58 protein-coding genes (2 of these 58 only partly in view) are annotated in these 56,101 nt (G+C 64.2%); 19 read left to right on the forward strand and 39 right to left on the reverse strand.

The genetic code is table 11. The annotated features are described in order from the left end of the window. From ACP7BY_RS00260 to glmU, 4 genes are all read right to left on the reverse strand, one after another. Nucleotides 1-146, reverse strand: the beginning of a protein-coding gene (locus tag ACP7BY_RS00260) for an EAL domain-containing protein (protein WP_137902267.1). The gene continues 1,756 nt to the left of window position 1, outside the view; 146 of the gene's 1,902 nt are visible here — the first part of the coding sequence; the start codon lies at nt 144-146; its stop codon lies beyond the left edge, outside the window. Nucleotides 147-241: 95 nt separating this feature from the next. After that, complete coding sequence (locus ACP7BY_RS00265) at nt 242-1,132, reverse strand: ROK family protein (RefSeq protein ID WP_137902266.1); 891 nt, start codon at nt 1,130-1,132, stop codon at nt 242-244. Then, nucleotides 1,129-2,952, reverse strand: a complete 1,824-nt coding sequence (glmS, locus tag ACP7BY_RS00270) for a glutamine--fructose-6-phosphate transaminase (isomerizing) (RefSeq protein ID WP_137902265.1) — start codon at nt 2,950-2,952, stop codon at nt 1,129-1,131. The genes ACP7BY_RS00265 and glmS overlap by 4 nt, the downstream gene beginning before the upstream one ends. Nucleotides 2,953-2,981: 29 nt before the next feature. After that, the gene (gene glmU / locus ACP7BY_RS00275) at nt 2,982-4,352 is read right to left on the reverse strand and encodes a bifunctional UDP-N-acetylglucosamine diphosphorylase/glucosamine-1-phosphate N-acetyltransferase GlmU (RefSeq protein ID WP_137902264.1); all 1,371 of its coding nucleotides are present in this window, start codon (nt 4,350-4,352) and stop codon (nt 2,982-2,984) included. Between the two features lie 61 nt (nt 4,353-4,413). Here glmU and ACP7BY_RS00280 point away from each other — a divergent pair, with 61 nt between their 5' ends. Further along, the gene (locus tag ACP7BY_RS00280) at nt 4,414-5,088 is read left to right on the forward strand and encodes an HAD-IA family hydrolase (protein ID WP_033964207.1); all 675 of its coding nucleotides are present in this window, start codon (nt 4,414-4,416) and stop codon (nt 5,086-5,088) included. Here ACP7BY_RS00280 and ACP7BY_RS00285 read toward each other — a convergent pair. The 4 genes from ACP7BY_RS00285 to ACP7BY_RS00300 are packed head-to-tail and all read right to left on the reverse strand — an operon-like array spanning nt 5,080 to nt 7,616. After that, on the reverse strand, nt 5,080-6,090 hold the full coding sequence (locus ACP7BY_RS00285) for a nucleotidyltransferase domain-containing protein (protein ID WP_033964209.1): 1,011 nt from the start codon (nt 6,088-6,090) through the stop codon (nt 5,080-5,082). The genes ACP7BY_RS00280 and ACP7BY_RS00285 overlap by 9 nt on opposite strands. Next, a complete protein-coding gene (locus ACP7BY_RS00290; protein WP_033964210.1) occupies nt 6,075-6,935 on the reverse strand; it encodes an HprK-related kinase A in 861 nt (286 codons plus the stop codon). The genes ACP7BY_RS00285 and ACP7BY_RS00290 overlap by 16 nt, the downstream gene beginning before the upstream one ends. Then, nucleotides 6,932-7,219 (reverse strand): HPr-rel-A system PqqD family peptide chaperone, encoded by a 288-nt coding sequence (locus ACP7BY_RS00295; protein ID WP_231564978.1) that lies wholly within the window; start codon nt 7,217-7,219, stop codon nt 6,932-6,934. The genes ACP7BY_RS00290 and ACP7BY_RS00295 overlap by 4 nt, the downstream gene beginning before the upstream one ends. Nucleotides 7,220-7,223: 4 nt before the next feature. After that, nucleotides 7,224-7,616, reverse strand: coding sequence for a hypothetical protein (locus ACP7BY_RS00300; RefSeq protein ID WP_010403104.1), 393 nt, complete (start codon nt 7,614-7,616; stop codon nt 7,224-7,226). Nucleotides 7,617-7,696: 80 nt separating this feature from the next. On the opposite strand from ACP7BY_RS00300, the gene ACP7BY_RS00305 reads away from it, so the two are divergent. The 10 genes from ACP7BY_RS00305 (at nt 7,697) to ACP7BY_RS00350 (ending at nt 17,521) form a co-directional block, all read left to right on the forward strand. Beyond that, nucleotides 7,697-8,965: an ATP-binding protein gene (locus tag ACP7BY_RS00305; protein WP_033964212.1), complete on the forward strand. Its 1,269-nt coding sequence runs from the start codon at nt 7,697-7,699 to the stop codon at nt 8,963-8,965. Between the two features lie 75 nt (nt 8,966-9,040). Then, nucleotides 9,041-10,102 carry a substrate-binding domain-containing protein gene (locus ACP7BY_RS00310; protein ID WP_426287973.1) on the forward strand — a complete coding sequence of 354 codons (1,062 nt, stop codon included), beginning with the start codon at nt 9,041-9,043 and terminating at the stop codon, nt 10,100-10,102. 45 nt (nt 10,103-10,147) lie between these two features. Beyond that, a complete protein-coding gene (pstC, locus tag ACP7BY_RS00315; protein WP_405052997.1) occupies nt 10,148-11,518 on the forward strand; it encodes a phosphate ABC transporter permease subunit PstC in 1,371 nt (456 codons plus the stop codon). Continuing rightward, nucleotides 11,511-12,800 (forward strand): phosphate ABC transporter permease PstA, encoded by a 1,290-nt coding sequence (gene pstA / locus ACP7BY_RS00320; protein WP_033964214.1) that lies wholly within the window; start codon nt 11,511-11,513, stop codon nt 12,798-12,800. Before pstC ends, pstA begins: the two co-directional genes overlap by 8 nt. Beyond that, nucleotides 12,797-13,567: a phosphate ABC transporter ATP-binding protein PstB gene (gene pstB / locus ACP7BY_RS00325; RefSeq protein WP_033964220.1), complete on the forward strand. Its 771-nt coding sequence runs from the start codon at nt 12,797-12,799 to the stop codon at nt 13,565-13,567. Before pstA ends, pstB begins: the two co-directional genes overlap by 4 nt. 16 nt (nt 13,568-13,583) lie before the next feature. Beyond that, nucleotides 13,584-14,270, forward strand: coding sequence for a phosphate signaling complex protein PhoU (gene phoU / locus ACP7BY_RS00330; RefSeq protein WP_033964222.1), 687 nt, complete (start codon nt 13,584-13,586; stop codon nt 14,268-14,270). A gap of 13 nt (nt 14,271-14,283) precedes the next feature. Next, complete coding sequence (phoB, locus tag ACP7BY_RS00335) at nt 14,284-14,976, forward strand: phosphate regulon transcriptional regulator PhoB (RefSeq protein ID WP_010187105.1); 693 nt, start codon at nt 14,284-14,286, stop codon at nt 14,974-14,976. A gap of 82 nt (nt 14,977-15,058) precedes the next feature. Next, nucleotides 15,059-15,346, forward strand: a complete 288-nt coding sequence (locus tag ACP7BY_RS00340) for a hypothetical protein (protein WP_209516045.1) — start codon at nt 15,059-15,061, stop codon at nt 15,344-15,346. A gap of 168 nt (nt 15,347-15,514) precedes the next feature. After that, nucleotides 15,515-16,414: an SDR family NAD(P)-dependent oxidoreductase gene (locus ACP7BY_RS00345; protein ID WP_033964620.1), complete on the forward strand. Its 900-nt coding sequence runs from the start codon at nt 15,515-15,517 to the stop codon at nt 16,412-16,414. Between the two features lie 75 nt (nt 16,415-16,489). Next, complete coding sequence (locus ACP7BY_RS00350) at nt 16,490-17,521, forward strand: hypothetical protein (protein WP_033964619.1); 1,032 nt, start codon at nt 16,490-16,492, stop codon at nt 17,519-17,521. 41 nt (nt 17,522-17,562) lie between these two features. On the opposite strand, the gene ACP7BY_RS00355 is transcribed toward ACP7BY_RS00350, so the two are convergent. Both ACP7BY_RS00355 and epsC read right to left on the reverse strand, forming a co-directional pair. Next, nucleotides 17,563-17,904, reverse strand: coding sequence for a DUF2794 domain-containing protein (locus ACP7BY_RS00355; RefSeq protein WP_033964617.1), 342 nt, complete (start codon nt 17,902-17,904; stop codon nt 17,563-17,565). Continuing rightward, nucleotides 17,904-18,581 (reverse strand): serine O-acetyltransferase EpsC, encoded by a 678-nt coding sequence (gene epsC / locus ACP7BY_RS00360; RefSeq protein ID WP_126845661.1) that lies wholly within the window; start codon nt 18,579-18,581, stop codon nt 17,904-17,906. The genes ACP7BY_RS00355 and epsC overlap by 1 nt, the downstream gene beginning before the upstream one ends. A gap of 137 nt (nt 18,582-18,718) precedes the next feature. Between epsC and ACP7BY_RS00365 the strand changes: the two genes are divergently transcribed. Continuing rightward, a complete protein-coding gene (locus ACP7BY_RS00365) occupies nt 18,719-19,498 on the forward strand; it encodes a sulfite exporter TauE/SafE family protein (protein WP_033964616.1) in 780 nt (259 codons plus the stop codon). A 7-nt stretch (nt 19,499-19,505) separates the two neighbouring features. Here the strand turns inward: ACP7BY_RS00365 and ACP7BY_RS00370 are convergent, their stop codons facing one another. Together ACP7BY_RS00370 and ACP7BY_RS00375 are read right to left on the reverse strand one after the other, a co-directional pair. Then, nucleotides 19,506-20,027: a carboxymuconolactone decarboxylase family protein gene (locus ACP7BY_RS00370; RefSeq protein WP_033964615.1), complete on the reverse strand. Its 522-nt coding sequence runs from the start codon at nt 20,025-20,027 to the stop codon at nt 19,506-19,508. Between the two features lie 134 nt (nt 20,028-20,161). After that, nucleotides 20,162-20,704: a peroxiredoxin gene (locus ACP7BY_RS00375; RefSeq protein WP_010403117.1), complete on the reverse strand. Its 543-nt coding sequence runs from the start codon at nt 20,702-20,704 to the stop codon at nt 20,162-20,164. A 143-nt stretch (nt 20,705-20,847) separates the two neighbouring features. On the opposite strand from ACP7BY_RS00375, the gene ACP7BY_RS00380 reads away from it, so the two are divergent. Then, nucleotides 20,848-21,747: a hydrogen peroxide-inducible genes activator gene (locus tag ACP7BY_RS00380; RefSeq protein WP_033964614.1), complete on the forward strand. Its 900-nt coding sequence runs from the start codon at nt 20,848-20,850 to the stop codon at nt 21,745-21,747. 77 nt (nt 21,748-21,824) lie between these two features. Continuing rightward, nucleotides 21,825-22,439, forward strand: a complete 615-nt coding sequence (locus ACP7BY_RS00385; RefSeq protein WP_126845662.1) for a fasciclin domain-containing protein — start codon at nt 21,825-21,827, stop codon at nt 22,437-22,439. Here ACP7BY_RS00385 and ACP7BY_RS00390 read toward each other — a convergent pair. From ACP7BY_RS00390 to pgsA, 3 genes are read right to left on the reverse strand one after another with little or no spacing between them, the layout of a single operon-like run. Beyond that, complete coding sequence (locus ACP7BY_RS00390) at nt 22,436-22,870, reverse strand: molybdenum cofactor biosynthesis protein MoaE (RefSeq protein WP_033964613.1); 435 nt, start codon at nt 22,868-22,870, stop codon at nt 22,436-22,438. The two genes, ACP7BY_RS00385 and ACP7BY_RS00390, sit on opposite strands and share 4 nt — an antisense overlap. Continuing rightward, nucleotides 22,867-23,124, reverse strand: a complete 258-nt coding sequence (locus tag ACP7BY_RS00395) for a MoaD/ThiS family protein (protein ID WP_126845663.1) — start codon at nt 23,122-23,124, stop codon at nt 22,867-22,869. Before ACP7BY_RS00395 ends, ACP7BY_RS00390 begins: the two co-directional genes overlap by 4 nt. A 3-nt stretch (nt 23,125-23,127) precedes the next feature. Then, the gene (pgsA, locus tag ACP7BY_RS00400) at nt 23,128-23,694 is read right to left on the reverse strand and encodes a CDP-diacylglycerol--glycerol-3-phosphate 3-phosphatidyltransferase (RefSeq protein WP_033964611.1); all 567 of its coding nucleotides are present in this window, start codon (nt 23,692-23,694) and stop codon (nt 23,128-23,130) included. A 123-nt stretch (nt 23,695-23,817) separates the two neighbouring features. On the opposite strand from pgsA, the gene ACP7BY_RS00405 reads away from it, so the two are divergent. Next, nucleotides 23,818-25,107 (forward strand): MFS transporter, encoded by a 1,290-nt coding sequence (locus ACP7BY_RS00405; protein ID WP_126845784.1) that lies wholly within the window; start codon nt 23,818-23,820, stop codon nt 25,105-25,107. A gap of 32 nt (nt 25,108-25,139) precedes the next feature. Here ACP7BY_RS00405 and ACP7BY_RS00410 read toward each other — a convergent pair whose 3' ends face one another. From ACP7BY_RS00410 to ACP7BY_RS00485, 16 genes are all read right to left on the reverse strand, one after another. After that, nucleotides 25,140-25,307 carry a hypothetical protein gene (locus ACP7BY_RS00410; protein WP_156142994.1) on the reverse strand — a complete coding sequence of 56 codons (168 nt, stop codon included), beginning with the start codon at nt 25,305-25,307 and terminating at the stop codon, nt 25,140-25,142. A gap of 108 nt (nt 25,308-25,415) precedes the next feature. Further along, entirely contained in the window at nt 25,416-25,742 is a 327-nt protein-coding gene (locus tag ACP7BY_RS00415) for a PilZ domain-containing protein (RefSeq protein WP_033964610.1), read from the reverse strand. Nucleotides 25,743-25,823: 81 nt separating this feature from the next. After that, on the reverse strand, nt 25,824-26,057 hold the full coding sequence (rpmE, locus tag ACP7BY_RS00420) for a 50S ribosomal protein L31 (protein WP_033964609.1): 234 nt from the start codon (nt 26,055-26,057) through the stop codon (nt 25,824-25,826). A 97-nt stretch (nt 26,058-26,154) separates the two neighbouring features. Then, complete coding sequence (gene fabZ, locus ACP7BY_RS00425) at nt 26,155-26,637, reverse strand: 3-hydroxyacyl-ACP dehydratase FabZ (protein WP_033964608.1); 483 nt, start codon at nt 26,635-26,637, stop codon at nt 26,155-26,157. An 8-nt stretch (nt 26,638-26,645) separates the two neighbouring features. Beyond that, nucleotides 26,646-27,365 carry an OmpH family outer membrane protein gene (locus tag ACP7BY_RS00430; protein WP_033964606.1) on the reverse strand — a complete coding sequence of 240 codons (720 nt, stop codon included), beginning with the start codon at nt 27,363-27,365 and terminating at the stop codon, nt 26,646-26,648. Then, nucleotides 27,365-30,148, reverse strand: coding sequence for an outer membrane protein assembly factor BamA (gene bamA / locus ACP7BY_RS00435; protein WP_033964604.1), 2,784 nt, complete (start codon nt 30,146-30,148; stop codon nt 27,365-27,367). The genes ACP7BY_RS00430 and bamA overlap by 1 nt, the downstream gene beginning before the upstream one ends. Before the next feature lie 76 nt (nt 30,149-30,224). Beyond that, nucleotides 30,225-31,352: a M50 family metallopeptidase gene (locus ACP7BY_RS00440; RefSeq protein WP_126845665.1), complete on the reverse strand. Its 1,128-nt coding sequence runs from the start codon at nt 31,350-31,352 to the stop codon at nt 30,225-30,227. Next, a complete protein-coding gene (locus tag ACP7BY_RS00445) occupies nt 31,349-32,542 on the reverse strand; it encodes a 1-deoxy-D-xylulose-5-phosphate reductoisomerase (protein WP_033964603.1) in 1,194 nt (397 codons plus the stop codon). Before ACP7BY_RS00445 ends, ACP7BY_RS00440 begins: the two co-directional genes overlap by 4 nt. Continuing rightward, nucleotides 32,539-33,339 (reverse strand): phosphatidate cytidylyltransferase, encoded by an 801-nt coding sequence (locus ACP7BY_RS00450; RefSeq protein WP_033964601.1) that lies wholly within the window; start codon nt 33,337-33,339, stop codon nt 32,539-32,541. The genes ACP7BY_RS00445 and ACP7BY_RS00450 overlap by 4 nt, the downstream gene beginning before the upstream one ends. An 11-nt stretch (nt 33,340-33,350) precedes the next feature. After that, entirely contained in the window at nt 33,351-34,100 is a 750-nt protein-coding gene (locus ACP7BY_RS00455; RefSeq protein ID WP_260591475.1) for an isoprenyl transferase, read from the reverse strand. Further along, nucleotides 34,097-34,654, reverse strand: coding sequence for a ribosome recycling factor (gene frr / locus ACP7BY_RS00460; protein WP_033964599.1), 558 nt, complete (start codon nt 34,652-34,654; stop codon nt 34,097-34,099). The genes ACP7BY_RS00455 and frr overlap by 4 nt, the downstream gene beginning before the upstream one ends. A gap of 3 nt (nt 34,655-34,657) precedes the next feature. Beyond that, nucleotides 34,658-35,386: a UMP kinase gene (pyrH, locus tag ACP7BY_RS00465; protein ID WP_033964598.1), complete on the reverse strand. Its 729-nt coding sequence runs from the start codon at nt 35,384-35,386 to the stop codon at nt 34,658-34,660. Between the two features lie 176 nt (nt 35,387-35,562). Then, nucleotides 35,563-36,498: a translation elongation factor Ts gene (gene tsf / locus ACP7BY_RS00470; RefSeq protein WP_033964595.1), complete on the reverse strand. Its 936-nt coding sequence runs from the start codon at nt 36,496-36,498 to the stop codon at nt 35,563-35,565. A gap of 85 nt (nt 36,499-36,583) precedes the next feature. Further along, complete coding sequence (gene rpsB / locus ACP7BY_RS00475) at nt 36,584-37,426, reverse strand: 30S ribosomal protein S2 (RefSeq protein WP_126845667.1); 843 nt, start codon at nt 37,424-37,426, stop codon at nt 36,584-36,586. 414 nt (nt 37,427-37,840) lie between these two features. Continuing rightward, on the reverse strand, nt 37,841-38,656 hold the full coding sequence (locus ACP7BY_RS00480; RefSeq protein WP_137902602.1) for a CDP-alcohol phosphatidyltransferase family protein: 816 nt from the start codon (nt 38,654-38,656) through the stop codon (nt 37,841-37,843). Nucleotides 38,657-38,675: 19 nt separating this feature from the next. Then, the gene (locus ACP7BY_RS00485) at nt 38,676-39,422 is read right to left on the reverse strand and encodes a phosphatidylserine decarboxylase (protein WP_033964591.1); all 747 of its coding nucleotides are present in this window, start codon (nt 39,420-39,422) and stop codon (nt 38,676-38,678) included. Between the two features lie 128 nt (nt 39,423-39,550). Here ACP7BY_RS00485 and ACP7BY_RS00490 point away from each other — a divergent pair, with 128 nt between their 5' ends. Both ACP7BY_RS00490 and ACP7BY_RS00495 read left to right on the forward strand, forming a co-directional pair. Then, the gene (locus ACP7BY_RS00490; protein WP_010403143.1) at nt 39,551-40,771 is read left to right on the forward strand and encodes an NADP-dependent isocitrate dehydrogenase; all 1,221 of its coding nucleotides are present in this window, start codon (nt 39,551-39,553) and stop codon (nt 40,769-40,771) included. 136 nt (nt 40,772-40,907) lie between these two features. Continuing rightward, entirely contained in the window at nt 40,908-42,680 is a 1,773-nt protein-coding gene (locus tag ACP7BY_RS00495; protein WP_033964590.1) for a cation:proton antiporter, read from the forward strand. Between the two features lie 34 nt (nt 42,681-42,714). Here ACP7BY_RS00495 and alaS read toward each other — a convergent pair whose 3' ends face one another. Continuing rightward, nucleotides 42,715-45,369 (reverse strand): alanine--tRNA ligase, encoded by a 2,655-nt coding sequence (gene alaS / locus ACP7BY_RS00500; protein ID WP_033964588.1) that lies wholly within the window; start codon nt 45,367-45,369, stop codon nt 42,715-42,717. A gap of 93 nt (nt 45,370-45,462) precedes the next feature. Here alaS and ACP7BY_RS00505 point away from each other — a divergent pair, with 93 nt between their 5' ends. Further along, complete coding sequence (locus ACP7BY_RS00505) at nt 45,463-47,118, forward strand: hypothetical protein (RefSeq protein WP_249340820.1); 1,656 nt, start codon at nt 45,463-45,465, stop codon at nt 47,116-47,118. A gap of 196 nt (nt 47,119-47,314) precedes the next feature. Here ACP7BY_RS00505 and ACP7BY_RS00510 read toward each other — a convergent pair whose 3' ends face one another. Both ACP7BY_RS00510 and ACP7BY_RS00515 read right to left on the reverse strand, forming a co-directional pair. Further along, nucleotides 47,315-47,800, reverse strand: a complete 486-nt coding sequence (locus tag ACP7BY_RS00510; protein ID WP_137902600.1) for a hypothetical protein — start codon at nt 47,798-47,800, stop codon at nt 47,315-47,317. A 200-nt stretch (nt 47,801-48,000) separates the two neighbouring features. Beyond that, a complete protein-coding gene (locus ACP7BY_RS00515) occupies nt 48,001-49,257 on the reverse strand; it encodes a M24 family metallopeptidase (RefSeq protein WP_033964584.1) in 1,257 nt (418 codons plus the stop codon). A 134-nt stretch (nt 49,258-49,391) separates the two neighbouring features. On the opposite strand from ACP7BY_RS00515, the gene ACP7BY_RS00520 reads away from it, so the two are divergent. Next, nucleotides 49,392-50,699, forward strand: coding sequence for a dicarboxylate/amino acid:cation symporter (locus ACP7BY_RS00520; RefSeq protein WP_033964583.1), 1,308 nt, complete (start codon nt 49,392-49,394; stop codon nt 50,697-50,699). Nucleotides 50,700-50,846: 147 nt separating this feature from the next. Here ACP7BY_RS00520 and ACP7BY_RS00525 read toward each other — a convergent pair whose 3' ends face one another. From ACP7BY_RS00525 to ACP7BY_RS00545, 5 genes are all read right to left on the reverse strand, one after another. Continuing rightward, complete coding sequence (locus tag ACP7BY_RS00525; RefSeq protein ID WP_126845675.1) at nt 50,847-51,479, reverse strand: glutathione S-transferase family protein; 633 nt, start codon at nt 51,477-51,479, stop codon at nt 50,847-50,849. Nucleotides 51,480-51,748: 269 nt separating this feature from the next. Continuing rightward, entirely contained in the window at nt 51,749-52,852 is a 1,104-nt protein-coding gene (recA, locus tag ACP7BY_RS00530; RefSeq protein ID WP_010403152.1) for a recombinase RecA, read from the reverse strand. 119 nt (nt 52,853-52,971) lie between these two features. Beyond that, nucleotides 52,972-53,886 (reverse strand): SDR family oxidoreductase, encoded by a 915-nt coding sequence (locus tag ACP7BY_RS00535; RefSeq protein ID WP_426287982.1) that lies wholly within the window; start codon nt 53,884-53,886, stop codon nt 52,972-52,974. Between the two features lie 110 nt (nt 53,887-53,996). Beyond that, nucleotides 53,997-54,350, reverse strand: a complete 354-nt coding sequence (locus ACP7BY_RS00540; protein WP_033964581.1) for a response regulator — start codon at nt 54,348-54,350, stop codon at nt 53,997-53,999. Between the two features lie 37 nt (nt 54,351-54,387). Next, nucleotides 54,388-56,101 carry the 3' portion of a response regulator gene (locus ACP7BY_RS00545; RefSeq protein ID WP_126845676.1) on the reverse strand. It continues 689 nt past the right edge of the window, so only the last 1,714 of its 2,403 coding nucleotides appear in the window; its start codon lies off the right edge, out of view; its stop codon occupies nt 54,388-54,390.

Raw genomic sequence — 56,101 nt, forward strand, 5'->3', positions numbered from 1 at the left:
GTCTCGTCCGGCGCGGCAGCATCGTCGTCACCGAACAACTCCGCCGCCATCGCGTCGAGCAGGCCCGTAGCGACCGCGACCGGCGCGAAGCTGCGCCGATAGCTGTCGTGCATGGCCGGTTCGTCATCGACGATCAGAATTCGCATGTAAGCACCGCCAGTCGCAAAATCACCGGGCCTAACAGCCCGCTGCAACGACCTAAGCGGACACGGTTAAAGGCCCGTAAACGACGTTGTCGACTTCAGGCCCCAGCGAGGGCACGCGCGCCCAGTTCGATCGCGCCAAGCGGCCCGGCCATGCCGCCCAGCGCGGCGGGCACGACATAGGCGTCGATCGGCAGCAGCCCGCGCGCCGCCACATAGCCACCCAGGCTCGCTTCCAGTCGAGTGCGGATCATCGGCAGCAAATGCGGGATACCGACGATCACGCCGCCGCCCATCACAATCCGCCGCGGGATGCCGGTCAGCACCAGCGTGTGGCACAATTGCGCGAGCGTATGGGCGACGCCCTCCCATACCGGATCGTCCTCGGCCAGCGTCTCCGCGCCCACGCCGGTACGCGCGCGGATTGCGGTGCCCGAGACCAGCCCCTCGATACAATCACCGTGGAACGAGCAACTCCCGCCCCAACTATCGCCTGCCAGGCGGACCGGCCGGATGTGGCCGAGTTCAGCATGGGTCAGCCCTGCGACCGGGGCGTTGCCCAGCACCAGGCCGACGCCAACCCCGGTGCCGACGGTAATATAGGCGTGGTCGGCAACGTCCTGCGCCGCGCCCCAGCGCCCCTCCCCCAGGGCCGCCCCGTTAACGTCGCTGTCGAAACCGGTCGGCACCAGGCCAATGCTGGCGAGCCGCTTGCCGACATCGGTGTTCGACCAGCCTGGCTTGGTAGTCGCGGTAATCGAGCCGTAATCGGGCGCGGTGTGATCCAGCGAGACGGGTCCGAAACTGGCGATGCCCAGCGCATCGTAGTGCGACCAGCCACGCAGCACGTTTTCCACCGCGCCGAGCGTTTCCTCGGGCGTGGTGGTGGGGATCTGGACGCGATCACGCACATCATCGGGACCGCTGGCGAGGACGCAAATGCACTTGGTCCCGCCCAGTTCTACTCCGGCAATCAACGGCGCTGTCATTCTACGGTCACCGACTTGGCAAGATTGCGGGGCTGGTCGACATCGGTGCCCTTGGCAACCGCGACGTGATAGGCCAGCAACTGCACCGGCACGGCATAAACCAGCGGCGCGATGAGCGGGTGGACCTTGGGCATTTCGATCGTCGCGATCGTATTTTCGCCGGCCTGCGCGATGCCATCCGCATCCGAAATCAGCACCACCAGCGCGCCGCGCGCCTGTGCTTCCTGCATGTTGCTGACGGTCTTGTCGAACAACGGGCCGGAGGGTGCGAGCACGATCAGCGGCACGGTGTCGTCGATCAGGGCGATCGGCCCGTGCTTCATCTCGCCCGAGGCGTAGCCTTCGGCATGGATGTAGCTGATTTCCTTCAGCTTCAGCGCGCCTTCCAGCGCCAGCGGATAATCGGGTCCACGCCCCAGATACAACACGTCGCGCGCCGCCGCGATCTTGGGGGCCATCGCGGCGATTTCCTCGTCATGCGCGATCGCGCGGCTCATCGCCTGCGGCACTTCCTGCAAATGGCCAACGATTTCGCGCTCGGCCTCTGGCGTCAACTGCCCCTTGGCGCGGGCGAGATTGACCGCGAGCGCCGCCATGACGGCGAGCTGACAAGTGAAGGCCTTGGTCGAGGCCACGCCGATTTCCGGCCCGGCATGGGTCGGCAACAACAGATCGACTTCACGCGCCATCGAACTGGTCGGCACGTTGATGATGCCCGCCGTGGTCAGCCCCGCCGCCTTCATGTGGCGCAGCGCCGCCAGCGTATCGGCAGTCTCGCCCGATTGCGAGATGACCACGCCCAGCATGTTGGGGGTGAGCACCGGATCGCGATAGCGGAATTCGGAGGCGACATCGACTTCGACCTGGACGCGCGCGAGCTGCTCGATCCAATATTTGCCGATCATGCCGACATAAGACGCGGTGCCGCACGCGACGATCGCGACGCGCTCGACCGAGCCGAGATCGAACTCCATGTCGGGCAAAGCGACGCGCTCTTCCAGCGGTCGCAAATAGCTGCGCAGCGTCTGCGCGACCACCACCGGCTGCTCGTAAATTTCCTTGAGCATGAAGTGGCGGTGGTTGCCCTTGTCCATCAACTGGCCCGAGGCACCTGAATTGACGATCGGGCGCGTGACGGGATCATTGTTCTTGTCATAGACCTGCACCGCTTCGCGCGTGACGACCGCCCAGTCACCCTCTTCGAGATACGCGATGCGCTGGGTCAGCGGTGCGAGCGCGAGCGCGTCCGAACCGATGAAATTCTCGCCATCGCCGTAACCGACGGTGAGCGGCGCGCCGAGCCGCGCGCCGATCAAGAGATCGGGCTCGGACTTGAACATCACCCCCAGCGCGAACGCACCGTGCAGGCGCGGAAGTACATTGGCCACCGCCTCGCGTGGCTTGAACCCGCGCGACAATTCGCGGTCGATGAGGTGCGCGACGACTTCGGTGTCGGTCTGCGACTTGAACTGCCGCCCCTCGGCGATCAGTTCATCGCGCAGCGGCTTGAAATTCTCGATGATGCCGTTGTGAACCAGCACCACGTCGCCGACGATATGCGGATGGGCATTGTCGACGGTCGGCGCGCCATGCGTCGCCCAGCGGGTGTGGGCGATGCCGCTGTCGCCGGGCAGCGGATCCTTGGCCAGTTCGGCGGCGAGATTGACGAGCTTGCCGGGCGCGCGGCGGCGATCGAATTCGCCGTCGTGCACGGTGCACATGCCCGCAGAATCATAGCCGCGATATTCGAGCCGCTTGAGCCCGTCGAGCAGCCGGTCCGCGACCGCGCCCTTGCCGAGAATCCCTACGATACCGCACATAGTTTCGTCTCTCCGTTGCCCGGACCGGGCTATTTCTTGGTGGCGGCTTTCTTCGCCATCATTGCGTCGCGGAAGCGCTTGCCCCAGCCGGGCCGCGCTTCCTGCTTGCCGCGCGCGAGCGCGAGCGCGTCGGCATCGACATCGCCGGTGATCACCGACCCGGCCCCGACAATCGCGCCCGCGCCGATGGTGACCGGGGCCACCAGCGCCGAGTTAGACCCAATGAACGCGCCCGCGCCGATAACCGTTTTGTATTTGAAAAAGCCATCATAATTGCAGGTGATCGTGCCTGCGCCGATATTGACGCCGGGCCCGACCTCGGCATCGCCAAGATAGGTGAGGTGGCTGGCCTTTGCACCCACGCCGAGCACGGCCTTCTTCATTTCGACGAAATTGCCGATCTTGGAATGCTCGCCCAGCACCGCGCCGGGGCGCAACCGCGCGAACGGGCCAACCTCCGCGCCAGCGCCGATCGTCGCCCCTTCGATATGCGAGAAGGCGTGGATCACCACGTCATCGGCGACGGTGACGCCTGGGCCGAACACGACATTGGGCTCGATCACGACATCGCGGCCGAGCACGGTATCATAAGCGAACCATACGGTTTCAGGCGCGATCAGCGTTGCGCCATCGGCCATCGCCTGCGCGCGGCGCGCATTTTGCCAGGACAGTTCGACGCCCGCCAATTCCGCGCGGCTGTTGACCCCGGCGACTTCCGCCGCGCTGGTTTCGATCACCGCGGAGGCGCGGCCGTCAGCGGCGGCGAGCATGACGATATCGGGCAGATAATATTCGCCCGCAGCATTATCATTGCCGACGCGCGCCAGCAGCGCGAACAAATCGGCGCTGCGCACCGCCATCAGCCCGGAATTGCACAGGGTGACCGCGCGCTCGGCGTCGCTCGCATCCTTATATTCGACCATCTTGGCGATCACGCCCTGCTCGTCGGCGATGATCCGGCCATAAGCGGCGGGATCGGCAGGGCGGAAGCCGAGCACCACTACGGCGGGCGCATCGGGCGCGTGGAGCCGCGCGACCATCGCCCGCATCGTCGCCGAGGACACCAAAGGCACATCGCCATAAAGAACCAGCACGTCGCCTTCGAATCCGGCCAAGGCCGCTTCCGCCTGGGCAACCGCGTGGCCCGTGCCGAGTTGCTCGGCCTGCAACGCGGTGACGATGCCGAGCGGTGCGACCGCCGCCTCGACCTGCTCGCGCCCCGCGCCGGTCACGACGACGGTGCGCTGCGGATTCAACGTGGCAACGCTGCCGATCAAATGCAGCAGCATCGGATGCCCGGCGATCGGATGCAGCACTTTGTGCAGATCCGACTTCATGCGCGTGCCCTTGCCGGCGGCAAGGACGACGGCGGCGATGTTCGGTGCGGGTGTGTTAGCCATGCGGACAGCCCTGCCACGACGCTCTTGCCATTTCCAGAGCAACGCTGTCAGGCAATCGTTCATGACACAGAATTCCTTCGCCATCGTCGGTTTCGACCTCGACGGAACCTTGGTCGACAGCAGCGGCGACCTGACCGATGCCGTCAACCACACGCTTGCCTTTGCCGGGCGACCATTACTGACGGTCGAGCAGGTCAAAACGATGGTCGGCGGCGGGGCCAAGCATATGTTGAGCCAGGGACTGGAGGCGACCGGCGGCTGTACGCCGGAAACGTTCCGACCGCTCTACAAGCGGATGCTGGCTTATTATGGCGAGCACCTGTCGGTGCATACACGGCCCTTTCCGGGCGTAGTCGCGGCACTCGATCAGCTCGACGCGATGGGCGTGACGGTCGCGATCGTTACCAACAAGTTCGAAAGTCTGGCGTTGCGGCTGCTCGACGATCTCGGCCTGCGCGAACGGTTTGCGTGCGTCATCGGCGGCGACACGATGGGCCCCGGTCTGTCCAAACCCAACCGCGCCCCGATCGACGAAATGATCCGGCGCTGCGGCGGCGGGACGGCGGCGTTCGTCGGGGATTCGATTTACGACATCATGGCGGCGAGGAATGCCGAAATCCCGGGTATCGCCGTCAGCTTCGGCTTCCTGCTCCACCCGGTCGAGGAGATGGGTGCGGACGCCGTGATCGATTCGTTCGATGCACTGGTGCCGACACTGGAACGCCTGTCAACCTGACGCTGGCCCTGCCCCGCCCTTGCGCCACTTGGTCCACAAGTGCCGCGCCAGCATTGCGGGCGGCATGCGCAGCCAGTGCGAGCGGATGTAAAAGGCCATACGCGTGATCGGCCGCATCGCCCTGCCCCAGCCATCCCGCGCGGTGAGGCGGTACAGGTAAAGCCGGTCGACCGGGGTCAATCGCGCGCCCTCGCCATAGAGCGCCGCCGCCAGCCGCAGCGCCCGCGCCACTTCGTGCGACAGACCATGCTGCGCCGCCCGCCCGGCGAGGCCATCGGCACCAAACTCGGCCACCAGGCAGTGCACGTCCCACAGATTGCGCATACCGCCTGCCAGATCGCCATCGGCGAACAGATGTGCGGCCGCATGGACCAGCATATCATTGGGCGACAGCGCCCATAGGCCAGGCTTCAGCTCCACCGCATCCGCCAACAGCGCGCCTGCATCCGGGGTAATCCGCGCGGTCAGCGGCAGGATGGTGTGGTGGACGTCGATCATCCGGTCACGGTCACGGTGGATGAGCGGGGGCAGTTCGTGCATCCATTGCCGGTAATACGCATCGTCATAGGGATCGGGCTTTACCCATTCCCAGCCGGCCTCCAGCAGCGCCGCCTCGACCGCATCGAGCGCCGCGCGCGGCACGAGGATGTCGAGATCGCCGATCGAGCGCCCCCGCCCCGCTTGCAAGCCCGCCGCGACGAAGGCTGTGCCCTTGAGCAACACCATGCGCACCCCGAGCGGGGCCAGCACACGCCGCGCCACTTCCGCCTCCCACAGGGCCGCCACCCGCCCCTGTTCGGCGGAGGCGCGCGCGTCGGCGAGGATGCGTGCGACCGATGGCGGCACGTCTATGCCATTAAGCCGCCACGCCAGCGTCCCGATCATTTGTTCCGCGCGGCCAATGGCGAGCAAGGCGGTCCACTCATCCGCACCCAGCGCCACCGTGCCGCCCGGATCGCGGAGCGCCTGCGCGAGCAACCAGCCGTCTAGCGCGCGGCCCATGCCGCCTCCACCAGCGCGATCGCGCTGTCGGTATCGGGATAATCGATCGCGCGCGCGGGAACGCCCTGCACCAGCGCGGTCAGCGCATCGAAACCGCGCTCGCCCATCGCGACATAATTGGTCGAGGCCTGGGTAAGACGTACGAACACTTCACTTTGCGCCACATCGCGCGTGGCCGAGTCGTAGCCGAAACTCGGGAACAGGATCAGCGCAGGTCTGGCCGGAGCATCCATCGCCGCCAGCGCCGCCGCATCGGGGACAAGATGGCGGATGGTCCCCTTGGGCGTGCCCTCCAGCATCGGCCCGAGCCGATCGGCCGGGACTTCGGCAGCGACGGTCGCGACGCTGGCGTTCTTGAGGCTGACCAGCCGGGGAAAGGCGTGCAGCAAGCCAGTCGCGGGATCGAGCAAGGCGAACTCGTCGCCCATCAAGCGCCAGCCGCGTAGCGATAGCAACGCCGCCAATGTCGATTTGCCAGCGCCCGACACGCCGGTGAGGACCAGCGCCTTCCCGTCGCGTTCCACCACGGCGGCGTGCAACAGCAAAAAATGGCGCTGGCCCAGCGCCATCTGCAAATTCATCCCCATTTCGGCCGCGAGCAGCCCCTGCGCGAGCGGAAGCGGGGCCGCCTCGGGCAGGATATAATCCCCGCCGATCATCACCGCCGGCCGCACGACTCGCCGCCACGGCCGCGCCGCGAACAGGCGCACGGTGAAATCGGGCACGCCGTCCTCAGGCTTGGGATAAGCGGCATAGAGCGTTTCGAGCTGCGCGATGGGCGCGCGCCAGTCCGAGCCGATGCGAAAGCCGATCGGGCCAATCCGCACCTGGAACACATGCCTCATGCGACCGCGACCAGACCGGTTGCCACGAGTTCTTCCAGCCGCGCGTCCAGGGAACCCTCCTCGGCATCGCCCAGCACATAATCGACCGACAACCGCGCCATCAGATCAGCGCGGGTCATCCCCGCCTCGCCCAATGCCGCGAGGATTTCCGGCACGGGCGACGTCACCAAATGCGTGATGCCCGACGCGCGGTGGAAAACCGCAGTGAAGCTGTCCAGGTGCACGATCTTCAGCGTTTCCGGCCGCGCCATGCGATACACGATATCGCCGCGGGAATCGTTCACGGCGTCAGCCGCGCGGCATTTGCAGCGATGCGAAGCAGGTGAAACCGCTCGTCCCCGATTGCAGCCGCCGGATGTAATTGGTGTAAGCGCGGCTCTGCTCGTAATTGGTCCCGGGCAATTGCCCCCCCGCCAGCGCGGTCTTGACCTCTTCGCCCTTGAACGGCCGCCCCGGCGGCGCGAACGCACCACGCGTGCCAGCAGGCACCACCGTCCCGTCCGCGGCGATATAGCTGCCCGCGCGCCCTGAATCCGGCACCGGAATTTCACAGGTCGAAATCGACGCCGCTGTCGACGCCAGGGCCGGGCGGATCGACACCACCGCCGCCGCGCCGACCGCGCCAAGCATCAGCGCCCGACGGCGCGTCGTGTTCGGAAGTTCAGGCGTATCGTCGTTCATTGCACTAGCCCTTTCACATTCGCAAAACGCTGGCAAGCAAGGCTATCGGGGTTAACGATCTTTAGGCTAAGGCGCAGTGCATGCTCCAAGGTTTCGGCTCTCGAACAATCACGGCCATCGCCATCGTCGTCGTGGCGGCGATCGCGGTGTTTTTGCTCGACTGGGATCTGCAGCCCGCCATCATCACCCTGGTCGGCGGCATCGCGGCCGCGTTGGCGGCAACGGGCACGGGCGACGGCCCGATCGAAATGCTACGCCCCGTCGAAAGCGTCCGCCAGCCCAGCCCGCCCGACGTGCAGGACGTGATTCAGGCGATCGTGCACCCCGTCCTGATCGTGGCGGACGGACGCGTCACCCATGCCAATGCGGTCGCCCTGGCGCTGCTCGGCAAGCATATCGTGGGCGAGGATGTGCGCGTCGCCATCCGCCACCCCGGTGCCGCCGAACGCCTGGCCAGCCCGACCACCGGCGTTCCGCAAGGGCCGATCAATCTGGTCGGGCTGGGCACGAAGGACCAGCACTGGGAAATGCACGTCGCGCGCGCCAGCGGTGGGCAGCGGATTGTCCAACTGGTCGACCAGACCGGCAATTATGCAGCGGAGCGGATGCGCGTCGATTTCGTCGCCAATGCCAGCCATGAGTTGCGGACGCCACTCGCGTCGATCCTCGGTTATATCGAGACGCTGGGGGACGACAAAGCCGGCGAGGATGCGCAGGTCCGGGGCCGCTTCCTCAAGATCATGTTTGACGAAGCGCGCCGCATGCAGCGCCTGGTCGAGGATCTCATTTCGCTCAGCCGAATCGAGGCCGAGAAATATCGCTTGCCAGATCGGGCGGTCGATCTCGGCGCGTTGATCAGCGAGGTTCGCTCCGAACTGCTGGACGCGCAGGACAAGCGCAGCGGTGACATTGTAACCGATATCGATCTTGGCGTCCCGCCGGTCGCGGGCGACCGCGCCCAATTGAGCCAGGTGCTCCACAATCTCATCGGCAACGCCATGAAATATGGGCGACCGGGGTCGCCGATCACCATCAAATTGTGGCGCGATGCGGCGGGCACGGTGCGGATCAGCGTCGCCGACGAAGGCGACGGGATCGCGCCCGAGCATCTTCCGCGCCTGACCGAACGGTTCTACCGCGTCGATCCGGGCCGCAGCCGTGCGGCGGGCGGAACCGGACTTGGCCTGGCGATCGTCAAACATATTATCGAGCGCCATCGCGGTCGCTTCGACGTCACAAGTCTGTTGGGCAAGGGTACGACGGTCACCGTCATGCTGCCCGCCCACGTCCAGACATATCAAGCCACCCCCGCAAGTTCGGATCCGAATGCCGCTGTCATTAAACGGTAACGTCAATGTCACACAGGCAGCAGGTCGTCGTGGTAGCCCGAGTCCGGGGCCGTCCAGTGCCCGAGGGGAGATTCCATGATCAGGAAATGTGCGATACTCGCTCTTGCCACGAGTGCGGCAGCGCTGACACTCACCGGCTGTCAGGATCAGGCGAATGGCGGCGGCGCGGGCTCGCGCGACCACATCACGGTCGTCGGGTCATCGACGGTCTTTCCGTTTACGACGATTGTCGCCGAGCAATTCGTCAACAAGACCCCCGGCACCAAATCTCCCGCGATCGAGTCGACCGGTACGGGTGCAGGCATGAAGCTGTTTTGCGCCGGGATCGGGGCTGCACATCCTGATATCGAGGATGCTTCGCGCCGGATGAAGGCCACTGAATACAACACGTGTAAGGACAATGGCGTCAGCGACATTATCGAGGCGCAGATCGGCCTCGACGGCATCGCCTTCGCCGAATCGAAAGGCGGCCCCAAGCTGCAATTGACGGCGGTCGATATCTATAAAGCGCTCGCCGCATCGCCGATGGGCCAAAAGAACACGGCCAAGACGTGGAAGGACGTCAATCCTTCGCTGCCCGCAGTGCCGATCCAGGTCTATGGGCCGCCCTCGACCAGCGGCACCCGCGACGCGCTGGCCGAACTGATCCTCGCCAAGGGCTGCGACGCGATCAACCCGACGCTGGCCGACCATAAGGACAAAGACCCGGCGGCTTATGCCAAGGGCTGTACCGCGATCCGGGAGGACGGTGCCTATGTCGACGCTGGCGAGAATGACAATCTGATCGTGCAGAAACTGCAATCGAACCCGAATGCGATCGGTATCTTCGGCTATTCCTATCTCGAAGAGAATAAGGACAAGCTGAACGGCGTGCCGATCAACGGGGTCGAGCCGACCTATGAGACGATCGCGCGCGGGGCCTATCCGGGATCGCGTCCATTGTTCCTCTACGTCAAAAAAGCCCATCTCAGCGCGATCAAGGGCCTGCGCGACTTTCTCGCGCTGTATGCCGCTTCGTGGGACCCCAAGGGTTCGCTTGTCGCCAAAGGCCTGATCGCAGCCCCCGATGACGTGCGCAAGCGCAGCGCGCAGATCCTGAAGGAAGAGATCCTGCTCGACCCCAAGAAGCTGCTCTAGTCCAAGTCCAACACTCTTATTCGAAGTCGAACCCTCGCTTTGTCCATGCTCGCTCTTTTCCTGGTCATCGCCGGGCTCGGCCTGATCGGCTGGCTGACGGCGCGGTTGCGCGCCGTCAGCTTTCGCCGTGGCAGTACCGCGCGGTTCAGCTCGCTGCCCTCGCACTTCGGCGGCTATGTCGCCTTGTGGACGGTGATCCCCGCTGCCCTGTTTCTCTGTGTCTGGTCGGCGACCTCACCGGCCTTGGTGACCGACCGCGTGTTGCGCGACCCCGCCGCGGCACAATTGCCCCCGCCGGGGTTCAACCGCGCAGCCATCCTGTCGGAGGCGCGCAGTCTCGCTTCGGGCAACAGCTTCGGGGCGTTCAATCCCCTGTCCAAGCAACTCGCGCCCGCTTATGCGGCCGCGCAGACCCGCAATGACTGGATCGGTGCGGCCGTTGCACTGTTGCTGAGCTTTGCGACCGGCGGCTTCGCCTATACCCGCGTCCGCCCCGATTTCCGCGCCCGCACCAAGATCGAACGGGTGATGATGGCCGGGCTGCTCGCGGCTTCACTGATCGCAACCCTCACCACGATCGGCATCGTCGCGTCGCTGCTGTTCGAATCCTGGCGCTTTTTCAATATCGTGCCGATTGGCGATTTTCTGTTCGGGACGCATTGGAGCCCGCAAGTGATCGATCCCGCCGCCCCAGGCAAAACGCTGGGCGCGGTGCCGCTGTTCTGGGGAACGTTTTTCATCGGCGCGGTGATCGCCATGCTGGTGGCGATACCGTTCGGGCTGATGAGCGCGGTGTACCTCACCCAATATGCGACGCCCGCCGCGCGTCGCTGGATGAAGCCGATCCTGGAGGTGCTCGCGGGCGTTCCGACCGTTGTCTACGGCTATTTCGCGGCGTTGACGGTCGCCCCGGCGGTGCGCGATTTCGCGGTATCAATCGGGATCACCTGGGCCAGTTCGGAAAGCGCGCTCGCCGCCGGGCTGGTGATGGGGGTGATGATCATCCCGTTCGTCTCGTCGATGGCCGACGATTCGCTCGCCGCCGTGCCCGATGCGATGCGCGACGGCAGTCTGGCGATGGGTGCGACGACGTCTGAAACCATCCAGCGGGTATTGCTTCCGGCAGCGTTGCCGGGCGTGGTTGGCGGCGTGCTGCTCGCGGTGAGCCGCGCGGTCGGCGAGACGATGATCGTGGTGATGGCTGCATCGGGCGTTGCCACGCTGACGCTCAATCCGTTTGCCAGCGCCACCACCGTCACCAAGCAGATCGTCGACCTGCTCACCGGCGAGGCCGAGTTCGACAGCCCGAAGACGCTCGCCGCCTTTGCGCTCGGGCTGACGCTGTTCGTCATTACCTTGCTCCTCAACATCGTCGCGCTGACGGTCGTTAAACGGTATCGCGAAGCTTATGAGTGACAGTCCCGTCGCCCAACCCACAAACCCCGCCCGCGACCGCGAGCCGACCGATTGGCGTGCCCCCGCCATGCAACGGCGTATCCGCCGACGATATGGTGCGGAGCAACGCTTTCGGTTGCTCGGCCTCGCTGCGGTAATCCTCTCGGCCGGGTTTCTTGCGGTACTGCTCGTCACCATGGTGATGAACGGTGCGAGCGGCTTCCTGCAAACGCGGATCGCGCTCCCGATCGATTTCCCACGCGCCGGGCTGATGCTCGACCCAAACCGCCTGCACGGTCCGGGTGCCGACCTGGCGCTGGCCGGTGCCGGAATCGAACGCGCGACCGACGACGCCGCAATCGCCGCTTTCGGCAAGAACGGCGACCAGTGGCTATCGGACGGTGCCTGGCTCAGCGTCCGTGAGGCGGTGAAGCGCGACCCCGCCATCCTCCGTGGGCGCAGCATCATTTGGGTGCCGGCCGCCGACACGATCGACGTCGCCGCCAAGCGCCAGGGCGATCCCGCCGCCGAGGCGATCGTCGCGACGTTGCAGGCACGCGGCGCGATTTCGACCGGGTTCAACCTGCCCTTCCTGACCGCCTCCGATTCCAACGACCCGACCCGCGCCGGGATCTGGGGCGCGTTCAAGGGATCGCTGTTCACGATGTTGGTGACGTTGCTGATCGCGTTTCCGATCGGCGTTCTTTCCGCGCTCTATCTCGAAGAATACGCCCCGCGGAACCGCTGGACCGATTTGATCGAGGTATCGATCAACAACCTCGCGGCGGTCCCTTCGATCATCTTCGGGCTGCTCGGGCTGGCGGTGTTTCTCGGCACCTTCGGCATGCCGCGCTCGGCATCGATCGTCGGCGGATTGACGCTGGCGCTGATGACGATGCCGGTGATCGTCATCGCCGGGCGGAATGCGATAAAGGCGGTGCCGCCGTCGATCCGAGATGCTGCGCTGGGCGTCGGCGCAAGCCCGATCCAGGTGGTGTTCCACCATGTCCTGCCCCTTGCGCTGCCCGGCATCCTGACCGGCACGATCATCGGCATGGCGCGCGCACTCGGCGAAACCGCCCCGCTGCTGATGATCGGGATGCGCGCGTTCATCGCCTCGCCCCCGGCGCGGCTGACCGATCCGGCAACCGTGCTGCCGGTGCAGATCTTCCTCTGGTCCGATCAGATCGACCGCGGTTTCGTTGAGAAAACCAGCGCGGCGATCATCGTGCTGCTCGTCTTCCTGCTCGCGATGAATGGCTTCGCGATCTACCTCCGTAACAAATTCGAGACCCGCTGGTGAGCATTCCCAATCAACCGAAAATCTCCGCGCAGCACGTCAACGTGTGGTATGGCGCGAAACAGGCCATTGCCGACGTTTCGCTCACCTTCGGGCAGGACTATGTCACCTCGCTGATTGGCCCGTCCGGCTGCGGCAAATCGACCTTCCTCCGCACGCTCAATCGCATGAACGACACGATCGCCGGGGCGAAGGTCGAAGGGGATATCACCCTCGACGGCGAGAACATCTACTCGCCGGAAATGGACGTGGTGCAACTCCGCGCCCGTGTCGGCATGGTATTTCAGAAACCCAATCCCTTCCCCAAATCGATCTTTGAAAACGTCGCCTACGGCCCGCGCATTCACGGGCTTGCCGCCAACAAGCCGCAACTCGCCGAGATCGTCGAGAAGTCGCTGCGCCGCGCGGGGCTGTGGGAGGAAGTGAAAGATCGCCTGACCGAAAGCGGTACCGCTCTGTCGGGCGGCCAGCAGCAGCGCTTGTGCATCGCGCGCGCGATCGCGGTCGACCCCGAAGTCATCTTGATGGACGAGCCCTGCTCAGCACTCGACCCGATCGCTACCGCCAAGATCGAGGAACTGATCCACGAGCTCAAGGGCCGCTATGCCATCGTGATCGTGACGCATAACATGCAACAGGCGGCGCGCGTGTCGCAGCGCACCGCCTTTTTCCACCTCGGCACGCTCGTCGAATATGGCGCAACCTCGGACATCTTCACCAATCCTCGGCAGGAGCGCACCAAGGATTATATCACCGGCCGCTACGGCTGAACGCAGGACCACGCCCTTGAACGACCATACGGTAAAAGCTTTCGACGAAGATATCGGCCAGTTGCGCGGGCTGATCGCGCAAATGGGCGGGCTGGCGGAGCATGCCATCGCGGCCGCGATGGAAGCACTCCGTCGTCACGATCTGGAAGGCGCGCGTGAGATTGTCGCGGGCGACAAGCGTATCGACGCGCTGCAGATGGAAGTCGAACAGCTCGCGGTGCGGATCATCGCGTTGCGCGCGCCGCTGGCCGATGATCTGCGTGAAGTCGTCGCCGCATTGAAGATCGCAGGCGTGGTCGAACGCATCGGCGATTATGCCAAGAACATCGCCAAGCGCGTTCCCATGATCGAAAGCCACGGCGAGATCGAGCCACTCTCGGTGTTGCCCGCCATGTCCGCGCTGGCGGTGCAGATGGTGCATGATGCGCTCGACGCCTTTGCCGCGCGCGATGCCGAAGCGGCCGTCGAAGTGTGCGATCGCGACCGGCAGGTCGACGATTTCTACAACAGTCTGTTCCGCGTGCTGGTCACGCACATGATGGAAAACCCCAAGACGATCGGTCAGGTCGCGCAATTGCTGTTCATCGCCAAGAATCTCGAACGTGTCGGCGACCATGCCACCAACATTGCCGAGATGATCTATTTCGCCGCAACCGGCACGCACATGGCCGAACGCGACCGCGGCGACATTCCTACCTCGTGACGGAGTAAACGACATGGCCCGGGCCAAAATGTTGCTGGTGGAAGACGATGCGGCGCTCGCCGAGCTGCTGATCTGGCACTTCAAGCGCGAGGATTTCGAAATCGCGCAGACCCCCGATGGCGAGGAAGCGCTGCTGCTCGCCAAGGAGAATACCCCCGACATCGTGCTGCTCGACTGGATGGTCGAGGGGCTGTCGGGCATCGAGGTCTGCCGTCGCCTACGGCGCATGCCCGAGACGGCGAACGTGCCGATCATCATGCTGACGGCACGCGGCGAGGAAGAAGACCGGGTGCGCGGGCTGGAGACGGGCGCGGACGATTATGTCACTAAGCCCTTCTCCCCGCGCGAACTGGTCGCGCGCGTCGGCGCGGTGCTGCGGCGCGTGCGCCCGGCACTGGCGGGCGAGCAACTGACCTATTCCGACATCGAGATGGACACGGTCGGCCACAAGGTGCGCCGTTCGGGCGAGGTCATTCCGCTCGGCCCAACCGAATTCCGCCTGCTCAAGCATTTCCTCGAACATCCCGGCTGGGTGTTCTCGCGTGAGCGCTTGCTCGATGCGGTATGGGGCCATGACAGCGACATCGAAAGCCGCACGGTCGACGTCCACATCCGCCGCCTGCGGAAAGCGATCAATCGCGGCGACCGTCCCGACATCATCCGCACCGTACGCTCGGCGGGCTACGCGCTCGATTCGGGAGCGTAAAGAAAATCGGGAGCCATGCGGGGAAATGTGCGTTGGACCGGACGAGCAGCACAGATTGCTGCCCGTTTGCAGGAGACCCCGCATGAAGCTCATGATGTTCGCGGCGCTCGCCGCCGCCGTCGCGACGCCGACTTTGGCCCAGACCGCCCCCGCAGCGCCCGACGCGGCAATGGCCCAGCCCGCGCCCACCCCACCGGCACCGCCGCCCCCGCCGCCCGCTGAACCCGCTCCAGCGCCTTCCGCTGCGGCCCCGGCACCTGCCGCCCCCGAAAGCTATCCGTGGTGCTCGCGCACAGTCACCGACGGGTGCCGCGAACACTCCAACGCAGCCGGCGCGCGCCTGCACTCCACGCCGCGGCCAAAACGCTAAATTGAAATGACGGAAAGGTAGGCAGAAGGTCTGCCTCCTTTTCCCTTACGGCCGACGTGCGGAGCACCCGCACGTCGGCCTTTTCGTAAGTTCAGTATGGCGATCGTGGCTTGCACCGTGCGCGCAATCGCCTAGGACGCGCCTCAAATCACTTGGAGGAGTCCTGCTATGTCCATCCGTTTCGACGATAAGGTCGCCATCGTTACCGGTGCCGGCGGTGGTCTGGGCCGTGCTTATGCGCTTGAACTGGCGCGGCGCGGTGCGAAGGTCGTGGTCAACGACCTCGGTGGCGCGCGCGATGGCACCGGCCATTCCGACGCAGCGCTGAAGGTCGTCGAGGAAATCAAGGCGGCCGGCGGCGACGCGATCTCGAATGGCGGCAGCGTCACCGAATATGAGCAGATGGTCGAGATGGTCGCCAAGGCCAAGGAAGCCTGGGGCGGCGTCCATATCCTGATCAACAATGCCGGCGTGCTGCGCGACAAGAGCTTCGCCAAGATGGAGCCGGCCGACTTCAAGTTCGTCATCGACGTCCACCTGAACGGATCGGCCAACTGCACCAAGGCAGTGTGGGAAACGATGCGCGCGCAGAATTATGGCCGCATCCTGATGACCGCATCCTCGACCGGGCTGTACGGCAATTTCGGCCAGGCCAATTATGGCGCGGCCAAGCTCGGCCTTGCCGGGCTCACCAAGACGCTCGCGATCGAGGGGGCCAAGAACAACATCAAGGTCAACACGATCGCGCCGACCGCGGGCACGCGCATGACCGAGGACCTGTTCCCGGCCGAGGCGTTCGCTGCTTTCGCGCCCGAGAAGGTCGCCCCCGCCGCGCTCTATCTCGTGTCCGAAGACGCGCCGACCAACATGATCGTCGGTGCTGGCGCGGGCGTGTTCCAGGCGGCCTATGTCACGCTGACGCAAGGCAAGCTGCTGACCGGTGACGACCTGTCGCCGGAGGGCATTGCGGCGCACTGGGCGAAGATCACCGATCGCACCGGTGAGTTGACCCCGCAGAACGGCGCGGAACAGTCGATGAGCATCCTCAAGAAGCTGCAGGGCGGCTGATCGGCTTAGCGATACGCTGTATTGCTACAGTGACACACTTATGGTAATCCTCCTGCCGACAACAGGAGGATTACCATGTATAGCGAAAGCGATATCGACGGCGCGGTGACGGCAGGCGCGATCTCGCGCGACGCCGCCGCTGCGCTGCGCAACCACGTCGCCGCGCGGAGCGCGGTGCCAGCGGTCGACGAAGAGCACTTCCGGCTGCTGACCGGATTCAACGACATCTTCGTCTCGATCGCGCTGGCGCTGGTGCTGGTCGCGGTGGCGTGGATCGGCAAGTCGATCACCACGCCCCTGGCAGGTGCGCTGGTCGCGGTCGCCGCCTGGGCGCTGGCCGAATATTTCACGCGCGTCCGCCGCATGGCGTTGCCGAGCATCCTGCTGCTGCTCGCCTTTGTCGGTGGGGTCGCGGCGAGCTTGATCGGCGTAATGGTCGAACTCCATCCCGACCTCTCCAATCAGGTCAACGCCGCGATCGGCGCGGGGATTGCGCTTATCGCCACAGCGGCAGCCTGGGCGCATTGGCAACGGTTCATGGTACCGATCACCGTCGCGGCGGGGGCAGCAGCGGGCGTCGGCGTCGTGGTCGGTCTGACCTTCGCGGCCTTCCCGACGATGCAAGACCTCGTCTATCCGCTGGTGCTGGTGTGCGGCATCGCCGTGTTCACGCTCGCCATGCGGTGGGACATGTCCGACCGCGAACGGCGTACGCGCCGCGCCGACGTCGCCTTCTGGCTCCACCTCGCCGCCGCACCGATGATTGCGCATCCGATCTTTCACATGCTCGGCGTGTTCGGCGCGAATATCGACATCGGCACTGCGCTGATCGTGCTGGCGCTGTATCTCGCCTTCGCCTTCGTCGCCCTTGCGGTCGACCGGCGTGCGCTACTGGTGTCGAGCCTCGTCTACGTCCTCTACGCGATGTACGCGTTGTTCCAGAATGCAGGGGCAATCGAGCTTGCCTGGGCGTTCACCGGCCTCGCGATCGGCTCGGCATTGCTGACGCTGTCGGCATTCTGGCCAACGATGCGGCGGATAGTGATCGGCACGCTCGGCCATTTGGGCGAGCGTTTGCCCCCGGTCGGCACGATGGTCGCCGCCTGACCCCGCTCCAAACCCCGCTCGGCCGCGAGCGGGGTTTGTCGTCAGTCCACCACCTTCATCAACCGTCGTTCGACGGGGGCCAGCACCGGGCCCAATTCGTGCCCACGCTTCAAAACGAGGCCCGCTTCATTGACCAGCGCCCACATGCCTTGCCGGTTGCGCAAGGCCGGGCGCTTTTCGATGCGGAATTCGGGGCGCTCGGCAGCACGGCGAAAGGCGGCAAAGATCGCGGCGTCATGGCCCAACTCGATCGCATAGTCGCGCCACAGCCCAGCCGATACCATCCGTCCGTACAAATCGAGGATCCGCGTCAGTTCGACCCGCTCGAACCCGATCTGCGTCGGAACGCCGCGCGGGCTGGGAAAGGGCGTAACCGTCCCCATCAGGCGCGGTCACGCTCCTGATGGTTTTCCGCCAGCAATGCGTCGAGCCGCTTGCGCATCGTCTCCAGCTCACACCGCAGCAACTCCACGCGCTGCGTCGCCGGATCGAACATATCGCTGCACGGCGTGCCATAAGCGAGGAAGCCGGTCGGCTTCTGCCCCCCCTCCACCATCGTCGCGCGCGCCGGGATACCGACCATCACCGCGCCTTCGACGACATCCTTGGTCACCACCGCATTGGCACCGACGCGAGAGCCCTTGCCCAGCGTGATCGGCCCCAGCACCTGTGCGCCGGAGCCAATGATGACATTGTCACAAAGGGTCGGATGACGCTTGCCCGCGACGCCATTGTCTGGGCTCGTGCCGCCGAGCGTGACGCACTGATAGATGGTGACGTTGTCTCCGATCTCGGCGGTTTCCCCAATCACCACGAAGCCATGGTCGATAAAGAAATTGCGCCCGATCGTCGCGCCGGGATGAATGTCGATCGCGGTCAGAAAACGCGAAAAATGGTTCACCGCACGCGCCAGAAAGAACAGCCGCGCCTTGAAAAGACGATGCGCGATCCGGTGGTACGCGAGCGCCCACACACCCGGATATGTGAGAATCTCAAGCCGCGACCGGGGGGCCGGATCGCGCGCCTTAATTGAATCGAGATAGGCGAGCAATCGTCCCATCGTGGCGGTGTCCCCTTATTATGGGAGATTATCTAGGCGCTCAGTCGAGCGAATAAAAGGACCAGTTCACCGCCGACCACGCCGCATAAATCCCTATCTACCTTGTGGGATTTGGGAAATTCCGCGAAAGTTCGCCGATGTTCGATCTCTCCTCATGGGATTTCACGGCGATCCTAGCCGTGATGCTGCCCTTCATTCTGGTCGGTTTTGCCGCACAGATGATCGATGGTGCGCTCGGAATGGCTTTCGGCATCATCAACAACACCTTGCTGGTGGTGTTTCTGGGCGTGCCCCCTGCCCTCGCTTCGGCCAGCGTCCATGCGGTCGAAACGTTCACCACCGCCGCATCGGGCGTAAGCCACATTCTGCATCGCAATGTCGATTGGCGGCTGTTCCGCCGACTGGTGATCCCAGGCGTGCTTGGCGGCATTCTGGGTGCCTATGTGCTGAGCACCATCGATGCATCGGTCGCGCGACCGTTCGTGATGGCCTATCTCGCGGCAATCGGGTTGTACCTGCTGTTTCGCGCCTATCGCGGCAAGGTCCACCCGCGCGAACCCAAGATCATTGAACCGCTCGGCTTTGCCGGCGGCTTTCTCGATGCGGCGGGCGGGGGTGGCTGGGGTCCAGTGGTGACCTCCAATTTGCTGGTGCAGGGGGCGCCGCCGCGCACCACCATCGGCACCGTCAACACCTCGGAATTTTTCCTGACCTCGACGATCTCGATAACCTTCATCACCACGATGGGGTGGAAGGCGTTCACGCTTCAGACGCTGGGCCTGCTGATCGGCGGGTTGCTGGCGGCCCCCTTTGGTGCTGTCATCGCCAAGCGCGTGCCGACGCGCCCGCTGATGGGGCTGATCGGCACGCTGCTGACCGCGACGAGCGCCTACTCGGTTTGGGCGGCGCTCGCCTGAACGACGTTTAATTGACGGCGGCGTGGACCGTCGCAACCGCTTTCATCACCGCACCGATCCGCACCGCGGTCTGGATCGCTTCGGCGGTGGCACCGGCCTTCTTGAGCACTTGCTCATGGCTGTCGATGCACATGCCGCAGCCGTTCATCGCGCTCACGGCAAGGCTGAACAGCTCGAAATCGACCTTGTCGATGCCCGGCGCACCGATCACATTCATGCGCAGCTTGGCCGGCATCGTCTGATATTCGGCATTCCCGGCGAGATGGGTGAAGCGATAATAGACGTTGTTCATCGCCATCACCGCCGCCGCCGCGCGCGCCGCATTCGCCGCTTCCGGGGTCAGCTTCGCGGCAACCTCGGCCTCGGTCACGTCGACCAGCGGCTTATAGCCGGTGGCGTGCGCGCAGGACAGGAACAGGCCATATTTTTGCTGGTCAGGCAAATGCGCCTCGTTGAGCAGCGAGCCGACGTTGAGACGAATATCCTTGGCGAAATCCGGGAGCGTCCCGGCGAAATCCTTAAGTGACATGATGTTTCTTTCTCGCTCCCCTCCCGCTTGCGGGAGGGGTTGGGGGAGGGCCTGACATAGAAAAGGGGCGCTCCGACCTACGGTACGCCCCTCCCCTAGCCCCTCCCGCAGAGCGGGAGGGGAATTTTACCGACTTACGCCGCGATCTTCAGGACGTCGTCGCCCTTGTTCCAGTTGCACGGGCACAGCTCGTCGGTCTGCAGTGCGTCGAGCACGCGCAGCGTTTCCGCCGGGTTGCGACCGACGTTCAGGCCGTTGACCTGCACCGCCTGGATGACGTTGTCGGGATCGATGATGAAGGTCGCGCGGAACGCGACATGCTCGTTCTTGTCGAGAATGCCGAGCTGCGACGCCAGCACGCCACCGTTATCCGCCAGCCAGGGGAAATCCGCCGCGGCCAGATCGGGGTCGGACTTGCGCCAGGCGAGGTGAACGTGCGCGGTATCGGTCGACGCACCGATCAGCACCGCGTCACGATCTTCGAAATCGCCCTTCAGGCCCGCATAACCGACGATTTCGGTCGGGCAGACGAAGGTGAAATCCTTTGGCCAGTAGAACAGCACCTTCCACTTGCCTGGGAACGCGTCCTGGCTGAGCGTTTCACCGGCGGGAAGCGCGTTGACGCCCTGCTGAACGGGAACCGTGAAATCGGGGAGCTTATCGCCAATGGTCAACATATTCTGGGCCTCCTAAAAATGGGGCCTCTTCTGGCATCCTCCACCGCAGCGCTTCTGCACCGTCTGTTGCACAGGCTCATATAGGGCCTGTTTTTATCGATCCAATGGGTTATTTACACGCTTCTGATCGAGTGGAGCGATAAATGGCGACCTATTTGCCGACCCTGAAACAGTTGCAATATCTCGCTGCCCTGCAGGATCACGGGCATTTCGGGCGTGCCGCCGAGGCGTGTTTCGTGACACAGTCGACCTTGTCGGCGGGGATCCGCGAACTCGAAACCCTGATCGGGGTGACCCTGGTCGAGCGCACCCGCCGCGTCGTGCGCTTCACCCCGCTGGGCGACCGCATCGCCGACAAAGCGCGCCGCGTGCTGCGCGAAGCCGATGAACTGGGCGACATGGCGCGCGCTGCCGGACGCCCCTTATCGGGGGAGATGCGGATGAGCGTGATCCCGACGATCGCGCCGTTCATGCTTCCGCGCATCCTGCCGCGGTTGCGGCGCGACTATCCCGACCTCAAACTCTTCCTGCGCGAGGAACCCAGCGGTGCCGCCTGTGAGGGCCTCCATCACGGGCGTGCCGATTGCGTGTTGCTGGCGCTCCCGTTCGCGTGTGGCGAGGTGAGCGCGCAGGTGCTGTTCGAGGATCGCTTGTTCGTGGCAGGCCAGCCGGGCGAGATGGGCAATATCGCGCGTGCGATGCCCTCTGCGGAAATCGACGAGACACGGCTGTTGCTGCTCGAGGACGGGCATTGCCTTAAGGACCATGCGTTATCCGCTTGTGCCCGGCCGGAATTGCGAGCCGAGGCGACGATGATGGGCACGTCGCTCCACACGATCGTACAGATGATCGACAATGGGCTGGGGCTCACGATGTTGCCCGAAATGGCGCTGAAGGCCGGCATCCTCGATCATACCGGTTTGGTCTCGCGCCCGCTCGATGCCGCCAATCCGGCGCGAAAAATCGCACTGGTCTGGCGACGCGGTTCGCCGCGGGAGAAAGACTTTCAATTGCTGGCGACGGCGTTGGCGGAACCGGCTTGACGAAACTATTCGGCCGCTCGACCGTAGTTTGGGGGAGCCTCCTGTAACAGAGGCTCCCTGATCCAGTGGAGAAACTGATGACGTTCAAGACCAACCTGTATCTGGCAACCGTTGCTGGCGCACTCGCCTTCGGTGCTGCCGCCACCGCACAGACCGCGCCAGCGGCTCCGGCAGCGCCCGCAGCCCCGGCAGCAGCCCCCGCGCCGAACCCGACGGTCGGCGGGGCCGTAATGGATGCGACCAAGCCGATCGCTACGAACGCGGCCGCTGCCCCCAACCTCACCACGCTGGTGTCCGCAGTGAAGGCTGCAGGCCTTGCCACGACCCTGGCGGGCCCCGGCCCCTTCACCGTCTTCGCGCCGACGAACGATGCCTTCAGCCGCCTCGCGCCGGGCACGGTCGACACGCTGCTGAAGCCTGAGAACAAGGCCACGCTGGCCAAGGTGCTGACCTATCACGTCGTGCCGGGTACGCTGACGCTGACCGACATCCAGGCGAAGGTCACCGCTGGTGGTGGCAAGGCGGTATTGACCACTGTCGAAGGCGAACCGCTGACGATCGAGCTGATCGGTGGCGGCGTGCAGCTGACCGACGTCAACGGCAATAAGAGCTACATCGAAACCCCCGACGTCGCCCAGTCGAACGGCGTCGTGCATGTCGTCAACGGCGTACTGTCGCCCAAGCTCGGCTAAAGCGTCCACCGCGCGGCGGCGGCATCGTCGCTGCCGCGTGGTTCTACCCAACGGGTCTCGTCGCCGCGTGTTTCCTTTTTCCAAAAGGGCGCGTCGGTCTTCAAGCGATCGATCAGAAAGGCGCAAGCCTCCAGCGCGGGCGCGCGGTGCGGTGCCGCTGTGCCGACAAACACCACCACATCCCCCGGTGCCATCGCACCGACCCGGTGCGTGATCCGCGCATCGATCAGCGCCCAACGCTCACGCGCTTCGTCCACCAGCCTCTGCAGGGCCGCCTCGGTCGCCCCGGGATAATGTTCGAGTTCCAGCGTCGCGACGCCGTCATCGGCGCGGACGAGGCCCACGAAGGTGGCGATGCCCCCTGCCCCGGCGGCAGACAAGGCTGCGAATTGCTCGGCGGCGTCGATGCGGGCAGGATCGACGACGATCATCCGCCGGTCACCGGTGGGAAAATAGCAACTTCACGCGCCGACCCCAGCACCGCGTCCAGCGGCACGAACACCTGATCGACCGCGGCGCGCAAGCGCGCCGGGTCGGCGAAGGCCGCGCCGTGCACCGCGCTCCCGTTCGCCAGCCAGCCGATCAGATCGGCGACCGTCACGACGTCGCCTGGCGGGTCAACCATCTCGCCGCCACGTCCAATCCGTTCGCGTACCCACGCGAAATAGAGCATCTCGATCGCCACAGTTCAGTCCATATGCTTCAGGCCGACGCGCAGATAGTCCCAACCGGTGATCACCGTCAGCACCGCTGCGCCCCACAGGGTAACCAGGCCGACGTGCGCCACCCACGGGTAGAGCGGCACCGCGCCACCCAGAATCAACGCTCCCAGCGACACCATCTGCAGGGTGGTTTTCCATTTGGCGAGCCGCGACACCGGCACCGACACCTGCAATTGCGCGAGGAACTCGCGTAGGCCCGACACCGTGATTTCCCGCAGCAGGATGATCAGCGCGGCGATCTGATGCACGCCCTGGATAACCGCCGGATTGCCATCGCGGGTGCCCACCAGCAGCAGGATGACGGCCGCGACCATGATCTTGTCGGCGATCGGGTCAAGGAACACGCCGAGCTTCGACACCGTTCCGTTGGCCCGCGCGAGATACCCGTCGAAATAATCGGTGATGCCCATCAGGCAATACAGCACGAATCCCGCTGCATAGCCCTCCGCCCAGCCCGGCCACCACAGGAACCAGGCAAGCAGCGGCACCGCGACGATCCGCGACAGGGTGAGCAAGTTGGGTAAGGTCAGCACACACCCGCTCTACTCGCCCGATCCCGCGCGCGAAACCCCAACATGACAAGCGGGTTGCTGGCGCTAGCCCGGCTGGGCTATGGGCGGTCCTTATTTCGCGATATCGAGGCCTCGAAACACATCATGCTCAACGCGCTCGGCTTGCTGAAAGAGCGCCGATTTCTGCCCTTGTTCGTCACGCAGTTCCTTGGGGCGTTCAACGACAATCTGTTCAAGACGGTGATGGTTCAATTCGCCATTTACCGGATTTTCGCCGACCAACGGCTTGAGCAGAATTTCACGGCATTCGCGACCGCGCTTGGTATCCTGCCGTTTTTCTTGCTGTCCGCGCTTGCGGGGCAATTGGCTGACACGCACGACAAGGCCAAGATTATCCGGGTGGTGAAGACCGCCGAGATCGGCATCATGATCGTCGGGGCGAGCGGACTGATGATCGCCTGGGCGGGGTATACCACCGCCGGGCTGGTACTGATGCTGGCCGCAGTGCTGTTCCTCGGCGTGCACTCGGCGTTTTTCGGTCCGATCAAATACGCGATTCTGCCGCAGCATCTGCATGAGGATGAAGTGCTGGGCGGCACTGGTCTGGTCGAATCGGGCACCTATCTCGCGATCCTGATCGGCACCGTGCTCGGCGGGTTCATCGCCGTGCAGCATGCCGCGATCGTGGTACTGGTGGTCGCAGCGGTCGGCTGGATCGCATCGCTGCAAATCCCGCCCGCACTGCGCGAAGGCCGCGAACTGGTGGTGAGCTACAATCCCTTCACGTCGTCGTGGCGCTTGATTTCCGCGACGATGCACATCCGCCGCCTGTTCCTCGCTATCTGCGCGATCAGCTTCTTCTGGACGATGGGGGCAGTGCTCATCATCATCTTCCAGCCGCTCGCCAAGAATGTGCTGACGGCCGACAAACATGTCCTGACGCTGATGATCGCGCTGTTTTCGATTGGTGTCGCGGTCGGATCGGTGCTGATCAACGCGCTGCTGAAAGGCCACACCTCGGCGAAATATGCCCCTGCCTCGGTGCTGGCGATGGGCGCGTTTATCGTCGCTTTCTCGTTCCTCTGCCGCGACTGGCCCGCCGCACCGCACGGCACGCTGTACGACGTGATGACCTTTATCGAGATTCCCCGCGCTGTGCTGGTGATTGTGGCACTGATGGGAATTGCGGTGACCGGCGGCATGTTCGTCGTTCCGCTTTACGCCTTCCTCACCACCACGGTGACCAAGGATCAAACCGCCCGCACCGTCGCCGCCAACAATGTCGTCAATGCCGGCGCGATGACCATCGGTGCGGTGGCGGTGCAGGGACTGGCGGTCGCCGGGCTATCGCCCGAAAACATGCTGCTGATCGTGGCGGCGATGTGTCCTGTATCGGCGTGGCTGGCGCAAAAGCTGCACCTCGCCTGCGACTGACGACCCAGCTCAAACGGCGGCGACTCGCCGCTTCAGAAAATGAACGTGTAGAAGCACACGAAGAAGGCTGTGAAGCTGAGCGCGAACAGTCTGATGTCGCCCTCATCGCGGACCCGCGCGCGCTCTACCCGCCCGGTTACGACGGAGCGGCGGAACGGGTGACGGGCGCTGGGCGCGGCGAGCGAGAGGGTCCGTTGCATGGCAACAGGTTAACGCCGCGTTTACGATTTCGACCAGTGCTTCTTTTGGTTAGCGGCGTCTAAATGCGGGACACCCGCGCAACGCGGCACCGCCCAGCCGTGAGCTGCTCAGACAAATTCGACGTTCGCGCCGGTCAATGCTGCAAAAGTGGTGTCGTCGAGCGGTTCCTGGAACTGGCAACCGGCTTCGAAATCATCGGCCCACACGATCGTGGCGATGACTTGCCCGATACGCGGCAAGGTCAGCCAGATCCTGGCACCCTTTTTCATCGGGGAATATGTGTGCAATTTGGCACCATGCAGCGACACGTTGGTCACCTTGCACAGCGCGCGATCGAATCCGCCACGACCCAGCTTTGCGTCAAGCGAGATCGGCGCACGCGGACTGCGGCGGCGATCGGTCTGGACGACAGGTTCGAATTCGGCGGCAATCATTTAACGTCCCTCCCCGCGAAAACCGCGAGGAGGGAAGAGTAGGCGACTATCGCTAATGCGTCGTTAACGACGCGAAGAAGCTTACTTCTTGCCGATCGACGACATCGCGCCGAAACGCTTGTTGAAGCGCGCAACCTGGCCGCCCGAATCGAGCATCGTGCCGCGACCACCGGTCCAGGCCGGATGCGCGAGCGGATCTATGTCGAGCGTCATCAGATCGCCTTCCTTGCCCCAGGTCGTGCGGGTCTGGAACTGCGTGCCGTCGGTCATCTGCACCGTGATGGTGTGATAATCGGGGTGAATGCCTTTTTTCACGTCGTAAATCTCCGAAAGGCCGCTGGTTACCGACCAGCAGCGAAGGCGCGGGCCCTATCAGAGCCCGCGCCGTGTAGCAATGCGTCTTGTGCGGCCGTTATGCCTTGGGCGGGTCGGCGATCATCGCGGTGAAGTTCGCCTCGGCCGCCAATTGCCCGTCGATCGTCGCGCGTCCGGCGAATTTGCACACGCTGGAACGCTTCTGGACGAATTCGACCTCGAGCTTGAGCAGCACCCCGGGTTCGACCGGCTTGCGGAACTTCGCCCCGTCGATCGCCATGAAATAGACGAGCTTGCCCGAGCCCGCGAGCCCCAGCGACTCGACCGCGAGAATCCCCGCAGCCTGCGCCATCGCCTCGACGATCAGCACGCCGGGCATGATCGGTCGTCCTGGGAAATGCCCCTGGAAGAACTGCTCGTTGATCGTCACCGCCTTGATCGCGGTGATCGACCGGTCGAGGATAAGATCCTCGACACGGTCGACCAACAGCATCGGGTAGCGATGCGGCAATGCCGCCATCACTCGCCCAATGTCGAGCGGGCCGATTGCGCCCCGCCCTGTTTCGTCTGCATCCGCCATCGTGTCGCTCAGCGGCCCTGCGGTGCCTTGCCGGTCGGTGCCGGCGCGGCGGCCGCAGCGCGGCGTGCCTGGATCGCGGCGGCATATTGCTGCTGTTGCAAATATTGCTGGAGGAGCTGCTGGGTCTGCTGGCTCGGCTGCCACCCGGCCGGCGGCGTGATCGGAACCGACGGGTTGGTACGGTCGAGTTCAGCCTTGATGTCGTCGGTCACGTCGACGGCGGGCGTGCTGAACTGCACCGTGTTAGCCGACAGCAACAGGCTGATCTTCTTGGCGGTCACGACCGCGTTCATCGCAGCCGAATATTTCTGCGAGATCTGCTCGATCGCGTAGGCCTGCGCGAGGATCGCCGGGCCGCGCAGGCGGGCGAGATCGGTCTGGGCCGATTTCTGCGCCGCTTCGATCTTGGCCAGTGCCGGGTTCTTCGCGGCTTCGGCGGCGGCGATTTCAGCGTCGTCGAGCTTCTTGTCCTTGTTGAGGTCAAGCGGCGCGTACAGCGTGTTCAACTCGGTCTGCAAAGCCTGCTGGCGAGCATTGGCCTGGTCGAGCTGTGCCTTGTAGGTCGTCGCGATCGAGGTGTTGGCGGCATCGAGTGCCTTGGCGGTGAGGATCACGGTTTCCGGATCGGCGATCGCTACGCCAGAAACCTGCGCCTGTGCAGAGCCCGCCGCAACGAGCGTCGGCGCGATCAGCGCGCAGCCGAGCATGAGCTTTTGATACATTTTCATCAGAACTGTGTCCCTACGTTGAAAGTAATGAGTTTGGAGTCGTCGCTCTTGTCCTTGAGGACAGCGTAAGCAAGATCGATGCGCAGCGGCCCGAACGGCGAGTTCCAGTTGACGCCCGCGCCAACCGAGATGCGCGGACGCGCCGAGTTGCCGCCGAAGACTTCTTTGAACGGAGCCTGTGTGGTCGTGTAGGGCGTATTGGTCGATGTGCCGACGCACGTGCCGCCGATCGTCGCAGAATAGCCGGTCTGACACGTCGTGGTTGCCCCGGGATTGGTCGCATCGGTCGCCGGCACTGTGTAATAAGGCTGGCCGTTGGTCGCATAGACCGGCGAGATCAACGGCTGGTACGTTACCCGCCCCGTGACCGGGTCCACTGTTGTCGGAAACTGGCTGCCCGACAAAACCGGCGATGTGATGCCGAACAACGCACCGGCCTGCACATAGATGGACGGCCGCAGCCCAAGCTCACGCGCGCCCGCGCCGAGCGGAATCTCGATTTCGAATTTGCCGAGATAATAAGCCCGGCCACCCAATGCGTCGTCGACGAATTGGGTACGGTCGGTCACCAGCGTCTGGTTGCCGGACGCATCGGTCGTATAGCCGATGCGCTGGACGCGCGGCCCAACGCCGCGAATGTCGAAGCCACGGAAGTCCGGCTCGCCCAGGTAGAAGCGATCGGTAATGCGGACATTGTCGATCCCAACGCCACGGCTCTTCTCCAGCGAATGGATGTAACCACCCTCGGCATTGAGCGACCCGATGAACCCCGCACCAATGTTGAAGAATTTCGATCCTTCAATCTTCGAGCGAATATATTTCACATCGCCGCCAAGCCCTGCGAAATCCTGGCTGAAGATGAAGCGCTGGCCGGCAGTCGGGCGCAGTCGGCTGTTGAGGCTGTCGAACACCAGCGAATAGCCGATCGACGACGTCCAGCGATTACCGATCGCGTCGCACAAATATCGGCCGGCAAGCAGCGGCTCGCAGGTGTCCCCCGGAGAATTGCCGCGAATGCCGTCGTTATTCGAGTCGCTGAAATAGGTGCTCTTGTCGAGGCCGACTTCGTCATAGCTTAGGCCATAACGCCCGGCGAGCTGCCAATATTCGGTCAACGGAACACCGGCACGGACCTGGAAGCCAGTCGACACCTGCGTGTAGGTGGTCTGCCGCGTATTGCCGAGATAGTTGAAGGCGTTGTAATCGCGCCGGAAAATGTCGCCGCCGATCGCGATATTCTTGTTGAACAGATAGGGCTCGGTAAAGCCTAGCTCGACCGACTTGGAATAGGTCGAATAATTGACGCTGGCGCGCAACTCCTGGCCCTTGCCGCGGAAATTGCGTTGTTTGATCGACGCCTGAATGATGAACTGTTCAAGGCTGGAATAGCCTGCCGACAGCGACAATTCGCCCGTGGATTTCTCTTCGACATCGGCCGTCAAAACCACACGGTCGGGGGCCGCCCCCTGCGTCTGCTTGATCTCGAACTTGTCCTGGAAAAAACCGAGCGAGTTGATGCGGTCCTGCGAACGCTTGACCTGGAAGCTGTTGAACGCGTCGCCTTCCGACAGGCGGATTTCACGACGGATGATCTTGTCCTGAGTCTGCGTGTTGCCGTTGATTTCGACGCGCTCGACATAGGTGCGCTTGGCTTCGGCGATGTGGAAATTGATCCCCATCGTCAGCGTGTCCTTGTCACGCTGGAAGTCCGGATTCACTTCGGTGAAAGCGTAACCGAACAGGCCCGCCGCCTCGCTAAGCGAATCGACCGAGGTCTCGACCTTCTTGGCGTTGTACCAGTCGCCCTTCTTGATCCCGAGGTTTGCCGCGAGCCGCTTGTTGTCGAAATCGCGAATGTCGCTGTCGACGGTCACGTCCCCGAATTTGTAGCGCTTCCCCTCTTCCACCACATAAGTGATGATGAAGTCCTTCTTGTCCGGGGTCAGCTCGGCAACGGCGGAAGTGACGCGGAAGTCGGCATAGCCTTCGGTCAGATAGAATTGGCGCAGCTTCTGCTGGTCATAGGCCAGGCGATCCTGGTCATAGCTGGTGTTCGAGCTGAGCAGCGTCGTCAGGCGCGCTTGCTTGGTCGCCATCTGCTCGCGCAGCTTGCTGTCGGAAAACACTTCGTTGCCGAGGATGTTGATCTGGCGGACCTTCGACTTCGGCCCCTCGGTCACCTCGAAGATGACATCGACGCGGTTCTGGTCGAGCGACACCATCTTGGGATCGACGACTGCGGCAAAGCGCCCCTGGCGGCGATACAGTTCGATGATGCGCGCCACGTCCTGACGCACGGCGGTGCGGGTGAAGATCTGGCGGGGGGCGAGTTTCACCTCCTTCTTGATCTTGTCTTCCTTCAGCCGCTTATTGCCCTCGAAGATGACGCGGTTGATGATCGGGTTTTCGCGCACGCGCAGCACGATGTCGCCGGTCTCGGCACCGCCGATCGTCACATCGGCGAACAGGTCGCTGGCGTAGAGATCCTTGATCGCCTGATCGAGCGTCTCGTTGGTGAAGACCTGACCGGTGCGCAGCTTGGTGTAAGACAGCACCGTCTCGGGTTCGAGACGCTGCGAACCTTCGACCCGGATCGCCTTGATCGTGCGGGTGACCGGTGCGACGACCTGCGCTGGTGCAGGTGCCGGTGCCGGCTGCGGTGTCGCCGCGGGTTGGCCCGTCGTCTGCGCGACCGCAACGGTCGGCACGCCGGTGAGCATCGTGCCTGCGAGCAACACGGCGGTGGCCCGTGCGCCGTATTTGGAAACCTTGATTGCTGTCACATCCCACCCCAAATCGGAGAAAATTCCGCGTGGCCGAAAACTCGTCGGCCCGCCCTGCCTCACCTGCGTCAACCGATCAAGAGCCGGTCAGGGCCTTCCACAGGCCGAAAGCGCCGAGATCGTTAAACGTTACCATCACCATCAAGGCGAGAATCGCCGCCAATCCTGCACGAAACGCCCATTCCTGCACATTCGGCGCGACCGGCCTGCGCCGGATCGCCTCGATTGCGTAGAAAAACAAATGGCCGCCGTCCAACAGAGGGACTGGCAAGAGGTTGATGAATCCCAGATTAATCGACACACCGGCGATGAAATAGATCAACACCGGCCAGCCCAGCGAGAATTGCTCGCCCGACACTTTGGCGATGCGGAGCGGCCCTCCAAGTTCGTCGGTTGAGCGGCGCCCGCTAAGGATTTGGCCCAATCCTTCGACCGTGGACCGCAGGATTCTGCCGGTCATTTCGACGCCGACCACCGGTGCTTCGAACAGGCCCACCCGATGCGGCACCGGGGTGGTCGGCGATATGCCGAGCAGCCCTTTTTTGAAGGTGTTGCCAAAACTGTCGCGCTGCACGGCGGTACCCAGGACGCCAACGCGCCGAATCCGGCTTCCCGCGTGCTCATATTCGACCACCACCGGGTAACCGGGCCGTAACACCGCGAATTCGTAGACATCTTCGAAAGTGTTGATCGCGCGCCCATCGATCGCGGTGATTCGATCACCGGTCTGCAAGCCGATCGCTGCCGCCGTGCTGCCGGGGCTGACGCCGCCGACGATGGAGGGGGTACGATCGACACCATAGGCCATCGCGAACGCCGCCAGAATCACAACCGCGACAACGAAATTGGTGATCGGTCCCGCTGCCACGACGATCGCGCGCTGCCACACCGGACGCCCTTGCAACGTGCGTGCGCGCTCCTCGGCAGGCAATTCCAGCCATGCCGGGTCGGGCGTGCTGGCGGCGTTGAGATCGCCCGCAAACTTCACATAGCCGCCGAGCGGCAGCACGCTGAACTTCCAGCGAGTCCCGCGTCGGTCGGTCCAGCCGAACAGCTCGCGCCCGAAACCGATCGAAAAGGCATCGATCTTCACGCCGAACACCCGCCCAGCCAGATAATGCCCCATCTCATGCAGGAAGACGAGCGGGCCGATCACCAGCGCAAAGCCGACAAGGGTGACCAGCAGTCCGGGAGAATGGCTCAAGCGACGATATCCTTCACATTCGTCCCTCTTAACGCCCCGCCACGAACCGCAATCTGCCTGCGCGCCATGCTGCGCGCTTCGGCATCGACCGCCAGAACATCATCCACGCTTTCCGGTGCGGCCGGATCATATGCCGACAGGGTATCTTCGACGATTGCGGCAATTTCGAGGAAGCCGATCTCCCGGTCGAGAAAGGCCGCGACCGCCACCTCGTTCGCCGCATTCAGGATCGCGGGGCGTGCGCCCCCTGCGTCGAGTGCCGCCCGCGTCAGCCGGATCGCGGGGAAACGCTCAGCATCGGGCGCCTCGAAATCGAGCCGCCCGATTGCAACGAGATCGAGCGGAGCCATCGGCGTCGCCATGCGATCGGGCCAGGCGAGGCAGTGCGCGATCGGCGTGCGCATGTCGGGCGGACCCATCTGCGCCAGCACCGAGCCATCGACATAATCGACCAGCGAATGGATCACCGATTGCGGATGAATGACGATTTCGATTGAATCATGCGGCACCGGGAACAACCGCGCCGCCTCGATCAACTCCAGCCCCTTGTTGAACAAGGTGGCCGAATCGATCGAAATCTTCGCGCCCATCGACCAGTTCGGATGCGCGACCGCCTGTTCGGGGGTGACGGTGCGCATCGCCTCGGTCGTCCAGGTACGGAACGGACCGCCGCTACAGGTCAGGATGATGCGGCGCACGCGCTCGGGCCGTGCGGCATCGAAGCATTGGAAGATCGCGTTGTGCTCGGAATCGGCTGGCAGCAAGGTCGCGCCATGCCGGGCCGCCGCCGCCAGCACGACATCGCCCGCCGAGACCAACGGTTCCTTATTGGCGAGGATCACGGTCTTGCCGCCCGCAATCGCCGCCATCACCGGCTCCAGCCCGATACAGCCGACGATCGCGCCCATCGTGATATCGGCCCCAAGGCTGGCCGCCTCGACCACAGCCGAGCGTCCGCCCGCAGTGCCGATGTTGGTGCCTGCCAGCGCCGCCCGCAGATCGGGCAGGCAAGCCTCGTCCGCCACCACGGCCAGCTTCGCGCGCGTGCGGATCGCCGCCGCCGCCAGTCCCGCAACATCGCGATTGGCGGTCAGCGCCAGAACCTCGAACCGGTCCGGCTCGCGCTCGACCAGGTCGAGCGTCGAGGTGCCGATCGAGCCCGTTGCCCCAAGGATCGTTATCGTCTTCACCACCAATATACCTTCGGTAACAGCACCAGCAACGCAGCGACCGGCGCGACCGGCACCAGCCCGTCAAGGCGGTCCAACACCCCGCCATGCCCGGGCAGCAGCGAGCCGCTATCCTTCACCCCTGCCCGCCGCTTCAGCCAGCTTTCGTAAAAGTCCCCGGCCTGCGCCAACACTGCCAGCACCGGCGTCGCCAGCGTCATGCGCACCGGCAAGCCATAGCGATAATGCAGGAACGCGGCGAACAGGCCCGCCGCCAAAACGCCACCGCCCAGCCCGGCCCAGGTCTTGTTCGGGCTGATGGCCGGCGCAATCTTCGCCCCGCCTATAACGCGACCCGCCGCATAGGCACCGATGTCGCATGCCCACACCAACGCCAGCGCCCACAGCGTAAAGAGAATACCCTCATCTTGCCGCCGGATCACCAGCAAGGCCATGATCGGCAGCCCGACATAGAAGATGCCCTGCGCCAGCCCGCGCCGCCCGGTCACGATCACCACGAAGAAGCCCGCGCCGATTAGCAAGCCGAGCGTGAGAAACCCCGCTCCCGCACCAATTACGGGGGCCATAATCGCAAGCGGCACCGACAACGCATATTGCGCAAGCCGCTTGGTCTCGTTCGGCGCGGACTGCAGTCCCGCCCATTCCCCCATCATGACGATGCCGAGCACCACGCAAAGTAGCCAGAATGCGATCCCGCCCAATACAACGCCGGTCAATGCGACCGCGACCAGCGCGATCCCGACGATGATGCGCAGCGTCAGATTGGACGGGCCACGCGGCTCGGCAAGCGGCGTCACGGGAGGTGGCGTCACAGGCCCCCGAACCGACGCTGCCGCTGTCCGAAGGTTTCGACCGCAGCAGCCAGCGTATCTGCGTCAAAATCGGGCCACAGCGTATCGACGAACAGCAATTCGGCATAGGCCGCTTGCCACAACAGGAAGTTGGACAAACGGACCTCACCGGAGGTGCGAATCAACAGATCCAGCGGCGGCAGGTCGCGCGTGTCGAGCTCGTCCTCGAACACGGCTTCGTCGATCGTCGTCGGATCGAGCGTGCCTGCTTGCGCGCGTTCCGCAAGCCGCCGCGCGGCCGCCGCAATCTCCGCTTGCGCGCCGTAATTGAGCGCGATCACCAGGATCGGCCCGGTGTTGACTGCGGTACGCGCGACTGCGGTGTCGATCAGTTCGACCAGATCGGGGGTGAACCGGCGATAATCGCCAATCACCCGCAGTTGCACATTGTCGCGCACCATCTCATCAAGGTCATTGCGGATGAACAGCCGCAGCAACCCCATCAGGTCACTGACTTCGCTCTCCGGGCGTCGCCAGTTCTCGCTCGAAAAGGCATAGAGCGTCAGCGCCTCAATCCCCATCGCGCGCGCAGCACGCGAGATACGACGCACCGCTTCGACGCCTTGCCGATGGCCAGCGACCCGCGGCAAATGGCGTTTCTTGGCCCAGCGCCCATTGCCATCCATGATGATCGCGACATGGCGCGGCAACACCCCCGCGCCCTTGCCGGTCACCAACTCGGGAGCAGAGGCGGCAAATGGCCTCACTTGCCCAAAATTTCCTTTTCCTTGGCGCTCGCCGCCGCATCGATTTCGCCAATCGTCTTGTCGGTCAGCTTCTGCACTTCGGTTTCGAGCTTCTTGCGCTCGTCCTCGCCGAACAGGCCCTTCTTTTCATCGACCTTGAGCGAATCCATGCCGTCACGACGCACATTGCGCGCGGCGATGCGCGCATCCTCGGCATATTTACCCGCGAGCTTGGCCAACTCCTTGCGGCGCTCCTCGGTCAGATCGGGAATCGGCAAGCGCAGGGTGGTGCCATCGACGATCGGGTTGAGCCCGAGCCCGGCCGAGCGAATCGCCTTGTCGCACGGGCCGACATTGGACTTGTCCCACACCTGTACCGACAGCATCCGCGGCTCGGGTGCCGACACGGTCGCCACCTGATTGAGCGGCATTTGCGCGCCGTAGACCTCGACGGTGACGGGATCGAGCAGCGAGGTCGATGCGCGTCCGGTGCGCAGACCGGCGAGATCGCCCTTCAACGATTCGACACTGCCCGCCATGCGGCGTTCGAGATCGGCCTTGTCATAAGCGGCCATGACTTAATCTCCTGCTGTGGTTTGAACGACCGTCGACACGCCTTCACCGCGCAGAACCGCAGCAAGATTGCCGGGCTGACGGATGTTGAAGACGACGATCGGGATTTTGTTGTCGCGGCAAAGCGCGATCGCGCTCGCGTCCATCACCTTGAGATCCTGCGCGAGCACAGTGCCGTAACTCACGGTTTCAAAACGCTTGGCGGTCGGGACCAATTTCGGGTCGGCATCATAGACGCCGTCGACCGACGTGCCCTTGAACAGGGCGTCGCACTTCATCTCGGCGGCGCGCAACGCGGCCCCGCTATCGGTGGTGAAGAACGGGCTGCCGACGCCCGCTGCAAAAATCACGATCCGACCCTTTTCGAGATGGCGCTCGGCGCGGCGGCGGATGAAGGGTTCACACACCGACGCCATGGGGATCGCCGATTGCACGCGCGTCTCGACGCCGATCTTTTCCAGCGCGTTCTGCACGGCGAGCGCGTTCATCACGGTCGCCAGCATCCCCATATAATCGCCGGTGGCGCGGTCCATGCCGCGCGCCGCGCCGGAAATACCCCGGAAGATGTTACCCCCGCCGACGACGACGCAGAGTTCATACCCCTGGTGCTTCACATCGGCGATTTCGGCGGCCACACGGGCAATGACGTCAGGGTCGATCGAAAGGCCACCGGCCCCCATCAGGACCTCGCCCGACAATTTCAGCAAAATACGTTTAAAGTGCGGGGTGGTCACGGCATTCCAGACTGCAAAGGGTCATGATCGCCCTGGGGGCGGTGCGGCGCGGACCTTATCGGGCACGCACTGCGATTGGAAGCGCGGAAACCGTGCAGATCGAATACACGAAGGGCCGCACCTCACCGGCACGGCCCTTCGGCATTTGCGGCCTCGCGCGCGAGCGGGGCCGAGTGTTATGCAGTCGCCTGCGGCACACCCGAAGCGGCCGCGACTTCCGCCGCGAAATCGCTCGTTTCCTTCTCGATGCCTTCGCCGAGCTGGAAGCGGACATAGTCCTTGAGCACGATCGCGGTGCCGGCTGCCTTGGCGGCATTGGCAACGACGTCCGAGATCTTGGTCTTGCCGTCCATCACCAGCAGCTGGCTGACGAGCGCGTTTTCCTTGCGATACTTGGCGATCGCACCCTCGACCATCTTGGCGACGATGTCGGCGGGCTTGCCGCTTTCCGCTGCCTTTTCGGTCGCGATCGCGCGCTCACGCTCGACGATCTCGGGGTCGAGGCCATCTTCGTTCAGCGCCAGCGGGAAGGCTGCTGCGATGTGCATGGCGATCTGCTTGCCGAGCGGCTCGAGCACATCCTTGCCCGCTTCGCTCTCCAGCGCGACGAGCACGCCGATCTTGCCGAGGCCGGGGGCCGCTGCGTTGTGGATGTAGGGAACAACCGCGCCAGCCGACACTTCGAGGCGCTTGGCGCGACGCAGGTTCTGGTTCTCGCCGATCGTGGCGATGTTGTTGGTCAGGATTTCCTCGACCGTCTTGGCACCCAGCGGGGCGGCCTTGATCGTCGCGATATCGTCACCCAGTTCGAGCGCGACCGAAGTCACGTCGCGAACGAAGGTCTGGAACTGCTCGTTCTTGGCGACGAAATCCGTCTCCGAGTTCACTTCGACCGCAGCACCCTTGGTGCCCGATACTTCGACGCCGATCAGGCCCTCGGCCGCAGTGCGGCTGGACTTCTTGGCGGCCGCGGCGAGGCCCTTGGCGCGCAGCCAGTCCATCGCCACCGTCATGTCGCCATTGGCTTCGGTCAGCGCCTTCTTGCAATCCATCATGCCCGCGCCGCTCTTTTCGCGCAGGTCCTTTACCGCAGCTGCCGTGATCTCGGCCATGTCGTTGGTCCTTATCTCAGTAGAATATGGTTTTGGACGGGATAGAGCCGCGCCCTACCCCGTCCGTATGTCAGTTCTGCGACGCTTACGCGTCGATCTGGCGCTCGGTTTCCGCAGCCAGCTCGGCCTGCAGAGCCGCGTCGGTTGCCGGCGTAATGTCGGCGGCCGCAGCCGGAGCAACGCTCAGCGCTTCCTCGGCGGGCGGAGCTTCCATCGAACCGATGTCCTGGCGACGCGACAGCTGCTCATGGCCACCGCGGGTCGCGGCGATCGCAATCGCTTCGCAATACAGGCGGATGGCGCGGCTGGCGTCGTCATTGGCCGGAACCGGGAAGGCGATGCCGTCGGGCGAAACGTTCGAATCGAGGATCGCGACGACCGGGATCCCCAGCGTGTTGGCTTCCTTGATCGCCAGCTCTTCCTTGTTGGCGTCGATCACGAACATCACGTCGGGAATGCCGCCCATGTCGCGGATGCCGCCGAGCGACAGCTCGAGCTTGTCCTTCTCACGGGTAAGCTGCAGCACTTCCTTCTTGGTCAGGCCGTGCGTGTCGCCCGAAAGCTGCTCTTCCAGCGTCTTGAGGCGCTTGATCGAACCCGAAATGGTCTTCCAGTTGGTGAGCATGCCGCCCAGCCAACGATGGTTGACGAAATGCTGGCCCGAACGACGGGCTGCTTCTGCAACGGGCTCCTGCGCCTGGCGCTTGGTGCCGACGAACAGCACCTTGCCGCCAGCGGCGGTCGACGCTGCGACGAATTCGAGCGCGCGCGCGAACAGCGGAACGGTCTGCGAGAGATCGAGAATGTGGACGCCGTTGCGGTCGCCAAAGATGTAGGGCTTCATCTTCGGATTCCAGCGGTGCGTCTGGTGGCCGAAATGCGCGCCCGTTTCGAGCAATTGCTGCATGGAGACGACAGGTGCCGCCATAAGGTAGTTCCTTTCCGGTTGATCCTCTGGGAAGCGAGTAATCCGGACAGGCGAACCTGCTCGGACACCGGTGATGTGTGCTTCCCATGCGGTGTGAAGGCGCGCCCTTTATCCGAGACGCTCCGGCAAATCAAGTCCGGCAATGCGCTTGACGACGGAACGCAATGAGAACATAACGGGTCTCAGAGCGGAACGTGGAACGGAACACGGCCCGTGAATGTTGCGACTTTGTGACTCTTCACCGTGAATGAAGGAGTTGAACGATGGCCGTTGTGAGTTTTCTGGTGTTCGCGAGTGCCTTCGCCGCGAGCCTTGCTGTTTTCTACCTGACCCTGGCACCTGCGCTGCCGCGGATCGTCGCGATCTTGCGCGATGGAGCCGACCCTCTCGCTGCTCTCCAAACGCAGGTAACGGTCAGGGAGCCGCGTCTGCGGGTGCGGGGGACGACCGCCCCAGCGCTGGCACGGACGCCGCTGCGCGCAGCCGCTTGACCCGGGCATAGGCGACGATGCTGAACGGCAATGTCGCGAGATATGCGACGCACAGGAAGCTGAGCGTGTGCCAGGGAGCGGAGATGAGCGCTGCCCCCAGTAGAACCACCACCGCAATTGCTTCGAAGCGGATATTGTTGCGCAAACGCAGCGAAGACCAACTGAAGGTCGCGACGCTCGACACCATCAACGCTGCCATCAGCGCGACCCAGGGCGCTACGATCAGCGGCGAACGCCACCAGTCGAGACCGGTCCAGAACCACAAATAAAGGGGTAGCATCGCCAGCCCGGCACCGACCGGAGAGGGCGCGCCAGTCAAAAAACCTGCGGATTTATGCGGTTGCTCCACCACGTCGATCGCTGCGTTGAACCGGGCGAGACGCAGCGCGCAGAACACCGCGAACACCAGCGCGCACAGCCAGCCGACGCGGGGCAGATCCTTCAGCGACCACAAATAGAGGATCAGCGCGGGCGATACGCCGAACGAAATGGCATCCGACAGCGAATCGAGCTCGGCCCCAAAGCGGCTCTCGCCGCGCACCATGCGCGCGATCCGCCCGTCGATCCCGTCGAGCACGCTGGCGATCATCACCATCACGACTGCGGTTTCCCACTGACCGGCAATCGCGAAGCGAATGCCGGTCAGGCCGGAACACAAAGCAAGCGCGGTAACGGCGTTGGGCGCAACCGCGCGCAGTGGCAGCCCCCGTGCCGCGCCGCGCCGATACGGAGACCTCATGCGATGACAATCCGTCGCATCACTGCGCGATCCCGGCCGCCATAGTGCCGCCTACGCGGCCAAGGATCGTTTCGCCCGCTACGCTCCGCTGGCCAAGCACAACCTGGCACGCGCAATCATCGGGCAGATAGACGTCAACCCGGCTGCCGAAGCGAATCAAACCGATGCGCTGCCCCGCCGCGACCATGTCGCCCGGCTTGACGAACGGCACGATCCGACGCGCGAGCAGGCCAGCAATTTGCGTAAAACCAATGCGCCGCACGGTGCCATCCGCAGCCGGTCGGCCTTCGACGACGATATGCTGACGCTCATTGTCCTCGCTTGCTTTGTCGAGCTCGGCATTCACGAACTTGCCCGAGATATAGACAACCTGCTTCACCGTTCCCGCGATCGGCGTGCGGTTGATATGGACGTCGAACACCGACATGAACACCGACACGCGCACCAGCGGCGCATCGCCCAGGCCATTCGGGCCGGCCAGTTCGCGCGGCACCGGTACGCGCTGAATCATCGAAATCAGCCCGTCGGCAGGAGATACGATCAGCCCCTCGCCGCTCGGCGTTACGCGTACCGGATCGCGAAAGAACAAGGCGACCCATAAGGTGATGCCGATCAACGGCCACGCCACGAACCAGCCGAACCAGACCAATGCGACCAGCGCGATCACCCCGGCGATGGCGACATATTTGCGCCCTTCCGGGTGCAGATCGGGGATGCGCCATTTCACGGCTTCGGCGGACGGATTTGGTGTTTCGGGAGGAAGCATCCCCCTTCCCTACCCCACACGTCCCCGTGCCACAATCATCATCCCGCGCTCCTGCCGTTCCGCACCGGGTTGATCGCCGCGCGCCATGCTCCTAGACGCTCCTCGAAACTCCCATAGGAAAGATCGTGATGGCGAAGATCAAGGTGAAGACGCCCGTCGTGGAAATCGATGGCGACGAGATGACGCGGATCATCTGGCAGTGGATCCGCGAACGGCTCATTCTCCCCTATCTCGATATCGATCTGGAATATTACGACCTCGGCATGATGAGCCGCGATGCGACCGACGACAAGATCACGGTCGATAGCGCAAAGGCGATCCAGAAATACGGCGTCGGCGTGAAATGCGCGACGATCACCCCCGACGAGGCCCGCGTCGAGGAATTCGGCCTGAAGAAGATGTGGAAGTCGCCCAACGGCACAATCCGCAACATTCTCGGCGGCACCATCTTCCGCGAGCCGATCGTGATCAAGAACGTGCCCCGCCTGATCCCAGGCTGGACGCACCCGATCGTCGTCGGCCGCCACGCATTCGGCGATCAGTATCGCGCGACCGACTTCCTCGTTCCCGGCCCGGGCAAGCTGCGCCTGGTGTTCGACGGGGATGACGGCGAAGTGATCGACCGCGAAGTGTTCCAATTCCCGTCGGCGGGCGTCGCGCTGGCGATGTACAATCTTGACGATTCGATTCGCGATTTCGCGCGCGCCTCGATGCATTACGGCCTGAACCTGAAATGGCCGGTGTACCTGTCGACCAAGAACACCATCCTCAAGGCCTATGACGGCCGCTTCAAGGATCTGTTCGCCGAAGTGTTCGAGACCGAGTTCAAGGACAAGTTCAAGGAAGCGGGGATCGTCTACGAACATCGCCTGATCGACGACATGGTCGCCTCGGCGCTCAAGTGGCACGGCGAATTCGTCTGGGCGTGCAAGAATTATGATGGCGACGTGCAGTCCGACCAGGTTGCACAGGGCTTCGGCTCGCTCGGCCTGATGACCTCGGTGCTGCTCACCCCCGATGGCAAGACGGTCGAGGCGGAGGCCGCCCACGGCACCGTTACGCGCCACTTCCGCCAGCACGAGCAAGGCAAGGCAACTTCGACCAACCCGATCGCGTCGATCTTCGCCTGGACCGGCGGCCTGAAATATCGCGGCAAGTTCGACGGCACCCCCGAGGTGACCCAATTCGCCGAGACGCTCGAGCGTGTCTGCATCCAGACCGTCGAGAACGGCCACATGACCAAGGATCTGGCGCTGCTGATCGGCCCCGATCAGCCGTGGATGACGACCGAGCAGTTCTTCGAGCAGGTGCGCGTCAATCTCGAACAGGCGATGGGCGCTTCGGCCTAACCCTCCTCCCAAATCTACTTGGCGGCCACCGCGTCCGATACGGACCCGTGGCCGCCGAACCGTCTTTCGGCCACTAAAGGTCTTTTTTGTCAGTCAAAAGCTGACAAGCCGCCAATGTGTTGCGTACAGTGGCGCAATGGCATCTCCCCTAAACTCCACCGGTTTCAGCGACGCCCTTGTAATCCTGGGGGCAGCCGGGCTCGTTATCCCCGCTTTTGCGCGGGCCAAGATCAGCCCGGTCATCGGTTTCATTCTCGTCGGATTACTGGTCGGCCCGTCGGGGCTGGGCGCGCTCGTCCCCAGCTATCCCTGGCTTTACCACATCACCATTTCCGATCCGCACGCGATCGAGCCTTTTGCCGAATTCGGCATCGTGCTGCTGCTGTTTTCGATCGGGCTCGAGTTGTCGTTCAAACGCTTGTGGTCGATGCGCCGACTTGTCTTCGGCACCGGTGCGGCGGAATTGATCGGATCGGGGCTGATACTCGGTACCGGCTTGCACCTGTTGACGGACGTGGCGTGGACCGGATCGTTCGCGCTGGGTATTGCGCTTGCGCTTTCGTCCACCGCACTGGTGCTCCCGATCGCGGGCACGTCGAGCCCTGTCGGGCGTACGGCGTTTGCCATGCTGTTGTTCGAGGATCTGGCGCTGGTGCCGATCATCTTCATTCTGGGCGCGCTGGGGCCGATGGCGGCGGCGGGCGGATGGATGGGATTCGCGCGCGTTGGCGGCGGCGCGATCCTGACGGTCGCAATCCTGTTCGTCGGCGGGCGCTTCTTCCTGCCCAAATTGTTCGCCCAGGCGGCGCGCACCAAGAGCCCGGAACTGTTCCTCGCGGCGTCGTTGCTGGTGGTGATCGCCGCGAGCCTGGCGACGACGGCAGCCGGGCTCTCCCCGATCGTCGGCGCGTTGATCGCCGGGCTGCTGATCGCCGAAACCAATTACCACAGCGAAGTCGAAGTGATGACCGCGCCGTTCAAGGGGCTGGCGCTCGGCGTGTTCCTCATCACCGTCGGCATGAGCGTCGATCTCGGCGCGATCGTCGCCGACTGGGGATCGTATCTGCTCGCCATCATCGCCGTCGTCGCGATCAAGGCGCTGGTCACTTTCGGTTTGCTGCGGCTGGCCGGCATCCGGGGTGGGGTGGCAGCGGAAACCGGCATGTTGATGGGCAGCCCGTCCGAAACGACGCTGATCGTGCTGGGGGCGGCGGGGCAGGCGCAACTGCTCGCGCCCGGCCTCGCCAGCTTCTGGCAGACCGTCACCGCGATCGGCCTGACGATCACGCCATTGCTCGCCTTGCTTGGCAAACGCGCGGCCAAGCGGATCGAGCGTCGCCAGGGTGATTCACCGGAGGCGTCGATCCCGGAGGAAGGCCCCGGCACCGTTGTGATTGGCTTCGGTCGCGTCGGGCGGATGGTATGCGACATGCTGAAAGTCCACGGCCAGCCCTATGTCGCGGTGGAGGCCGATATCGATGCGGTGAAGGCGGCGCGGGCCGATGGCTATCCGGTGATTTTCGGCGATGTCGTGCGCCCGGAACTGGTCGACCGGCTCAATCTCGGCCGCGCGCGCGCGCTGATCCTGACGATGGACGATCCGGTGCTGAGCGTTGCGCTCACACGGCGGGTCCGTGGGTGGGTGCCTGATCTGACGATCATCGCGCGCGCCCGCGACACCGCCCATGCCGCCGAACTTTACAAAGCAGGCGCGAGCGACGCAGTGCCCGAGACGCTGGAAAGCTCGCTGCAATTGGCCGAGGCAGTGCTGACCGATCTCGGCGTCGCGGTCGGCCCGGTGATCGTCTCGATCCACGAGAAGCGCGCCGAATTGCGCCAGGAGATCAAGGCCGCCGCCGATCTGGAGGTCGCGCCGCGCCTGATCCGCGCGCGCCTGAGCAAGGACTAACCGCCGCAGCCAACCGAGACTGCGGCGTGAGCGCTTAGCGTGCCAGCGCGGCCTTCACCGCCGCAACCGCCTCGGCACCCTTCGCACCATCCGGCCCACCGCCTTGCGCCATGTCGGGGCGACCGCCGCCACCCTGCCCGCCCAGCGTCGCTACCGCGATCTTGAGCAGATCGACCGCGCTGCGCGTCGCGACCAGATCGGCCGTCACACCAACCGCCACCGACGCACGTCCCTCATTGACCGCGACGATCATCGCAATGCCAGAGCCGACGCGCTGCTTCATCTCGTCCACCGCGCCGCGCAGGCCCTTGGGGTCGAGCCCCTCGACCACCTGGCCGAGGAACTGCACGCCGCCAACCTCTTCCGGCCCCGCCGCAGCCGCACCGGCCCCGCCGCCCAGCGCCAGCGCCTTCTTGGCTTCGGCCAATTCACGCTCCAGCCGCCGCCGGTCCTCGACCAAAGCCGCCACGCGCGCCGGTACTTCGTCGGGCGAGGATTTCAGCGCCGTCGCCGCCTCGCGCAGTTTCTCGTCGCGCGAGGTGAGGTAAGACCGCGCCGCCTCACCCGTCAGCGCCTCGACGCGACGCACACCGCTCGACACCGCGCCTTCGCTCACCACCGTGAACAGGCCAATGTCGCCCAGCGCGCGGACATGCGTGCCGCCGCACAGTTCGAGCGAGTAGATCTCGTCGCCCTCGCGCCCCATCGACACGACGCGCACTTCGTCGCCATATTTCTCACCGAACAGCGCCATCGCCCCTTCCGCGATCGCTTCGTCGGGCGTCATCAAGCGAGTCGTGACCGGGCCGTTGGCACGGATCTGGTGGTTCACGTCGACCTCGACCTGCGCCAGTGCGGCGGGGTCGATCGCGGTCGGTTGCGAAAAGTCGAAGCGCAGCCGCTCGGGCGCGACCAGGCTGCCCTTTTGCGCGACATGCAGCCCCAGCCGCTGGCGCAGCGCCTCGTGCAGCAAGTGCGTCGCCGAATGGTTGGCGCGAATCCGGTCGCGCCGGCCGCTGTCGATCGTCAGATGCAGCGCATCGCCAACCGCGATCTCGCCCTGTTCGATCTTCGCCTGATGCGCGAACAGGCGGCCGAGATATTTGCGCGTATCCTCGACATGCGCCAGCACGCCGCCACCCGTCAGCGTGCCGGTATCGCCGACTTGGCCGCCGCTCTCGGCATAGAAAGGCGTCTGGTTGACGACGATCTCGACCGTCTCCCCCGGCCCGGCGCGCTCGACCCGCGCGCCATCCTTGACGATCGCGACGACCTGGCCCTCGCCTTCTTCGCTGGCATAGCCGATGAACTCGGTGCTGCCGCTGGCTTCGGCAATGTCGAACCACACATCATCCGAGGCGCGCTGGCCCGATCCCTTCCAAGCGGCGCGCGCGGCGCGCTTCTGCTCGGCCATGGCGGTGTCGAACCCGGCGCGATCGATCCCGAAGCCCTGGCGCCGCAGCGCATCCTCGGTCAAATCATACGGAAAACCGAACGTGTCGTAGAGCTTGAACGCGGTCTCGCCCGGCAGCGTGTCGCCTTCGGCCATCCCTGCGGTCGCTTCTTCCAGCAGCCGCAAACCGTTCACCAAGGTGCGGCGGAACTGCGTTTCTTCCTGCAGCAAGGTCGATTCGATCGACGCCTGCGCGCGCACCAGTTCGGGGTAAGCCGCACCCATTTCCGAAACCAGCGCCGACACCAGCCGGTGCATCAACGGCTCCTTCGCGCCCAGCAAATGCGCATGGCGCATCGCGCGGCGCATGATCCGGCGCAGCACATAGCCACGCCCCTCATTGGCGGGCAACACGCCATCGGCGACGAGGAAGCCCGACGAGCGCAAATGATCGGCAATCACGCGGTGGCTCGCCTGCGTCTCGGGCGTCAGCGGCGCGCCAGACAGCGCCACCGACGCCGCGATCAGCGCCTTGAAGGTGTCGGTATCATAATTGTCGTGCACGCCCTGCAGCACGGCGGCCACGCGCTCCAGCCCCATGCCGGTGTCGATCGACGGGCGCGGCAGCGGCGTGCGCGTGCCATCGGCGGCCTGGTCGAACTGCATGAAGACGAGGTTCCAGATCTCGACGAAACGGTCGCCATCTTCCTCGGGGCTTCCCGGCGGGCCACCATAAATATGGTCGCCATGGTCGAAGAAGATCTCCGAGCACGGCCCGCACGGGCCGGTGTCGCCCATCGACCAGAAATTGTCGTTGGTGGCGATGCGGATGATGCGCTCTTCGGGCAATCCCGCGATCTTGCGCCACAAATCGAACGCTTCGTCATCGGTGTGATAGACGGTGACGGTCAGCCGGTTGGGGTCGAGCCCCCATTCCTTGGTCAGCAAATTCCAGGCGAGCGTGATCGCGCGTTCCTTGAAATAATCGCCGAACGAGAAATTGCCGAGCATCTCGAAAAAAGTGTGGTGCCGCGCGGTATAGCCGACATTGTCGAGGTCATTATGCTTACCGCCCGCGCGCACGCACTTTTGCGAAGACGTCGCGGTCGAATAGGGCCGCGATTCCAGGCCGGTGAACACGTTCTTGAACGGCACCATCCCGGCATTGACGAACATCAGCGTCGGGTCGTTCTGCGGCACCAACGGTGCGGACGGGACCTTCGCATGGCCATTGGCCGCGAAATAATCGAGGAAGCTGCGACGAATGTCGTTGGTCGAGAGCGAGAGCTGGGTCATGCCCGGTGCTTAGGCGAGGCGCGTGCGTATCTCAAGCATGGCTCGGTTCGTCGCGATCGGCTATCGCGCAGGGAACTTGCCCGGGGACCCGTGATGCGCGTGTTGAAGATTGCGCCACTGCTGCTGTTGCTCGCCCCCACGGCCGAAGTGGCGCGCGCGACCGCCAGCGCGCCGCCGCACGCCATTTGCGGCGACGACACCATCGCCCCCAGCGTCGCGCGCATCCTGCCCGGCTTCGGCGCGGGCGCGCTCCCGATCCGCACCGCCAAGCCGCAGGCTCAGGCGTTTTTCGACAACGGCCTGCAACTCAGCCACGCCTTCGCGCACGATGCCGGACACGCCGCCTTTGCCGAAGCCGCGCGACTCGACCCGGCCTGCGCGATGTGCCGCTGGGGCGAAGCCTGGTCGGGCGGCCCGACGATCAACTTCCCCGTCGACGCCGCCACCCAAGTGAAGATGGGCAAGCTGGTCGACGCCGCCATCCCGATGGCCGCGAGCGGCCCGCTGCTCGAACGCCAACTGCTCGCGGCCCTCGCGCTGCGCTACAAAAATGGCGGCGGCAAAGGCCCCGGCGACATCGCCTACGCCCGCGCGATGGAAGCGATCGCGGTCGCGCATCCCGAAAATGACGAACTGCTCACGCTCGCCGCCGATGCCTGGATGATCCCGGCGGCGCTGGGCGAGCGCGGCGACACGCTGCCGCGCGCGGTCGCGCTGCTCGAGACGGTGCTCAAGCGCAACCCGGATTTCACCCCCGCCATCCATTTCTACATCCACGCGACCGAGATGAACGGCTTCCCGGCCCGCGCCGAGCGCTATGCCGACCGCCTCGCCGCGCTCGCCCCCGCCGCCAGCCATTTGATCCATATGCCGAGCCATACCTATTACTGGATCGGCCGCTATCAGGATGCCGCCGACGCCAATGTCCGCGCGGCGGCGCTGGGCGTGGCCGATGCGAAGGCCGCGCATGCGCCCGAGCCCGACGGCGTGTTCCGCCAGCCTTACCATGCGCACAACGTCCATTTCGGCATTGGCGGCGCGTTGATCGCGGGCGACGCGAAAGATGCATTGGCGCTGTCCGAGCCCGTCCTCGGGGCGCTGTCGCGCGCACCCAAATCCGATCCGTTCCAGCAAATGGTCGGCGGCACCGCCTATTTCGCCCAAGGCCGCTTCGCCGATCCGGCGGCAGTGCTGGCGCTGCCCGAACCCGGCGCGGCATACGGCTTCCTGCGCGCCTATCGCCATTATGCGCGCGGCGAAGCCTATGCGCGCCTCGGCAATGCCGCCGCAGTCCGTGCCGAAGCAGCAGCGATCCCGCTGCGTGCTGGCCCCGCCGACAAGGAAGATGCCAGCCTGCAGGCAACCGCGCTGATGCGCATCGCCAAGGCCGTGCTGGAAGGCCGCGCCGCCATGCTGGAACACCGCCCGGACGACGCGGTGAAAGCGTATCGCACGGCGGCGAAGATCGAGACCTCCAAGGTCCTGGTCCATTTCGATGATCCGCCCGTGTGGTGGTATCCAACCGAACGCAGCCTCGCCGCCGCTTTGCTGGCCACGGGCGATGCCCAGCAAGCGCTCGCCCAAGCCAACGCCGCCCTCGCCCGCCGCCCGCTCGACCCGGTGAGCCTGTCGATCAGGGCCGACGCGCTGACAGCGCTGGGGCAGACGGCAGCGGCGGAAAAGGACCGGGCGGCGGCGGTGGCGCGCTGGCACGGCGATAAGAGCGCGTTCTCGGCGGCGTTGATCTGACGGGAGCGCGCCGCCCCAAGACGCGCTTCCCCGGCGAAGGCCGGGGCCCAGTAGGTAGGGCAGATGCAAGAAAGACCAGCCCCCGCCATAACCCGCCCACCACTGGGCCCCGGCCTTCGTCGGGGAAGCGTGTGGTGGGACGAACTGATCATAGCATCAAAACCGCGGGCGGCCTGTTTGCGAGCAGAAGCGGACGCTACCGATGGCGATGAATCGCTTTAATCTTCGGATGCTGAGCGTCCATGAACATATACGCTCTGCCCAGAAGCGCCTGTTTTCCAAAGTCATCAAACTTATTGGGTCCAAGCGGTGTTATAAGAACCTCAGACTTCGTGAGCCCTTCCAAATGCATTCTCTCAATCTCTGACCAGTGAGTCTTGGCTACCGCGTTCAATACAACGTTCACGGCGGGATGGTTGTAGCGAACAATGATGTTCCCATCGTCCATAGGCGCAGGGTTCATATCCGGATGGAAGCCAAGTATTTCGGCAAGCGTCTTTAACGCGAAGGCGCTGGCACCCGCGTCGGACAGGCCATCTTCGAGTATGATGCAAGTGCCATGCGTGAAGACCACGAAGTCCCGTTTGCCATTTGTATAGTAGTTCACGCGCCCGACGACTTCATCAAGCGGCTGTTCAAATGAGGGGTGCCATGTTGGAACTGGCGGGAAGCGCGTGACCATTTCACTCGCCCTTACTCTGCCAAAACCGATTGCGCCGACAAGGCCCGCGATGAACGAGCGTCTCACCATATCCCCACCCCGTTCCAATCGTCTGAATGCCAAGCCTACCGAACAGGCAGATGCATGGAAAGCGACGTCCGCGTCCCACCAATCCGGCTGCTTCGGCACAATTGGCCACCCAGCTTACATCCCCCGCCCCCTCACCCCAACGGCGCATCAATCGACGTCGGCGGCACGCTGAACCATTTCGGCCCGCTCGCGGTCATGTGGAAGCAATCCTCCAGCCGCACGCCGAACTTGCCCGGCAGATACAGGCCCGGCTCGTCCGAAAAGCACATGCCCTCGGCCAGCCGCATGGTTTCGCCGTGGACGAGGTTGACCGGCTCATGCCCGTCAAGCCCGATGCCGTGGCCGGTGCGGTGCGAGAGGCCGGGCAAGCGATAGCCCGGCCCATAGCCGAGCGACGCATAAAACCCGCGCACCGCATCATCCACCGCCCCCGCCGGCGTGCCGACCTGGGCGGCGGCGAAGGCCGTGGCTTGGCCAGCGCGCACCTGATCCCACACCGTGCGCTGTTCCGTGCTCGCGCTGCCGAACACGAAGGTGCGCGAGACGTCGGACTGATAGCCCTGCACGGTGCAGCCGCAATCCATCAGCACGATCTGCCCGTCCGCCACCACTTGCGGTTCGTGGCTGCCATGCGGCAGCGCCGCCGCCGGGCCGATCAGCACCAACGCGAATTCGGGTGCCCCGCCCAATTGCCGTGTGGCGGCGTTCATCAGCGCGGCGATGTCCGCAGGCTTCATGCCCTTTTCCACGCGCGGCCAGGTCCAGCGATAGGCGGCGATCGTCACGTCGGTCGCGGTCTGCATCAGCGCGATCTCGGGCGCGGTCTTGCGCATCCGCACCCCGCGCACGACCGGATTGGCCGAGACGATCTTCGCCCCCGGCAGCGCCCGCGGCAGACCGTCGACCGCGAAATAGCGCACCGTCTCCTCGATGCCGATCGGCCGCTCCGCCAGCTTGCGCTCGCGCAGGAAGCCCGCGACCAGCTTCAGCGGATCCTCATCCTCCTGCCACACGCGCACGTCAGCCGCGACGCCCAGCGTCTGGCGGACCGAGGGTTCCTCGAAGAACGGCGTGACGATGCACGGCTCGCCCTCGACCGGCAGAATCGCCGCGGTCAGGCGCTCGCTGCGAAACCAGGTCACCCCGGTGAAATAGACCAGGCTCGATCCCGATTCGATCAGCACCGCGCCGATGCCCTGCGCGTTCATCAGCGCCTGCGCGCGGGCGATGCGGGCGCTGCGCTCGCCCGGCCCGATCGCCACCGCGCCGCTGGCGATATTGCGCAAACCGGCGAGATCGGGCTCGGCCGCGCGCAGAACGCCACTGGCCGAAAACACCGGCAGCAACGCCGCTCCGGCTGCAAACCCACGCCGCGTCAACATCTTCATCGTCTCGCGCCCCTTTGTCCTTGGCGTAACTGTGCCAGCGGAAAGCGCCCGCCGCAACGCAGCAACGCAGCGCTTCGGCTTGACCGCTCGCACTTTCTCCCGTTGATGACACGAACGACAAAAAGGGGTGACATGTGGCGAAGCGATTGACGACCTATATCCTGATCGCGCTGGTGCTGGGCCTCGCCGTGGGATGGACGCTCAACGCCACGATCGATGACGGCACCCCCGCCAGCGCAGCGCGGCTGAAGGAGATCGCCGGCTATATTTCGATCATCACCACGGTGTTCCTGCGGCTGATCAAGATGATCATCGCGCCGCTGGTGCTCTCGACCCTCGTCGTCGGCATCACGCATATGGGCGGCACCGGCGCGCTCGGGCGGATCGGCCTGCGTGCGGTGGCGTGGTTCGTCGGCGCGAGCCTGTTGTCGCTCTCGCTCGGGCTGGTGCTGTTCCATGTCACCGCGTCGCTGGGTGAAGTGCTCGGCCTCACGCCGCATCTGGTGGTGCCGCCCGTGACCGTCGGCACCGGGCTCGACAAGGCCGGGTTCGATCTCGCCAAGTTCGTCACCCATGTCGTGCCCTCGTCGATCTTCGATGCGATGGCGACCAACGAAATCCTGCAGATCGTGGTCTTTTCGGTGTTCCTCGGCGTCGCGATTTCGGCGGTCGGCGAGAAAGCCGCCCCGCTCGTCCGCGCGACCGAGGCCTTGGTCGCGGTGATGCTGCAAATCACCAATTATGTGATGATGTTCGCGCCGCTGGCGGTGTTCGCCGCTGTCTCCGCCACGCTGACCGAGCAGGGCCCCGGCGTCATCAAGAACCTCGCTTACTTCATGGGAAGCTTCTATTTCGGCTTGGCAGTGTTGTGGGCGCTGCTGTTCGGCCTGTGCTACCTCATCGTCGGCCCGCGCACGCGCAGCTTGCTGCGCTATATCGGCGCGCCGTTGATGATCGGCTTTTCCACCGCCTCGTCCGAGGCAGCGCTGCCGCGCGTGCTGGAGGCGCTGGAGCGCTTCGGCGTGCCGCCCAAGATCGCCGGCTTCGTCGTCCCGCTCGGCTATTCGTTCAACCTCGACGGGTCGATGATGTACATGACCTTCGCGTCGCTGTTCATCGCCCAGGCTTACGACATCCATCTGTCGATCGGCGCGCAGGTGACGATGCTGCTGACCTTGCTGATCACCTCCAAGGGGATCGCCGGCGTGCCGCGCGCCAGCCTGGTGGTGATCGCGGCGACCTTGCCCGTGTTCCACATCCCCGAGGCCGGCCTGCTGCTGATCCTCGCCGTCGACCATTTCCTCGACATGGGGCGCTCGGCCACCAACGTCGTCGGCAATGCCATCGCCGCCAGCGTCATCGCCAAATGGGAGGGGACGCTGGAAGCGCCCGAGCCTCCCGAGATCGGCCTGAACGAACTGCCGCGCGCCGATCACGCATAGCGCCGGTTAATCTTAAGCAGGACCGCCCAAAAGCCGTTCGGGCTGAGCCTGTCGAAGCCCTTCTTCCCCGCGCGCTCACCGCGCTGGGATAGGAGCCCTTCGACAAGCTCAGGGCGAACGGGGTCCGATCCGCTTTAAAGACGCCCGTCACGCATAGGCATAGGGTCCACCCTTGGCGAGCGCCGCCTGATAGGCCGGGCGCGCGTGGATCTTGTCGAGCCACGCGATCGTCGCCGGGCGCGAGGCATCGAGGCCCGCGCGGCTGCGCGCGGCCTCCAGCGGGAAGCTCATCATGATGTCGGCACCCGTGATCGTGTCGCCCGCAAACCATGGACGGCTCGACAGCTCGGCTTCGACATAATCGAGATGGACGTCGATCATCGGTTGGATACGCTTGGCGGCGGTCTTGCCCAGCAGCGGAATGCGGTTGACGACCAGCAGCACGAGCAGCGGCGGCATCATCGACCCTTCGGCATAATGCAGGAACTGGCGATAGCGCAGCACACCATCGCGGTGCGCGGGGGGCCCCAACCGACCATCGCCGCGCTCGACCAGATACTCGACAATCGCGCCCGTTTCGACGATCACATCCCCCAGCTCGGTATCCTCGAGCACCGGCGATTTGCCAAGCGGGTGGATTCGCTTGAGTTCGGGCGGAGCCAGCATCGTCTGCTTGTTCCGCTCATAGCGCTTGATTTCATAGGGGAGCCCGAGTTCCTCGAGCATCCACAGAATCCGCTGCGAGCGCGAGTTTTCGAGATGGTGGACGATCAAGGTCATGAGGACTCTCCGGGTCGGCTTGTTGCCCGCATCCTAGCAGCGATGCGGCACACAAGTCACACGCTACCTTGCGGTGCCCGACGCCGGGGGTCGCCACTCTGCACTCCGGCCATCCCGCCGCCGCAATATGAAAGGCCCGCCATCGCTGGCGGGCCTTCCCGGTCTCTGCGACGGCACCGAGAGCGCTCGATACCGCCATCGTGGTGGGACGCAGCCGTGCACTGCCGCCATCCCCTGCTCCGGCCCGCCGCAGCAGACCGGGGCGAAACTCACATCTCGTCGTCACCTTCATCGGGTTCCGCACCCGCCATCATTTCCTCGGCGACCTTGTCGGTCCGTGCGCGAATCGCCTTTTCCAGACGATCGGACATTTCGACATTTTCCTTGAGGAAGGTCTTGGCGTTCTCACGCCCCTGCCCGATGCGGACGCTGTCATAGCTGAACCACGCGCCCGATTTCTCGACCAGCCCAGCCTTGACGCCCAGATCCAGAATCTCGCCAATCTTGGACACGCCCTGCCCGTACATGATGTCGAATTCGACTTGCTTGAAGGGCGGCGCGACCTTGTTCTTGACGACCTTCACGCGTGTGGTGTTGCCGATGATCTCGTCGCGATCCTTGATCTGGCCGGTGCGACGAATGTCGAGGCGCACCGAGGCGTAGAATTTCAGCGCATTGCCGCCGGTCGTCGTCTCGGGGTTGCCGTACATCACGCCGATCTTCATGCGCAGCTGGTTGATGAAAATCACCATGCAGCGCGAGCGGCTGATCGAGCCCGTCAGTTTGCGCAGCGATTGCGACATCAGTCGCGCCTGCAAACCGACATGGCTGTCGCCCATTTCGCCTTCGATTTCCGCGCGCGGCACCAAGGCTGCGACCGAATCGACCACCAGCACGTCGATCGCGTTGGAGCGCACCAGCGTATCGACGATTTCGAGCGCCTGCTCGCCCGTGTCGGGCTGCGACACGATCAGCTCGTCGATATTGACGCCGAGCTTCTTGGCATAAACCGGGTCGAGCGCATGTTCGGCATCGACGAACGCCGCGGTGCCGCCGCCCTTTTGCGCCTCTGCGATGACATGAAGCGCCAGCGTGGTCTTGCCCGAGCTTTCCGGCCCGTAAATCTCGATCACGCGCCCACGCGGCAAGCCGCCGACGCCGAGCGCGATATCGAGCCCGAGCGAGCCGGTCGAGATCACCTCGACCTGCATCGTCTGTTTCGAGCCCAGCTTCATCGCCGAGCCCTTGCCAAAGGCGCGGTCGATTTGTGCGAGCGCCGCTTCCAGCGCCTTGGCGCGTTCTGCGGTGGCTTTGTCTGCTTGCTTGTCTGAGGCTGCCATTTTGCTGTCGATGACCTTCAACGATACCGCCATTGGTAGCCTCCTGCGCTAGACCGAACGCCGGGTGCGTTCAATGCGTGATGCACCGTGTATCGCGTTTGTTCTTATGGAACAAGAGTAGAACGACAACCTCTTTAAAAAAACCGGCAGGATCACGGCATTCCGCTGCCGCCCGCTGCGCCATAGACTTGTCCGGTGGCGTAGCTGCCGCCACTTTCGGCCAGCAGAACGTAGATCCCGGCAAGCTCGCCCGGTTGCCCCGGGCGACCGAGCGGCGTCTGACCACCAAACTGCTCGAGCTTTTCCATCGTCGCGCCGCCAGACACCTGCAGCGGGGTCCAGATCGGCCCCGGTGCGACGCCGTTCACGCGGATTCCCCGCGACGCCAGTTGTTTGGCTAGGCTGCGAACATAATTGGTGGTTGCTGCCTTGGTTTGCGCGTAATCATACAGATCTTCTGACGGATCGGTTGCCTGCTCCGACGTCGTCCCGATGATCGACGATCCCGGTGCCAGATGCGGCAGCGCCGCCTTGATGAGCCAGAACGGCGCGTAGATATTGGTCTTCATCGTCCGGTCGAATTCCTCGGTGGAAATGTCGAGGATCGAACCGTGGGTTTGTTGTCGGGCGGCATTGCTGACCAGAATGTCGAGCCCACCAAGCGTATCGACTGCGGTCTGGACCAGGGTGGCGCAGAAATCCTCGCTGCACAAATCCCCGGGGATGGCGACTCCGACTCGGCCCGAAGCGCGGATCAGATCGATCACGTCCCGGGCATCCGCCTCCTCTTCCGGCAGATAGTTGATGGCAACGTCGGCTCCTTCGCGCGCGTAAGCGATGGCGGCCGCCCGTCCCATCCCGGAGTCGCCACCGGTAATCAAAGCCTTGCGACCGGCCAGACGACCGGAGCCACGATAGGTCGATTCACCGTGATCGGGCCGGGGCCGCATGTCGCGCGCAAGGCCCGGCCAAGGCTGGCTCTGGCGTTCGAACGGCGGTTTGGGACCAACCTTTTGCGGGTTTGTCAAAGCGGATGGCGAAATGTCTGAGCTGGAAAGTGCCACGATCGGTCTCCGTGCCGGGATTGTGGCAGGAGAAACGGCAGAGCGCCGCGATGGGTCCGCATCAGGCCGGCTTTGTTGGGTTGATCGTGATCAGCCCCCCATCAGCCGCCTGATTAGCCCAATGCCGCCAATGCCTTGGAAACCCCATCCATCGTGAAAGGTTTGGCCAGAGTCGGACGATCGCGATACTCTTCCCCGACGCTATCATGCGACCCGCCGGTCGCGAAAACGAACGGAATGCCCTTCTCCGCGAGCACCGCCGCGATCGGGAAGCTCTTCTCCCCGCCGCGCAAATTGACGTCCAGGATGGCAGCGTCGATGCCACCCGCTTCAATCAACGCCAGCGCGGCCACAACGCTATCCGCCGTGCCGCCATGACGCTTTCCCAAGACATCGAGAAAATCCTCGATCATCATCGCAATCAAGGGTTCGTCCTCGACGATCAAAATGGTCTGTGGCCCGCTCATAATAGGCCCTTAGCCGGGCATGCCGGAATGCGCCAAATCATTTCGCACCCAATACCGCCCGCACCGCTTCAGCAAGCTGTTGTACCGAAAACGGTTTTGCCAGAAAGGCGACGTTGTCGAGATCGATCGACTTGCGAATCGTCTCCTCGGCATAGCCCGACATGAACACGATCGGCAGATCGGGATAGCGCGCGCGCGCTTGCCGCACCATGGTCGGTCCATCCATCAACGGCATCATCACGTCCGATATGAGCAGATCGGGCTTTGGGCCGGATGCCAACAGTTCGAGCGCAGCCTCCCCATGTTCGGCGCACAGCACGGTATAGCCCTGCCGTGTCAGCGCCCGTTCGGCAACGGCCCGCACCATGTCCTCGTCTTCGACCAGCAGGATCGTGCCTGTGCCCCAGAGATCGACCGGCTTCTCGCGCGGCAAAATCCGTGCGGGTGGCGCTTCCGCCAAGGCACCGACGGTGTGGACCGGCAAGTAGATGGTAAATACCGCCCCCGCCTGCCCGCGCGGTCCAGCCTTCACATTATCGGCAAAGATATAGCCACCCGATTGTTTGACGATCCCATAAACGGTGGACAAACCGAGCCCGGTGCCCTTTCCCACCTCCTTGGTCGTAAAAAAGGGCTCGAAGATTTTTGGCAGCACATCGGGCGGGATACCGCCGCCGGTATCGGCCACTTCAAGCACGACATAATCGGCGGCCGGAAGGATATCCGATGCGAGCTTGCGCACTTCGGCGGTGGTGACCGCATAGGTCTGGATCGCCAGCGTGCCGGTGCCGCGCGGATCCTTCGCCATCATCGCATCGCGCGCGTTCACCGCGAGATTGACGACGACCTGTTCGAGTTGCCCGGGGTCTGCACGCACCGGCCCCAGGTTGCGCCCATGTTTGACGGTAAGCGTGACGCTTTCGCCCAACAAGCGCTTAAGCAAATTGGTGACTTCGGAAATCACGTCGGGCAGTTGCAGCACTTGCGGCCTGAGCGTCTGCTGGCGGGAGAAAGCGAGCAATTGCCGCGTCAGGCTGGCCGCGCGGTTGGAGTTGGCGCGGATTTGCTGGATGTCGTCATAATCACTGTCGCCGGGCGAATGGCGCATCAGCATCAAATCGCAATGCCCGATGATCGCGGTGAGGATGTTGTTGAAATCGTGCGCAACACCGCCCGCGAGCTGCCCCACCGCCTGCATCTTGGTGGCCTGCGCCACTTCGCGCTTCAGCCGCGTTTCCTCGCTATTGTCCTTGAGGCTCAACAACACTGCCGAATTGCCGAGGCCGCGCGCACCCGCGATCGACAGGGCGACCGGCTCGTCGGGATGATCCTTCAGCCGCACCGCAAGGTCGGTTGAATGCGTCGCGCCACCGGCAAAACGGCGGATCGCGTCGGCGACCACACCCTTGTCTTCGCGCACCAGCAAATCGCCGGGATAGATGGGCGGGCTGTGCGGATCGACCGCCGCCGCCCGCGCAAAGGCGTCGTTCATCTGCACGAAGCGCCCGTCGCCGCCGATCAAGGCAACGCCGAACGGCATCAACGACACCAGGCTCTTGATATGCGCCGCCGCGCTTTCGCCAATGGCAGGCTGGCTATTCTCTTCCTCGTCGATCAGCGCGACCAGCATCGGCGCGTCTTCCCCATCGAGAAACGGGATCTGGAGAACGCGCAACGGGTTCTGCGCCAGCCCTTCGCGTTCGAACCGCGCCATGCCGTGCGAGTCGGTGATCAGAAAGCGCGCAAAGTCG

The organism is Sphingomonas sp. PSPC2-2, from assembly GCF_049897725.1.
In the GTDB taxonomy this organism is placed as follows: domain Bacteria; phylum Pseudomonadota; class Alphaproteobacteria; order Sphingomonadales; family Sphingomonadaceae; genus Sphingomonas.

Excerpts from the sequence above, each read along its gene's own strand:
- ACP7BY_RS00350 (WP_033964619.1), top strand. The coding sequence starts at position 16,490 with ATGTATAGCGAAAGCGATATCGACGGCGCGGTGACGGCAGGCGCGATC.
- ACP7BY_RS00310 (WP_426287973.1), top strand. The coding sequence starts at position 9,041 with ATGATCAGGAAATGTGCGATACTCGCTCTTGCCACGAGTGCGGCAGCG.
- frr (WP_033964599.1), bottom strand. The coding sequence starts at position 34,654 with ATGGCCGCTTATGACAAGGCCGATCTCGAACGCCGCATGGCGGGCAGT.
- ACP7BY_RS00525 (WP_126845675.1), bottom strand. The coding sequence starts at position 51,479 with ATGACCTTGATCGTCCACCATCTCGAAAACTCGCGCTCGCAGCGGATT.
- ACP7BY_RS00405 (WP_126845784.1), top strand. The coding sequence starts at position 23,818 with ATGCTCAACGCGCTCGGCTTGCTGAAAGAGCGCCGATTTCTGCCCTTG.
- ACP7BY_RS00495 (WP_033964590.1), top strand. The coding sequence starts at position 40,908 with ATGGCATCTCCCCTAAACTCCACCGGTTTCAGCGACGCCCTTGTAATC.
- ACP7BY_RS00280 (WP_033964207.1), top strand. The coding sequence starts at position 4,414 with ATGACACAGAATTCCTTCGCCATCGTCGGTTTCGACCTCGACGGAACC.
- ACP7BY_RS00510 (WP_137902600.1), bottom strand. The coding sequence starts at position 47,800 with ATGGTCACGCGCTTCCCGCCAGTTCCAACATGGCACCCCTCATTTGAA.
- ACP7BY_RS00290 (WP_033964210.1), bottom strand. The coding sequence starts at position 6,935 with ATGAGGCATGTGTTCCAGGTGCGGATTGGCCCGATCGGCTTTCGCATC.
- fabZ (WP_033964608.1), bottom strand. The coding sequence starts at position 26,637 with ATGGCGGATGCAGACGAAACAGGGCGGGGCGCAATCGGCCCGCTCGAC.
- ACP7BY_RS00385 (WP_126845662.1), top strand. The coding sequence starts at position 21,825 with ATGACGTTCAAGACCAACCTGTATCTGGCAACCGTTGCTGGCGCACTC.
- glmU (WP_137902264.1), bottom strand. The coding sequence starts at position 4,352 with ATGGCTAACACACCCGCACCGAACATCGCCGCCGTCGTCCTTGCCGCC.
- alaS (WP_033964588.1), bottom strand. The coding sequence starts at position 45,369 with ATGACCCAGCTCTCGCTCTCGACCAACGACATTCGTCGCAGCTTCCTC.
- ACP7BY_RS00415 (WP_033964610.1), bottom strand. The coding sequence starts at position 25,742 with ATGATTGCCGCCGAATTCGAACCTGTCGTCCAGACCGATCGCCGCCGC.
- tsf (WP_033964595.1), bottom strand. The coding sequence starts at position 36,498 with ATGGCCGAGATCACGGCAGCTGCGGTAAAGGACCTGCGCGAAAAGAGC.
- rpsB (WP_126845667.1), bottom strand. The coding sequence starts at position 37,426 with ATGGCGGCACCTGTCGTCTCCATGCAGCAATTGCTCGAAACGGGCGCG.
- ACP7BY_RS00345 (WP_033964620.1), top strand. The coding sequence starts at position 15,515 with ATGTCCATCCGTTTCGACGATAAGGTCGCCATCGTTACCGGTGCCGGC.
- ACP7BY_RS00265 (WP_137902266.1), bottom strand. The coding sequence starts at position 1,132 with ATGACAGCGCCGTTGATTGCCGGAGTAGAACTGGGCGGGACCAAGTGC.
- ACP7BY_RS00355 (WP_033964617.1), bottom strand. The coding sequence starts at position 17,904 with ATGGGGACGGTTACGCCCTTTCCCAGCCCGCGCGGCGTTCCGACGCAG.
- ACP7BY_RS00375 (WP_010403117.1), bottom strand. The coding sequence starts at position 20,704 with ATGTTGACCATTGGCGATAAGCTCCCCGATTTCACGGTTCCCGTTCAG.
- ACP7BY_RS00410 (WP_156142994.1), bottom strand. The coding sequence starts at position 25,307 with ATGCAACGGACCCTCTCGCTCGCCGCGCCCAGCGCCCGTCACCCGTTC.
- ACP7BY_RS00505 (WP_249340820.1), top strand. The coding sequence starts at position 45,463 with ATGCGCGTGTTGAAGATTGCGCCACTGCTGCTGTTGCTCGCCCCCACG.
- ACP7BY_RS00485 (WP_033964591.1), bottom strand. The coding sequence starts at position 39,422 with ATGCTTCCTCCCGAAACACCAAATCCGTCCGCCGAAGCCGTGAAATGG.
- pstC (WP_405052997.1), top strand. The coding sequence starts at position 10,148 with ATGCTCGCTCTTTTCCTGGTCATCGCCGGGCTCGGCCTGATCGGCTGG.
- ACP7BY_RS00490 (WP_010403143.1), top strand. The coding sequence starts at position 39,551 with ATGGCGAAGATCAAGGTGAAGACGCCCGTCGTGGAAATCGATGGCGAC.
- ACP7BY_RS00515 (WP_033964584.1), bottom strand. The coding sequence starts at position 49,257 with ATGAAGATGTTGACGCGGCGTGGGTTTGCAGCCGGAGCGGCGTTGCTG.
- ACP7BY_RS00480 (WP_137902602.1), bottom strand. The coding sequence starts at position 38,656 with ATGAGGTCTCCGTATCGGCGCGGCGCGGCACGGGGGCTGCCACTGCGC.
- phoB (WP_010187105.1), top strand. The coding sequence starts at position 14,284 with ATGGCCCGGGCCAAAATGTTGCTGGTGGAAGACGATGCGGCGCTCGCC.
- ACP7BY_RS00430 (WP_033964606.1), bottom strand. The coding sequence starts at position 27,365 with ATGAAAATGTATCAAAAGCTCATGCTCGGCTGCGCGCTGATCGCGCCG.
- glmS (WP_137902265.1), bottom strand. The coding sequence starts at position 2,952 with ATGTGCGGTATCGTAGGGATTCTCGGCAAGGGCGCGGTCGCGGACCGG.
- pstA (WP_033964214.1), top strand. The coding sequence starts at position 11,511 with ATGAGTGACAGTCCCGTCGCCCAACCCACAAACCCCGCCCGCGACCGC.
- recA (WP_010403152.1), bottom strand. The coding sequence starts at position 52,852 with ATGGCGGTATCGTTGAAGGTCATCGACAGCAAAATGGCAGCCTCAGAC.
- ACP7BY_RS00365 (WP_033964616.1), top strand. The coding sequence starts at position 18,719 with ATGTTCGATCTCTCCTCATGGGATTTCACGGCGATCCTAGCCGTGATG.
- ACP7BY_RS00305 (WP_033964212.1), top strand. The coding sequence starts at position 7,697 with ATGCTCCAAGGTTTCGGCTCTCGAACAATCACGGCCATCGCCATCGTC.
- epsC (WP_126845661.1), bottom strand. The coding sequence starts at position 18,581 with ATGGGACGATTGCTCGCCTATCTCGATTCAATTAAGGCGCGCGATCCG.
- ACP7BY_RS00380 (WP_033964614.1), top strand. The coding sequence starts at position 20,848 with ATGGCGACCTATTTGCCGACCCTGAAACAGTTGCAATATCTCGCTGCC.
- ACP7BY_RS00340 (WP_209516045.1), top strand. The coding sequence starts at position 15,059 with ATGAAGCTCATGATGTTCGCGGCGCTCGCCGCCGCCGTCGCGACGCCG.
- ACP7BY_RS00390 (WP_033964613.1), bottom strand. The coding sequence starts at position 22,870 with ATGATCGTCGTCGATCCTGCCCGCATCGACGCCGCCGAGCAATTCGCA.
- ACP7BY_RS00285 (WP_033964209.1), bottom strand. The coding sequence starts at position 6,090 with ATGGGCCGCGCGCTAGACGGCTGGTTGCTCGCGCAGGCGCTCCGCGAT.
- ACP7BY_RS00540 (WP_033964581.1), bottom strand. The coding sequence starts at position 54,350 with ATGAGCGGGCCACAGACCATTTTGATCGTCGAGGACGAACCCTTGATT.
- ACP7BY_RS00370 (WP_033964615.1), bottom strand. The coding sequence starts at position 20,027 with ATGTCACTTAAGGATTTCGCCGGGACGCTCCCGGATTTCGCCAAGGAT.
- ACP7BY_RS00300 (WP_010403104.1), bottom strand. The coding sequence starts at position 7,616 with ATGAACGACGATACGCCTGAACTTCCGAACACGACGCGCCGTCGGGCG.